The following is a 57,288-nucleotide window of genomic DNA, read 5'->3' as shown; positions in this document are numbered from 1 at the left end:
TGTGCGATCGGATTGTCGCCCAGAAATGCCGAGAACAGGCTACTGACCGGCGGGAGCGAAGCGAGCCGATCGGCGGTCGCGGTGGGTACGCCGTGCGATTGCAGTCCGCCCGACAGCGCATGCGGCAGGCCGGAGGCGAGCCCGCTGATCATCAGGGAGAAGAACACCCCGATCGACAGCGCGGTACCCGAATTCTGCAGGGTGGCGCGCATTCCCGAGGCCACACCGCGTCGTCCGGCGGGCACGCTGCTCATGATCGAAGAGGTGTTCGGCGCGGAGAACATGCCCTGACCGAATCCGCTGGCCAAGATCAGCAGTGCGAACAACGGATACGGGAACACCACCGGCAGCGCCATCAACCCGAGGAACGAGGCGACCACGATGAGCAGTCCGACGGTGGCGAACAGCCGTGCTCCGTATCGATCGGACAGATAGCCGCACAGCGGTCCCGCGATCAGGAACCCCGCGGTCAGCGGCAGCATGTAGATTCCGGCCCACAGCGGGGTGGATTCGTAGGAGTAACCGTGCAGCGGCAGCCAGATTCCCTGCAGCCAGATGATCAGCATGAATTGCAGGCCGCCGCGGGCGATCGAAACCAGCAGGGCGGCAAGGTTTCCCGCGGCGAAGGCGCGAATGCGGAACAATCCCAGCTGGAACATGGGTTGCCGGACCCTGGTCTCGATCACGCAGAACGCGACGAGTAGCAACACCCCGCCCGCCAGCGCCCCGGTCACCCAGGGGTTGCCCCAGCCGGTGGCGTGCCGCCCGTACGGCTGGATGCCGTAGGTGATGGCGGCGAGGATGACGCTGGTGCCGATGGTGAACGTCGCGGTACCGGCCCAGTCCACCCGGGCGGGCTGGCGTGCGCCGATCTCGCGCAGGCTGCGGTAGGACCACACCGTGCCGACGATGCCGACCGGGACGCTGACCCAGAACACCGCGTGCCAGTCGATCGCGGCCAGCGCGCCACCGGCCAGCAGACCCAGGAACTGACCGGCCAGCGCCGTGATCTGGTTGACGCCCAACGCCATTCCGCGTTGCCGGGCCGGAAAGGCGTCGGTCAGGATGGCCGCGGAGTTTCCGGTCAGCATCGCGCCGCCGAAGGCCTGCACCATGCGCCAGCCGATCAGCCACATCGCGCCGCCGGACCCGTGCATCGGGTCCATCGACAGTGCCAGCGACGCGGCGGAGAAGACCACGAAACCCGCGTTGTAGATGCGCACGCGGCCGAACATGTCGCCGAACCGGCCGAGCGTGACCACCATGACGGCCGAGACCAGCAGGTAGCCCAGGATCATCCAGAGCAGATAGCCGATATTGCCCGCGGCCAGTGGATCCAGGCCGATGCCGCGGAAGATCGCGGGCAGCGAGATGATCACGATGGAGGCGTCCAGCGAGGCGATCAGCACGCCGAGGGTGGTGTTCGACAACGCGACCCATTTGTACCGGTCGCCGACGGCAGGTCGCTGTAATTCGGTGGTACTCATAGACGTTCGGCAAGCCTCTCCAGCAGCGGGACCGCATCGAGCAGCCGGCGGCGTTCGGCCGCGGTGAACTCCGCGGTGAGCACCTGGCTGATGCGCTGGGTGGATTCGGAGCGACGGTCGTCCAGGATGCCGCGACCGGCGGTGGTCACCGACATCACCACCCGGCGGCCGTCCTCGGCGTCGGGGCGGCGGGTGACCAGCCCGCGCTCCTCGAGGGCGGCCAGGGTCGTGCCCATGGCCTGCGGCCGCACCCGTTCCAGTTCGGCCAGCGCACCCGGCGTCGCGGGTCCCTGCCCATCCAGCCGGGCCAGTACCGACGCCTCCGAGAGCGTCAGCTCACCCGAAGCATGCCCCTGCCGCAGCCGCCGGGTGATCCGCCCGACCGCGATCCGCAGCCGGGCCGCGCCGCCGCACAGCTCCGAGCCGTCCCCGGGTTCGTCATCCATAATAGTAACAATAGACTTATCAATCTGAAGTGACGAAATTCTCCAACGAAATCCCTGCTCGCGGGCGTTCGGCTACCGGTGTGCCCGTCTGCGCGCGACATCGGTTACGGCCATGACGTCTTCCGCGCGGCGTGGAGTGTCGTGCGCGCTGCCGTCCAGGAAAAGAGTGACGAGATTTTCCGGCCGAGGTCCTGCTGACGTCTGCTCGGTCGGTGGTGTGTATCGGTCTGCGCGACATTGAGTGCGGCTGTCGCGAATTCGCGCGGTCTGGGATGCTGTGGGCGCGGCCGTCGAGGGGGAGAAGGACGAGATCTCCCGACCGAGGCCCTGCGGACGGCCGTTCGGTCAGCGGTGTGCGCGCATCTTGGCGACATCGGTTACGGCCGCGGCGAATTCGTGCGGGGCCTCCTGCGGGACGTTGTGGCCGATACCGTCCAGGACGCGGTGGTCGTACGGTCCGGTGAACAGGGTGCGGTATCCGGCTCCGGTCTTCGCGGGGCCGTCGAAATCGCTGCTGATCGTGATGGTGGGCACCGTGATGGCGGGTTTGGCGGCCAGGCGGCGCTCATCGTCGTCGTACTGCGGCTCCCCGGGAGCCAGGCCCAGCCGCCAGCGGTAGTTGTGCACCACGATGTCGACGTGGTCCGGATTGTCGAAGGCGGCGGCGGTCAGATCGTAGGTCGATTCGTCGAAATGCCATCCGGGCGAGGCGATCTGCCAGATCTGCCGGTTGAAATCCTTGGTGTACCGGCGGTATCCGAGTTCGCCGCGCTCGGTGCTGAAGTAATACTGGTACCACCAGCCGTATTCGGCCTTCGGCGGCAGCGGCTGGGCATTGGCCGCGACATCGGTGATGAGGTAGCCGCTCACCGCCACCAGGGCCGAGCAGCGCTGAGGCCGGAGTGCGGCCACGACATCGGCGGTCCGCGCGCCCCAGTCGTAGCCGCCGAGAATCGCGGACGGGATTTTCAGTGCGTCCATCAGCGCGATGACGTCCCGGGCGACCGCGGCCTGCTGGCCGTTGCGGACGATGTCCTTCGACCGGAAGCGGGTGGAGCCGAAGCCGCGCAGATACGGGACGATCACCCGCATACCCTGTGCGGCCAGGATCGCCGAGACGTCGGCGTAAGCGTGGATATCGTAGGGCCAGCCGTGCAGCAGGATCACCGGCGTCCCGTCGGCCGGGCCCGCCTCGGCGTAACCGATGTCCAGAACCCCGGCGTTCACCTGCTTCACCGGGCCGAGTGTGTGCTCCGGTGCGGCCGGGGGCGTGCCGGTGTGCTGCCGGGCGGGGGACCCGCAGGCGGCCAGGGCGGCCGTGCCTGCCGCGGCGGTGGTGAAACGGGCGAAATCCCTTCGGCTGAAACCGGTCACGGTCGATATTCCTTCCGGATCGTGCGTGCGTCGTGGTGGGCGCTGCTGGTATCCATCAGAACCCGTACAGGGTCATCGAGTCCAACGATTACCTTTGATCCGAGTCATCACTGAAATTGATAAGATCCAGGTGTGGAGTTACGGCAGATCGAGCACTTTCTCGCGGTCGCGGAGGAGATGAGTTTTTCGCGCGCCACCGAGCGTGCGCATGTGGTCCAGTCGGCGCTGTCGTCCTCGATCGCGAAACTCGAACGCGAACTGGGTGCGCGATTGTTCGACCGGACGCGTCAGCAGATCCGGCTCACCGCGGCGGGGGAGCGGTTCCGGGTGCATGCCTACGAGATCGTGCGGGCGACTCGCGCGGCGGCCGAATCGGTCGTCGAGTTCCATGGAACATTATCCGGCACGGTAGATTTCGGATCGCTGATCTCATACGGCCCGCTGGATGTCGCCGGTGCGCTCGGCGAATTCCATCGCGCGCACCCGTTCGTGCGGCTACGGCTGCGGCTGAGCCAGGCGGGCGCTTCGGCCTACCTGTCCGCCCTGGTCGAGGGTTCGCTGGATCTGGCCCTGGTCTCGATGCCCAATCGCTTTCCGCCGCAACTGGATCTGCGCTTGCTGTTCGAGGAGCCGATGGTCTTCGTCTGCCGCGCCGACCACCCCCTCGCCGACCGCGCCCGCGTCGACGTGGCCGGACTCGCCGAAGAAGAACTCGTCGGCTTTCCCCCCGAATTCGGCCTGCGCCGACTGATGGACGAGGCCTTCCACGCGGCCGGAGCCCGCTCGCAGACCCGGTACGAGGTCCCCGCTGGATACGCCGCCATCGCCGAACTGGTCGCCAACGGCCTCGGCACCGCCTTCATGCCCCCGTCCGAGGCCCGCCGCTTCCCGGCCTTACGTCAGATCGACCTCGCCGACCCCGTCCTGTGGCGGGTCTATCTCGCCTCACCTCCGGCCGGCCAGATGACCCCTGCCACATCTCGTTTGGCGGACACTCTGCTCGGCGCTGCTGTTCGCGCCCGCACGAGCGGTTGATCCCGCTCCGTATCCGCATCATGCGCGGCGCGGAAAATCATCAGAGATGTCGGTAGCGGGCAGCCGCTGTTCGTGCGGCAGCGGACTCGGCGATTCCGTTCGCCGAGACCTCTGTGCCGCAGGGCGATCCGTCACTCGCCGCACGACGGGTGCTGCCACAACACACCACCCGGTCTCTCTTCGGAGCCGGCGTCGCCATTCGCCGGCACCATCACATCCTTGGATCGCTCGCCTCTCGCACCCGATACCCTCGAACCCGTGATCATCTGGCTGAACGGAACCTTCGGAGCCGGGAAAACCACCACCGCGGCAGAATTGGCAGCACTGCTGCCCGGGTCGCGGATCTTCGACACCGAGGAAGTCGGCGTCATGCTCCGCCACGTCCTGGCCTCCGAGCCCGTTCGAGACTTCCAGGACTGGCAGCCCTGGCGCGGGCTGGTCGTGTCCGCCGCGAAACAGATCCTCGACTACGTCGGCGGTACCCTCATCGTCCCCCAATCCGTCCTGGTCCACCGATACTGGCAGGAGATCCGCACCGGGCTCACCAACGCCGGGATCCCGATCTGCCACGTCGTCCTCCACGCCGAGCGCGACGAACTCATCCGGCGCATCGACACCGACCCGACAATGCCGCACTCGCAATGGCGGTTCGACCACCTGGATGATTACGACGCCGCCCGCACCTGGCACAGCCAGGAAGCACATGTCATCGACACCACCAGCCTGAAACCACATCAAGTCGCGAAACTCATTGCTGCACAGGCAGGTCGAACCCGCTTCGCAACCACCGACCGAAATCCTGCCTCATGATCAACGAGATCCACCGCGCCGCGGCGTCTCATGAGGGTCGAGGCATTGCGGAAGCGGGGAGGGGCGTCGGACATGCCGGAGGTGCTGCGAGCTGATCAGGTGTCCACACTGCCTTCGGCTGGGTACAATCGCGACATGATTGTCATTGGGGGGCATCGGTATTGGCGGATATCCCGGTACCGGATCACATCACTACCCGGCCGAGAAGGTTCGGGATTCGTATGAGCGACGTTTCGGTTACATCCGCCGCCCTGAGCGGCTTCGCCAAAGACCTGAACGACGCCGGCGGAACTCTGCTGTCGAACCTGTCCAAGATATCGTCCGGCATATCGCTCCCGGACGGCACTACCGGCGCGCTGGCCACATTGACATCCCCGCTCCAGAATTTCCGGGATCGGATATTGACGCTCGGTCAGCAGAATCACGACAAGATCTCGGGTTTCGGCACCGACCTCGACACCACGGTCAAGGGATTCCAGCAGCAGGACACTTCGTGGGCCAGAGCCATTGCCTCGGCGGGGTCGTCGCTGTCGCTGCCATCGCTGCCCTCCGGCCCAACCGACATCCTGCGATTCAGCGGGATGCAGTCGGTCGATCTTCCTCATATCCAGACCGAAAGCCTCACTCTCAAAGCGGCTGTCACCGCTGCTCACGAGATCGTCTCCATATTCGACGAGCGGCTGAACCAGTCGATCGGGATCAAACCGGCCGATCTGTACCTCACGCCTCTGATCGGTGATTGGGAGAGTGTGCAGACCATCGGCAAGCGGATCCGGCAACTCGGCATCAACGATTCCGTGACTGCGGGCAACCTCAGCAGCGGTTCGCGGTGGCTGACCTCGCAATGGACGGGCGCGGCGGCCAGTTCGTATGCGACCGCGATGAACACGCTCCACACCACGATCTCCAACCGCGGCGCCGATATGGACACCATCGCGAAAACTCTGGAAAAGGGCGGCGAATGTCTGGAGCGGTTGGTCTACAACCAGGCTGCTGGAGTCGCGTCGGGACTGGCAGAGCCATTGAACATGCTGGGCTTCTCACTTCCGGTAGGCGCCTGGGCGCAGGTCGTGGATCGTCCGATGAGCAGTGCGGTCAAAGACCAGATCACCGCCAAGGTGAACACCATTCGCACGGCCGCGGACTCCCGGAACAACACGATCGATGAACTGATGGGCCGGATCCGCAAAGCCCTCGCATACGAACCGGGAACTCCGGTCGCGGAGCCGACGGGCGAGCTTTTCGATCCACCCAGCAAGGTCGTTGTCGACCTGGGAACACTTCGCTACGGCTACAAGAACAATGTCTGGTGGGAGAACAGCCTTGCATCCGCCCTCTGATCCGCCGTTGCCCGACGACCGCGCCGCGTACGGATCCAAGACAGGAATAATCGAAACCGGAGTCAACAACGACATGAGGCAACTCGAGGAAGCAGGTTGGGCTCGCAGTTTCAAGGCTCGCGGTGATATATCCAAATTCTGGAGTGCCGCACTGTGAAAGGAAATATGCAGATCCGTAGGTTCGGCGCGGTTGGGGTGTGTCTTCTCTTCGTGTCGGCTAGCGCCTGCGAGGCCGCACCGTCGACGATTCTGAAGAGTGTGTCGAACTGTGGTCGCCTCTCCATTCCCGCAGATGCGAAGCTGATCTCCCATCTCGATGACAGCCACTTTCGCGCCCAAACCTGGGAGGCGGTGGTCGACATGTCAGCGGCAGAGGTGTCGGATTTCGAATCCCGTTCCGGGCTCGGAGTTTTCGAACCCGGGGTACCGCCGGACTGGCGACAGAAGTACTGGAAGGACGTCGGTAATTCCTCGGTGCTCCAACAGGACACCGGCAATGAGCACTCGCCGCAGCCCGGGTATCCATCACGGTGGGTAGTGGTCCACAACAGCGGCGGGGACACTCGGCGCGTCTTCATCCGCACCGAATGTTGAACCGACCGCAGGATGGCGATTCCGATGATTGCGGGAATCCTCAGCGGCTCGCTCGCAGTATGCGGACCGGGCGCAGTGCTTGGGGTGGTTCGCCCTCGAATTCCGTGGATCCATCGAGGTATCCAGCGATGAGGTCCGTGGCGGAGTGGTCTTCGACGTCGGTGAAGCCGAGCGTGTGCAACTGTGCGGCGATGTGGTCGGGAGTGAAGTAGCTGAACCAGGGTTCGCCGACAGTTTCTGCTCGCTGTGCACGCGCCTGCAGCTGCGTACGATCCTCGTCGGTGTCTGCCGACTGCAGGTAGTCGAAGATCACCTCGACCGGCTCCGATTGGCCGGCAATGTATTCGAGGGTGGTTCGGGCGGCGTCGGGAGTCAGATAGAAGATGACACCGAGCCACACGAATACGGCCGGATCGGTCCGGGTGAATCCGGCGGCCTCCAATCGTGTTGCCAGTGCGTCGGTTTCGAAGTCGACCGGCACGAAAGTCAACCGCTCGGGCTGATCGATACCGGATGCGGCGAGGCGTTGGTGTTTCCATGCTTGGGTAGCGGGATGGTCGACCTCGAATACACGCAGACCGGGATGCGGGTTGCGGTAGGCGAAGGTATCCAGGCCCGCGCCGAGGATCACGACCTGTCGCACGCCGGCCGCGACGGCCTCGGCCACACGATCCTCGGCGAAACGGGCACGCGCAGCGAAGAACAGGCGGCGCGGCCGATCACTGACACCCAGCCGCAGGATCTCCGGGACGACACCGCTACCGGGACGATCCGCTGCGGGCCGGCCCAATTCGGTCAGCTCATCCACAGTGACACCCAGCAGACGTGCCACCAGCGGATCGGTGAGAATCCTCGGCTGGTCGGCAATTTGATGAAATGCACGGGCGTAGGCAGTCACGAGCGCCGTCCGGCTGGGTCCCTCATTTTCCATACTCGAGACGCTACTCATCCATCATCGTTCTGCCACTCCGTCGCCCACTGCGTCAGCGGTGCGAGCCGCTCGACGAGTGTGTGTCCGGCGCGGGTCAGCCGGTACCCCTGCTCGTGTTCGACGAGGCGCGCCTCGGTGAGCTCGGACAGTCGACGGGTCAGCACGCTCGAGGAGAGGTCGCCGCATGCGGTGCGCAGTTCGCGGAAGGTGAGCGGGCCCGGGGCCCGCTCGAGCTCCCAGATCACCCGCAGCACCCAGCGCCGCCCGAGCAGATCGAACAGGGCCATGATCGGGCGCCCGGTGGTCGATCCGCGGACCGGGCGTCCCGGGCGTGGTGTTTCGGCCGCCACGATCACGCCGCTTGCGGCGGGGGTGAATCCTCCAGTCGTCGTGCCATTTCCGCGATGGCCGCGCGCAGTGCCCGATACGGTCGCAGGAACAGGGTCACCTGGGTCAGGCTGCCGGTCTCGGAGAGCTCCTCCCGCAGTACGCCCTGGAGTTCCTGGTCGGCGAATCGTGCGGTGAAGGCGAACATCCCCTGCTGTCCGTCGGTCCAGCGCCGGGTCTGGTGCACCGAGTCGAGCACTGTCGCGATCGTGGCCAGCAGGTGTGCCGCGCGGGCCCGGCCGTGGTAATCGGCGACCGGGCTCGAGAAGGTCGCCTCCTCGGCGAGCAAGGCCGGCAGTTGTGTGAAGTCTTTGGACTGCCACACCTGCAATATCAGACTTTCGGTCATGCCTCTATTTTAGAGGCATGCCGAGGTCCGTGCCAGTTCCCGCGCCGGGGATGAGGCCCATTACGCGGCCTTCGGCATTACCGAGGCCTCTCATCGGGCAGCACCCCGACGGCCTCTCGAAGGCGAACTTGCGGGTTCCGCAGCGGACGTTCTATCGTGACCGCAACCCGATAGGTGCTCTCCAGGAAACACAGTCGCAGAGTGGGAGTCCCGCCTCATCCGAGTAGGCGTGGGTGGGCGACGCGATTACGCACGCCCATCTCCTACGGAGGATTTCATGCATATCGGTCTCGGCCTCCCCATCGCTGTTCCCATCACGCTGCCCGAATGGGCTCGCCGCGCAGAAGCCGTCGACTTCTCGACACTCGGCCTGCTCGACCGCCTCGTCTACGACAACCCGGAACCGCTGATCACCCTGGCGATGCTCGCCGGTGCCACCAGCCGCATCCGCCTGCAGACCGAGGTGCTGATCGCACCGCTGCGCGATCCCGCATTGCTCGCCAAGCAAGTCGCCACGCTGGACCTGATGTCCGGCGGCCGGTTCGTGCTCGGTCTCGGTGTCGGCGGTCGCGACGACGACCACGAGGCCAGCGGTACCGATGTACGCGCCCGCGGCCGTCGCCTGGATCAACAGCTCGGCGTCATGCGACGCTTGTGGTCCGGTGACCGGTTCAGCGACAGCTGTGGTCCCATCGGTCCCGCACCCGTCACGCCCGCTGGTCCGGCACTGCTGTTCGGCGGCTTCGCGCCCGCCGCCATCGACCGCGTGGGCCGCTGGGGTGGCGGGTTGCTCGCCGCCGCCGCGCCCTCCTGGGCCGGCAACCTCTTCGATCTGGCCCGCAAGTCCTGGAGCGACCACGGCCGCTCCGGCTCGCCGCGCATCGTTGCCCAGCTGAACGCGGTCCTCGGTCCACAGCCGTTGATCGACCAGGCCCGGGGAGCCATTCTCGACTACTACGAGTTCAGCGGCCGCGCCGACTACATGGCCGACGGCATGCTCACCACCCCGGAGCAGATCCGTTCCGCTATCCGGCAATTCGAAGATCTCGGCGCCGATGAGGTGATGCTCTACTGCTACGGCACCGATCCCGATCAGGTCGACCGTCTGGCCGATGCCGTGCTTTGAAGCCTCGAAGCCGGGCCTGTGCGGACGACGGCATTTCCGGCATCCGGATGGGTCGCTGATACTCGAATCGCTCGATAATCGGCATGTGCGTGCGCTCGCCGCGATCGAAAGCGTTGCCGGGCAGAAGGATCGCGAGCCGTTGGGACCGGCGTCGAGAACCTGGGCGGCTGCGTCGAATGCGGCAAGAGCATGTACCCGTACCCGGGATGGTCTCGGCACGTTGATTTGTCTCGAAGGTGGCGTCGGAAAACGGCAGGGACCGCATATCCGCCGCGGTTGTCCGCAAGGGCACACCGCGGGACTGCGCTTCGGTGCGGGCGCGTTGCCCGGCCACCGGACCACAGGAGCTGATCCAGCGACCGGCTCTGTGAATCGTGCCCCGTCCTGCCCACGAGAACGGGGCCGGCTGCGTGCCGGATGCCGCCGGACCATCGTCTCGGGTCGGTCCCGATCTCCCGCCGAATCTCGGTGCCGGATCGCTGATCAGTCTCGGAATCGTTCTCGCAGCGGGCGATCGGTGGGGGTGCTGGGATAGATGCCGCGGTCGACGAGGCGGGGCACGACCTCGTCGATGAACTCCCGGATGGCTGTCGAGCCCGCTGCGAACATGAGGTTGAAACCGCCGACGTTGCCGTCGTCGTGCCAGGCCGCGAAGTCGTCGGCGAGTTCGTCGTAGCTGCCTACGAATTTGCGGTGCGTCGCCCCGCCGCGGCCGACCGCCTGTGCGACGACCTCGCGTACGGTCACATCGGGGTGCTGTTGAATCCAGTTGTAGAGCCCGACGTAGTTGCCGAAGGTGCTCTTGATCGTCTCCTCGACGTCTTCCGGGCGCGGTAGCAGATGGGTGGGGAACGGTTCGGTGATGTCGCCGAGCGGGATGTCGATACCGAACTGTCCCAGTGCGAATGGTGCGAGGGGTTCCCAATCGACGTGACTGTCCAGTTCCCGCAGTTTCTCCTCGGCCTCCTTCGCGGTCCGGCCGAGGTAGGGGATGAGACCGGGGATGGCCGGGACCGAACCCGGAGTCCGGCCCTGTTCGATGAGCGCCTTGTCCAGTGCCTCGCGGTAGACCGCGGCGCCGGCGCGAGTGGAGGAGTTGGTGAAGACCATCTCGGCATGTCTGGCGGCGACCTTGATGCCCGGTCCCGACCCGCCGGCCTGCGCGATGAGCGGCCGATGCTGTCGGCTGGGCGCGATGTTGAGTGGTCCGGAGACGTGAAACAGGTTGCCCTGGTGGTCGATCGGCTCGGCGTAGAACCGGGTGAGGCCGTCGGGATCACGACGCAATGCTCGGTTGTCCCACAATGCTCGCAGGACCTGGAGGAACTCGTCGGCGCGTTGATAGCGCGCCGCGCGATCCGGATGCTGTCGCAGGCCGTAGTTCTGTGCGAACCGATCGACCACCGAGGTGACGGCGTTGTATCCGGCGCGGCCGTCGGAGATCTGGTCGAGCGAGGCCAGCAGCCGGGCCAGGTTGTACGGGTCGTAGAAGGTCGTCGACGCCGTCGCGATCAGGCCGACGTGCTGGGTGTGCTGGGAGATCGCGGTCAGTGCGGTGATGGGCTCGGCCGGCCCGCCGTCGAATGCCGGAGACCCCTGCATGCCCGGGATGTCGCCGACGAACAAGGCGGTGAACAGGCCCTCGTCGCCGAACGCGCCGTACTCGAGCAGGCGCTCGAAGGTGCTGCGTTCGGGAACGCCTTGCGCCCGTTCGTATTTGTAGGCTCCCTGGTGCAAGTTGAGATCGTTCGCTACCAGGTTCAGATGTAGGTGGCGTTGCTCTGCCATGGCGGCTCCTGTCGTGACATACCCAGGGTAGGGGCGTGTTTCGGTCTTCTGGAACCAGTCGACAGCGGCAGGTGCCCACGGCGGCACTTGTAGGATCCTCTTGTGTTGGAACGATTCCGAGTACAGCGGGCTGTGGCCGCGCCCGCAGCCCAGATCTTCGCCATTCTCAGTGATCCGCAGGGGCATGTCGCCATCGACAGTTCGGGCATGCTGATGGCAGCCAGCGGAGAAGTGGTCACCGGAACCGGTGACACCTTCGTCGTGCACATGGACCGCGAAGCTCTCAACGATCGCCCGCTGGGGCTGTACGACGTCACTGTCGAGATCGTCACGTTCGAACCCGATCGGGAGATCGCGTGGACCATTCACGGTGGGCGAAAGTGGGAACACGTCTACGGCTACCAGCTGGAACCGATCGAGGCAGGCACACTTGTGACGTCCTACTACGACTGGTCGGCGGTCCCTCGGGAAATCAAGGACCGAGTCGGCTTCCCGGTCATCCCGGAAAGCGCACTTCGCGCGACACTCGGCATCCTGGCTCGCACGGCCGCTCCCGGTGAGCCGCGGCCGGAACTGCCTCCGCGATAACGCGAATCGTGGTGGCTCGACTATAAGCGACCGCCCGATCCCCGAAGCACTCGCCGAGAGTGCCGCCACCGAAACGACTATCCACAGATGGGAGCCGCTCGGGCGGCGCCGGGTAGTGCTGACGGGTATCCGCCACGGCGAGTGGTGGTCTGGAGGACTGTCAGATGCGGGCCGGTGCGCCGCGTCGCCGGGGCCGCATCTGATACAGGCGATACCAGGCCAGCGCCAGGAAGACCGCGGCCAGAGCGGCGACCAATCCCATGTCGAGCAGCCAGGTGCCGACGGTGTGCCGCCAGAGCGGGTCGGGGCCGCCCTTGTGCGGTGTCAGGGTGTCGAGGTCGATGCTGGCGGCTCCCGCACCGAAGCCCCAGCGGGACGGCGCCAGGTAGGACAGCTGCGCCAGGACCGGAGTGCCGGGTAGCCGGACCATTCCGCCCGTGAGCACCAGTTGCGCCATCGAGATCACGATCAGCAGCGGCAGCGTCTTCTCCGAGGTGCTCACCGACACCGACACCAGCAGTCCCAATGCCAGTGACGCGATGCCCAGCAGCGCCATCGCCATGATCAGTTCCAGATCGATCGACGTGAATATCCCCGAGGCGGGCATCTTCTGACCGATCGTGCCGATCAGGTACATCACCACCGTCTGCAGGACGGTGATCAGGCCCAGGACCAGTAGTTTCGACATCAGATAGACCCCGGCCGACAGTCCGGCCGCGCGTTCTCTGCGATAGATGGTCTGCTCTTTCACGATCTCGCGGATCGAGTTGCCGGTGCCGATGAAGCATGCGCCGAAGGCCAGGATCATGAGCTTGGTCGGGGCATCGGCATTGCTGCCGGGCTCCCCGACGAAGCCCGCCCCCGACGGCACCGCCGCGATCAGGCCGCCGAGGATCAATGGCATCACAGCGAGCAGCACCAGATAGCTTCGATCCGAGGCGATGACCGCGAGGTAACGTCGGCACAGCGTGCTGAGCTGGCTCAACTTGGACTGTGAGGGCGGTGGCGGCGCGGGCGGCGACTGCACTTCGACGGAGCGGTCGTCGTCGGTCAGTCCGACCGCCACATAGTGCCCGAAGCGCGGCGACGCCCGGAATTCACCGGCCCAGTCGCGCTCGTCCTCCTGGTCGAACGCCTGGAACACCTCGGCCCAGGACGGTTGCCCGAACTGCTGCAAGCCCTCGTCGGGCGGTCCGTAGTAGGCGAGTTTGCCGCCGGGCACCAGAACCAGCAGACGGTCGCACGCATCGAGGTTCGCGACGCTGTGCGTGACGACGATGACCGTCCGCCCGTCGTGCGCCAGTCCCGACAGCATCTCCATGACCGTCTTGTCCAGGCCCGGGTCGAGGCCGGAGGTCGGTTCGTCGAGGAACAGCAGCGACGGTTTGGTCAGCAACTCCAGCGCGACGCTCACGCGCTTGCGCTGGCCGCCGGAAAGCTTCTCGATTCGAGTGTCGGCGTGCCGGGTCAGACCGAGTTCTTCGAGGACCTCGTCGACCCGCTGCTCACGCTCCTGCTTGCGCGTGTCACCCGGGAATCGCAGTTCCGCCGCGTAGAGCAGGGCGCGTCGCGTCGGAAGCTGGTTGTGCAGGATGTCCTCCTGGGGCACCAGCCCGATCCGATGCCTCAGCTCGTCGTAATCGGCGTAGAGGTCGCGGCCGTCGTAACGGACCGTCCCCTCGGTCGCGGGACGCAAACCGGTGACCGCGCCGAGCAATGTCGACTTGCCCGCGCCACTGGGGCCGATGACTCCGACGAGCGAGCGCTGCGGGATGGGGAAGCTCACCTCGTCGAGCAGTACCTTTCCTTCCGGGGTACGCACGATGAGGTTCTGCACCGAAACCGAGACGTCGCCGGTATCGACCGATTCGCGCAGTTCGTCGCCGACGAGCCGGTAGGTGGTGTGCCCCATGCCGATCGAGTCGGCTTCGGACAGATCCGCGACGTCGACGCGCGAGCCGTTGACGTAGGTGCCGTTGTGGCTGCCGAGGTCGGCGACCCGGTATTTGCCTGTGCCGATCACGCGCAGTTCGGCATGGTGGCGAGAGACCATGAGGTCGGGCACGACGATGTCGTTGTCGGCGGCGCGGCCGATCCGGAGCGTGCCGCTGATCCGGACGGCCGCGCCGGGGTGCGCGACCGGAGCCGACACTCGCGAGACACGGCGGTCCGAGGGCAACAGCGTGAAGGTTGCTTCGTCGTCGAGGTCGTAGCCGGGATTCGGCACGATCATCGTGTCTTCCCCGATGTCGCCACCGGGATCGTGGGCGGGTCGCGTCTGCGGCATCTCCACCGAACAGGTCAGCTTCTCGCCGTCCACGGCGTGACCGAGCTGGAACGTCTCGTCATGGTCGATCACCATCCGCTCGACGCGGTGACCGTCGAAAAAGGTGCCGTTGAGACTGCTCGCGTCCTCGATTTCCCAGCCGTCCGATCCTCGTTCCAGGATGGCGTGCAGAGAAGACACCCGCGGATCGCTGAGCACGATATCGGCGGACGGACCGCGGCCGACGTTATATGCGCCTCCGGCTCGGAGTCGATAGACGCGTTCTCTCGTCTGCACCACGAGTACCGGTGACTCGGCGAATTCGGTGGAAGACTGATTATCCGCCATAGCTGGAGTATACGACCGTGCGGCTGTACCGGAGCGGCAAATCTCGCGCTCGGACGAACAACTCGGCTGGTCCAGAGGTTGCCGTTTGGGCCGTCGGACGTGCTGTTTCGCGTGCTACCGCCGAAACGGAGACTGCGGCCGATATAATTGGGTGACGATTCGAGGACTTTCACACCTTGCGATCCGTTGCCCTTTATGTTCGCGTCGACTGTTCGGCTCGCGCGATGGTGTCACGAGCTTCGGCACAATATATTTGTAGGTAACCGAATCGGTTCGCGAACACAGAAATTCCCGCCCAGAAAATCGGCATTACCGCTGCCTCGGACACCCTGGCAAGCCGCCGCCCGGCCACCACAGGAACTGTCCGGACGCGGCGTCGGCGAAGCGCATGCAGACTATCGTCGACATCTTCGGGACGAAACGCGCCGGTGAGGAGATGGCGATGCGGTACGAGGAATACCGGGCTCACGATGCGGTCGGGCTGGCCGAGTTGGTCGCTCGGGGCGAGGTGCGTGCGGCCGAACTGCTGGAGCTGGCATTGGATCGCTGCGCGCAGGTCGATCCGGCGATCAACGCGGTGAGTTTGCTGATGGCGGAGAACGGTCGGCGGCTGGCCGGGCGCGAGGAACTTTCGGGGCCGTTCGCCGGGGTGCCGTTCCTCATCAAGGATCTGGCGCAGGACTATGCCGGATATCCGACCTCCGCGGGCACCGGGCCGCTGCGGTCGGTGCCGGCGCGCGAGCACAGCCTCGTAGTGCGGCGCTGGCTGGACGCGGGACTGGTGATCTTCGGTAAGACCACCACCCCGGAATTCGGCAGTAAGGGCATCACCGAGACCAGGACCTTCGGCGCGACCCGCAATCCGTGGAATACCGAACGCTCGCCGGGCGGATCCTCGGGCGGGTCGGCCGCGGCGGTCGCCGCCGGCATCGTGCCGGTGGCGGGCGCCAGCGATGGCGGCGGTTCGATTCGCATTCCTGCGGCCTGTACCGGACTGTTCGGGCTGAAACCCGGGCGCGGGCTGATTCCCGGCGGTCCGGTGTCCGGCGATCCGCTGTTCGGGGCGGTCAGCGAGGGCGTGCTGTCTCGCAGCGTTCGGGATACCGCCGCCATGTTCGACATACTCACCCCGCCCGACCCCGGTGCCCCCTACCTGGTTCCGCTATCCGAACGCCCGTATCTCGATGCGGTGAAAGATCCCGTGCGCCGCCTGCGGATCGGATTCACCCACGCGTCCCCACAGGGCACACCGGTCGATCCCGAGGCGGTCCGCGCGGTCGAGGAGGCCGCGGCGCTGCTGGAATCGCTGGGGCACACCGTGGAACCGGCCGCACCGGATATCGACGGACAACGTCTGGGTATGGACTTCATGACCGTCTGGACCGGCTGGTGCGCCGCGGAACTCGCCGAGGCCTGTCGCGAAACGGGCGCTTCCGCAACAGATTTCGATATCGATACGCAGGTACTCGCGGCGGCGGGCCGTGCGGTACCCTCTCCGGAACTGCTGCTCGCGCATGTCCGCTGGACCGAATACACCCGCGCCCTGGGCATTTTCCACGAGACCTACGACCTGTTGCTCACTCCTGCCGTGGCCGGACCGCCGCTACGCATCGGCCAGAACCGCACTCCCGCGATCGCCGATACCGTACTGCCGCCACTGCTTCGTCTGGGAGTAGGAAAGATATTGTCCCGCACCGGATTCTATCGCGATACGGTCACCGCCAACCTGTCGGCCGTCCCGTTCACCCAGCTGGCGAACGTCACCGGCCGCCCCGCCATGAGCGTGCCGACCCACTGGACCGCGGACGGCCTGCCGCTGGGCACCCAGTTCGTGGGCCGCCCCGGCAGTGAGTACCTGCTCCTGCAGCTCGCCGCCGAGATCGAAACGGCTCAGCCCTGGTTCGACCGTGTCCCGCCCGAATCCGGCCTCGTCGCGTCCTCGACCGGGGCGGACCGGACACAGCGGTGAGGTTCGCCCGGACTACTCGCGCCAGCCGCGGAGTTCGACGCCCTTGGCGGTGTCGACCCGGAAACCCAGTGAAATCTCCGCTGTCGCTTCGGGTTCCAGCGGTAGCCGCCAGGTCAGCTCGCCCAGATCGGTGCGGTGGTCCGGGTCGGGGCGGCAGCTGAGGTCCCGGACCACGATGCCCTCGTCGCGTGAGACGGGAATCCGGTCCAGGACGGTGACGGTGGTGGCGCGGCGGCCGTAGTTGCCCACGGTTATGCGGTAGCGGACCTCGCGCCGGGTCGCGCTGCCGATCACCACCTTTCCGGCGGTGCGGCGCACCAGCTCACGTTCGGCCCGGATTCGTTCGTCCACACCGAGATTCAACTCGATCTCCTCGCCGGGGGCCCAGATATCCAGGGTTGTGGTGCCGACGAACTCCGCGTCGTGGAATACCGAGGCCCGGCCCGGCCGCAGTGTGTGCTCGGAGCCGTTGACCGCGGTGGCCCGCAGATACACCTCCTGACTCTGCGCCGGTGCGGTGATGTGATCGAGAGTGGCATCCAGATCCAGAGTGGCCACTGTGGTGCGATGCGCGGTCGCATCGCTCGGGATGGTGATTCGTTGGTGCGGGCGGTAAGTGGTCGCTGCCGCCCCGTGTTCGACTGCGGGCGAAGCCGAGTCGACCACGCCTGCGGGTAGTGCCCTGGCGCGCGGCATCATTCCGGGTTCGGGCGGACCACCAGCCGGAGCGCCGTAAGCCGCCACCGGCTCGGGCGGCCGCAGCCGGTCGAGGAACCACGGCTCCGGTTCGGGCAGCCGAGCCGAGACCGCCGGGCGGGCGGTGGACAGGGCCAGTTCGCACGGGGGCCAGTCCTCGCCGGTGTTCTGGGTGATCTCCGCGTACCAGCCGAGCGTGAGTCGTTCCCCGCGCAACCGGATATCGTAGGTCGAGATCCAGCGGGCGTCGTCGACCACGTAGGACAGTTCGAGTTCGAGCTCCCCGGCCGCCTGCACGTCGAGCGTGACCGCGACCTGCCGGCGATCCGGAGTGCGCTGCCGGTGATGTTCGGCGAGGTCACGCTCCACGGCACGCAACTCCTCCTCCAAGCGCTCGTGCTGCCGGTGCAGTTCACGCCGCCGTCCGAGGGTCGCGCCGAGCTGCTGTGCGAGCGAATCGCTCAGTCCCGCGACCCGGTCCGGCTCCATCTCGCCCGCGGCGAGCGCCCTGGCGAATGCGCTGCCGGACCGGCGGCCGAGGCTGGTGAGCAATTCGGTCCGGCTGTCCTCGACGGTGCGGGCGTCGGCCGACTCCGCGAGCCCGGACCGGATCTGCTCGGCGCGCTGTTCGAGCTCCCGCACAACGGCATCGGGCGAGCGTGGATTGCGCTGCATCGCCACATCGACGCCGAGGACCGATGCCGCACCTCGCCCGCTCACCCGCACCGAATCCGGCACCAGTTCCAGCGGCAGTCCACCGACTTCCACCAGCTGCTCGCCGGTCTCCACGATGACGGTCGTGCGCCGGGTGATCCGCGCCTGTCCGGGATAGACGGTCACCGCCACGATCGGGGCGTCCACCATGCTCATGCCGCGAGGCTACCGTGATCGGCGGTCGGCCGAGGCGATGCCGGGCAAGAGGTCGGCGATCAACGCGTCGGCGAAATCAGTGGTCAGGGGTTCGGGGGGAAGTAGCAGGCGGTGGTGGCACGCGCCCCTGAGGGTCCGGCGGCCCGATTCGGCTGTGCTACTGCGGCCCGGCCGATCGTCTCGATGTCATGCGGGCAACCTCGGCCGCCGGACCCGGTGCGAAGATGACGTTCGTGACCGCAGCCGACGACGATCGTGACGTGGCCGCCCCGCCCTCGACGCTGTATCTGGTCAAACAGCTGGAACTGGCGGTACGGGCGGTGATGGACGACGCGCTGCGCCCGCTGGGGCTGACGACGCTCCAGTACACGGCGTTGACGGTGCTCGAGCGGCGCGGCGGGCTGTCCTCGGCGCAGCTGGCGCGCAGGGCGTTCCTGCGGCCGCAGACGATGCACGTGATGGTCCGGACGCTGGAGGGGCGCGGGCTGATCAGCCGGGACCGTGACCCGGCCAATCGCCGGGTGCTGGTCGCGTCGCTGACCGACCGGGGCCGCGAGCTGCTCGACCGGGCCGCACCTCGCATCGAGCAGATCGAGTCCGGCCTGCTCGCTCAGATGAGTCCGCGGCGCGGCGCGGAGTTCCGGGCCGCGTTGCGGCAGGGCGTCGCCGCGTTGACCGCCGAGGCCGCCGCGCGCGGTGTCCCGGCGGCCACTTCTGCCGACGAGTAGTCCGGAGCTGTTGACGGCGAACGCGTCCGGCGGCACCATAGGAGTCGAATCATCAGTAATGCTGATAATGGAGCGCCGATGACGACAGCGACCGAGCCCTGGGGCGAGACCGTGCACGTGGAGTTCGGGAAGGGGATCGCCTGGGTCACGTTGAACCGCCCGGACAAGCGCAACGCGATGAATCCGGCTCTGAACACCGAGATGTGCCGGGTGCTCGATCATCTGGAGGCCGACCCGCGCTGCCGGGTGCTGGTGCTCACCGGTGCGGGCGAATCCTTCTCCGCTGGAATGGATTTGAAGGAATACTTTCGCGACGTCGAGGCGACCGGAGATCTCGCGCTGCAGTATCGGGTGCGCCGGGAGAGCAACGAATGGCAGTGGAAACGGCTGGCCTACTTCCCCAAGCCGACCATCGCGATGGTGAACGGCTGGTGCTTCGGCGGGGCCTTCACCCCGCTGGTGGCCTGTGATCTGGCGATCGCCGACGAGGCCGCGAAATTCGGTCTGTCCGAGGTGAACTGGGGCATTCCGCCGGGCAGTGTGGTCACCAAGGCGCTGGCCGCGACGGTGCCGCAGCGCGACGCGCTCTACTACATCATGACCGGCGAGGTCTTCGACGGTGCGCGGGCCGCGCAGATGCGATTGGTCAACGAGGCGGTTCCGGCCGGACGGCTGCGCGAGCGGACCGGAGAACTGGCCGCGCGCCTGGCCGGGCTCAATCCCGTTGTGCTGCACGCGGCCAAGGTGGGCTACCGGTTCGCCGCGGAGATGAGCTGGTCGCAGGCCGAGGATTATCTGTACGCCAAGCTCGATCAGACCCGGGCTCTCGATGTCGAGCACGGCCGGGAGAAGGGCCTGTCCCAGTTCCTCGACGACAAGAGCTACCGCCCCGGACTCGGCGCATTCGACCCTGCGAAATAAGCAGGGGCGCAACCGAAACGGCATCGGACGAGGGAGGACTGATCGTGCGGAATCGGGGACTGGGCTCGTGGCCCGCCCGGCGGTCCCGGATGACGCCGGATGCGGTGGCGGTGATCGGCGCGGGCAGGTCGATCACCTTCGCGCAGTTGTACCGCCGGGTGGCCCGCGTCTGTGCGGAACTGCGGGCCGCGGGCGTGCGCGCCGGTGATCGGATCGCCTATCTGGGCCCGAATCATCCGGCCTATCTGGAACTGCTGTTCGCGGCCGGAGCGGTGGGCGCGATCTTCGTCCCGGTGAATTTCCGCGGTGCCGCGGCCGAAATCGACTATGTCCTGGGCGATTGCGGTGCACGCGTGCTGTTCCACACCGAGGAGTATCGAGATGTCCTGGAGGACTTGACTTTCGATATTCGCACGATCGAGGTGGCCGCCGACGGAGTGCTCGAGGATAGCGATGGCGGCGATGCGGTCGTTCCCGACGAGCCGGTGGGCCTCGAGGATCCCTGCGTAATCATGTACACCTCGGGAACCACCGGGAGACCCAAGGGCGCGGTGCTCACGCACGGCAACCTGACCTGGAACTGCTTCAATGTCCTGGTCGAATCGGATATCGCCGCGGACGAGGTGGCGTTGGTGTCCGCGCCGCTGTTCCACGCCGCGGCGCTGGGCATGCTGTGCCTACCCGTGCTGCTTCGGGGCGGCTGCGTGATCCTGCTCGAGAAGTTCGATCCCGCAGTGGTTTTCGATGCGATCGAACGTCACCGGGTGACGCGGATGTTCGGCGTGCCCACCATGTACGACGCGCTGGCCGCGCTCGACCGCTGGGACACCGCGGATCTGTCCAGTATCCGGGTCCTGCTGTGCGGCGGAGCGCCGGTGCCGCACAACACCATTCGGCGCTATCTGGCGCGTGGGCTGAGCTTCGTGCAGGGATACGGGATGACCGAGGCGTCACCGGGTGCGCTGCTGCTGGACCCCGGCCACGCGCGGACGAAGGCCGGATCCGCCGGGGTCCCGTCGTTTTTCAGTGATGTGCGGGTGGTCGACGACGATGGTGTGCCGGTCGCGATCGGCGAACGCGGCGAGGTGATCGTCAGCGGGCCGAATGTGATGTCCGGCTATTGGAACCGCCCGGCCGACACCGCGGAAGTGTTGCGGGAGGGCTGGTTCCACTCCGGCGACGTCGCCACCGTGGATTCGGACGGATACGTCTACATCGTGGACCGGATGAAGGACGTCATCATCTCCGGCGGGGAGAACGTCTATCCCGCCGAGGTGGAGAACGTGCTGACCGCGCATCCGGCCGTGGCGGCGTGCGCGGTGATCGGCGTTCCGGACGAGCGCTGGGGCGAGGTCGGCCGGGCCGTCGTCGTGCTCGCGGACGGACAGGCCGCCGAGCCGCGGACGCTGCTCGCCTTCGCCCGCGAGCGGCTCGCCGGGTACAAGGTGCCCCGCTCGGTCCGCTTCGCGGATGAACTACCGAAGGGCGGTTCCGGGAAGGTGCTGAAGTCCGCGGTGCGCGACCTCTATGCCTGAGACCTCTGTGCATGAGATCCCTATGCATGAGACCTCTGTGCATGATCTCGCGAGGGGATCGTCGGAACTGCCTGGGCCGCCCAGGAATCGGCGTGCAATGGCTGATCGGGTCATTGCCGGGAGAATTCAGGTGAAGCGCTCGCCCCGCGGCCGCCGCTCGACCTCGATGAGTTGCGGCCGCTACGACCATCAGCTCTGCGGGACAAGTGTTTCCGAACGCTGAACGGTCCCGGTGATCCCGGCGGCATCCTGCCCCGCGAGCAGAACCGCCGCCCGTGCGATCGTCTCCGGAGGTTCGATCATCTCCTCGGGGATCTCCCGGCCACCGCCCGCGGCCTGCCACCCCTCGGTCAGCACGACCCGGGACGGGCTCAGGCAGTTCACGGCGATGTTGTCGCCCCGAAGATCCGATGCCAGGCCCAGGTAGAGGCGTTCGGCCGCGGCCTTGGACACCCAGTAGGCGTTCGCGCCGCGATCGGTCATGTCCACACCGGTGGTGGTGATCGCCACCAGTGATCCGCCTCCGCGTGCCCGCAGATGCGGGATGACGGCCTTGGTCACCAGGAACACCCCGGTCAGGTTGACCTCCAGACAGCGCTGCCAGCGCTGTAACGGCGTCGTCTCGATCGGTCCCATCCACAGCACACCGGCGTTGGCGATCAGGACGTCTATTCCGCCGAACGCGGAAACCGTTGCACTGACGGCATTTTCGACAGACTCCTCGCTGGATACGTCGCACGGGACCGGCAGTGCCCGCCCGCCCGCGGCCTCGATCCGTTCCGCGACCGCGCCGATCGTGCCGGGCAGCCGCCCCTCGGTCTCCGAGCGCGCAGCGACGGCCACGGACGCTCCGGCCGCCGCGAGGCCCTCGGCGATGGCCGCGCCGATCCCCCTGCTCGCGCCCGCGACGAAGGCCACCTTGCCCGCGAGCGACCCGCCCGGGCCCCGGCCTCCGCCGGGGCCTCGGGTGCCGGATCGGACGACGCTCACTTCGGCGGGAAGCGCAGTGCGCCGTCGAGCCGGATGGTCTCCCCGTTGAGGTAGTCGTTCTCGATGATCGACTGCGCGAGCTGGGCGTATTCGGTGGAACGGCCCATGCGCTTGGGGAAGGGCACCTGCGGGCCCCAGTACTGCTCGAGCTTGTCGGCGGACTTGCCGTAGGCGGGCGTGTTGACCGTGCCCGGTGCGATGGTCACCACCCGGATGCCCAGCGGTGACAGATCGCGCGCGGCGACCAGCGTCATGCCCAGTACGCCGCCCTTGGCCGCGGAGTATGGCAACTGCCCGATCTGACCCTCGTAACCGGCGATCGAGGCGGTGTTCACGATCACGCCGCGCCCGCCCTCCTCGAGCGGTTCGGTCCGGGCGATCGCCGCCGCGGACAGCCGCAGCACGTTGAACACCGCGGTCAGATAGAACTCGATGGTGGTGCGGAATCCGTCCAGCGCCAGCGGCGAGCCGTCCTTGCCGACCAGCCGTCCGCCGCTGGCCGGGCCGCCATGGGTGTCGACCGAAATCCGAAGCGGTCCCAGCGATTCCGCTTCCGCGATGGCCGCCAGCACCGAATCCTCGTCGGTGGCGTCGGTGTGCACGTAACGGATGCCGAGCTCGGTGGCCAGCTCCTTGCCCTTGTCGTCGGCGACGTCGGCGACAACGACTTTTGCTCCGGCCGCGTGTAACCGCCGCACCGTCGCCTCGCCCAGGCCACCGGTGCCGCCGACCACGATCGCCGAGCTTCCACTGATCTGCATGTCGTTACCCTCTCTTGTAATCACTACTCTCTGACTGCGAGAATAATGTTCTCATGAACATCAGCATGATCCTAGACATGGCCGTCTCCGCGGAGACGGAAGCAACGGAACCGGGGCCCCGGCCGGTGATCACGGTCGGGGACCGGTCCATGAGCGCGCAAGAACTGCGCGCCTACGCCCGGCGGCTCGCCGACCGGGTCCGGGACCGCCCCGCGGTGCTCTACCTGGGCTCGAGTCATCTGGCCTATCCGGTCGCGCTGTTCGGCGCGGCCCTGGCCGGGGTGCCGTTCGTCCCGCTCAACTACCGCCTCGGCGAACAACAGCTCTCGGCATTGCTGGATAAACATCCGGGTGCGCTGATCCTGCGCCAGGAGGATCTGGACGCACTGGTCGAGGGCGAACTCCCGGTACAGGAGTCCGAGGTCGACCCGCCCTGGGACGAGAACGCCGTGGCCGCCATCATCTACACCAGCGGCACCACCTCCGAACCCAAGGCCGCGCTGCTGCGGCATCGGCACCTGATGGCATATCTGTTCAACACCATGGAATTCGGCGGTTCCGAACCCGGGCACGCCTCGCTGGTGTCGGTGCCGCCCTATCACATCGCGGGGCTGACGAACCTGCTGTCGAATCTGTACTCCGGCCGCCGGGTGGTCTACTTGCCAGCCTTCGACGCCGAGCGCTGGCTGGCCACGGTGCGCGAGGAGAAGATCACCCACGCGATGCTCGTGCCCACCATGCTCGCCCGCATCGTCGCGGCGGTCGACGGAGACGATGCGGCCACGCCCGGACTTGCCAGCCTGGCCTACGGCGGTTCGCGTACACCGCGCCCCGTGCTCGAACGTGCCCTGAGGGTGTTTCCCGACACCGGATTCGTCAATGCCTACGGGCTCACCGAAACCGCTTCCTCGGTGGCGGTTCTCGGTCCGGAGGATCACCGCGAGGCATTCGCCTCGCAGGATCCGGTCGTGCGGGACCGGCTCGGCTCGGTCGGGCGCGCGCTTCCCGGTATCGAGGTCGAGATCCGCAGCGAGACAGGAGATTCCGTGCCGGCGGGCGAATCGGGCCTGGTCTTCGTGCGGGGTGAGCAGATCTCCGGGGAGTACGGCGGACGCAGCGCGCTCGATGCCGAGGGCTGGTTCCCGACCCGCGATCTGGGCCGCCTGGACGCCGACGGTTACCTGTTCATCGAGGGCCGCGCGGATGACACCATCATCCGCGGTGGGGAGAACATCGCGCCCGCCGAGATCGAGGACGTCCTGCTGGATCATCCGGGCATCCGCGAGGCCGCGGTGATCGGCGTGCCCGATCCGGAATGGGGGCAGCGCCTGGTGGCCGTGCTGGTCGGCGAGGGCGACCCCGAGGAGATCAAGGGATGGGTGCGCTCGCGGCTGCGCTCGTCCAAAACCCCGGACACCATCGTGTTCCGGGCCGAACTGCCCAAGACAGAAACCGGAAAACTGGTGCGCCGCACCCTGGTCGCCGAATTGGAGAACACTCATGCCTGAAGCCGTCATCGTGTCCGCGCTGCGCGCCCCGATCGGGACTGCCCGCAAAGGCACCCTGCGCGACACCAATGCGTTCGACCTCGCCAATCATGTGGTGTCCGCCGTCGCCGGGGAGGTCGAGGCGGGCCGCGTCGAGGACGTGATCCTCGGCGAGGGCCGCTACGGCGGCGGCGTCGTCGCCCGGCACGCGGCGATCACCGCCGGGCTGACCCCGGCCTCGGGTATGGCGCTGAATCGGCACTGCGCGGCCGGGATGTCCGCGGTGCAGACCGCCGCGGCGGGCATCCGGGCCGGGATGAACGACCTGGTCATCGCCGGTGGGGTGAACTCCGAGTCGACCGCGCCGCGGGCCCGGTGGAAGGTCGGCGAGGACGAGTGGATCGATCCGTGGGTCTCGCCCTCGCATCCCGAACGCCCCGACGCGCCGACGCTGGACATGTCGATCACGGTCGGCTGGAACACCGCGGTCAAGGCGGGGCTGACCCGTGCGGATATGGACGAATGGGCGTTGCGGTCGCATCGCAATGCGATCGGAGCGATCGATCAGGGACGGTTCAAGGAGGAGATCGTTCCCATCCAGACCCCGCACGGTCTGTTCGAGGTGGACGAGCATCCGCGCCGGGAGACCAGCCTGGAGAAGCTCGCCGGTCTGAAGGTGCTGCACCCGGAGATCGAGGGATTCAGCATCACCGCGGGCAACGCCTCGGGCTCCAACGACGGCGCCGCGGCCCTGGCGGTGGCCAGTGACAGCCTCGGGCTGCCCGCGCTGGGGATCATCCGGTCCTGGGCATCGGTCGGTGTGGATCCGGCCGTCACGGGTCTGGCTCCGATCGAGGCGATCACCAAAGCCGTTGCCAAGGCTCGTATCTCGCTGTCGGAGGTGAAGTTGTTCGAGATCAACGAGGCGTTCGCGTCGGTGCCGGTCGCGGCGATCCGGGCGCTGGATCTGGACCCGGACGCGGTGAACTTCAGTGGCAGCGGCTGCTCGCTCGGGCATCCGGTGGCCGCCTCCGGTGCGCGGATGATCGTCACCCTGGTACACGAATTGCGCCGTCGCGGTGGCGGGTTCGGCATCGCCGCGATGTGCGCCGGCGGTGGCATGGGCTCGGCCACGGTGATCGAGGTGCCCGCGCCGTGAGGCGGTGTCGGTAGTACATGCAGACGGTTGCCGAATTGATCGAAGCGGCCCGCACGGGATCGGTGCGGGCCGCGGGGCGGTTGTTGAGTCTGGTCGAAAGCGACCGGCGGGCAGAGGTTCTCGCGCACCTGGGGGAGCGCGCTCCGGTGCGGGTGGTCGGGGTGACCGGGCCGCCCGGCGCGGGTAAGTCGACCACGATCGCCGCGCTGGTCGCGGCCTATCGCGAACGTGGGCTGCGGGTGGCGGTGCTGGCGGTGGATCCCTCCTCGCCGTACAGCGGCGGCGCGCTGCTGGGGGACCGGATCCGGATGGCGCAACACATCGACGATCCGGGCGTACTGATCCGCTCGGTGGCCACCCGCGGTCATCTGGGCGGGCTGGCCGCGGCGGTGCCCGCGGCCGTCGCCTTGCTCGGCGCGCTGGGATACGGGCTGATCCTGCTGGAGACGGTCGGAGTCGGGCAGTCCGAGATCGAGATCGCCGCGGTCGCCGACCCGACCCTGGTGATCTTGAATCCCGGTGCGGGAGACGCGGTTCAGGCGGCCAAGGCGGGTCTGCTGGAGGTCGCGGACATCCTCGTGGTGAACAAGGCCGATCGGGACGGCGCGACGCAGACCGTGCGCGATCTGCGCCAAGAGGTCTCGGTGCCGATTCTCACCGCGGTCGCGGCGCGGAACACCGGAATCGCGGAATTGGCCGCGGCGATCGACGCACATCATCGCGCGGATACCGGCGAACGTCGCAGTGCTCGGGCGCGGGCGCAGATCCTGTCGCTGGCGCAGAGCCGGTTGCGCGGGGACGCCGCGCTGGACCGCCTCGCGGCCGAGGTCGCCGCCGGCACGTGCGATGTGTACGCCGCGGCGGACCGCCTCCTTTCTCCCCGTGACCGCCCGGATGTTCACACGAACGGAAATGACGTATACATTAAATGAGAATTAGATTTCCATCCGCGAGGCTGGGCGGCTGATCCCAGAGGCCGCCACGGCAACGTGGCTGAACGACAGACGGAGGACGGCACATGGCCAAGGCGCTCGCGCCCGAAGCATCCACATGGCCCGCGGACAATCCACAGCTCGTCGGCACCCGGTGCGGTTCGTGCAGTGCGGTGACGTGGCCGCGGCAGTCCCGCTGCCCGCGCTGCAGCGGCCCGGACATGTCCGAAGTGCTGCTGCCCACCCGCGGCACGCTGATCGCTTGGACGACACAGGGTTTCGTTCCGAAACTGCCCTATGCGGGCAAGGAGACCGCCGACACCTTCGAGCCGTTCGGCGTCGGCCTGGTCCAGTTGGGTGATCAGGTGCGCGTGGAAACCCGGCTGACCACGGCCGACCCGGACGCATTGAAACCCGGGATGCAGCTCGAGCTGACCTTCGTCCCGCTCTACGTCGACGACAGCGGCGAAGAGGTCGTGACCATCGCATTCCAGCCGGCCTGAAGGAGCCTGACATGAACGACGTTGCCATCATCGGCGTCGGCCTGCACCCGTTCGGCCGATTCAGCAAGACGGCCATCGAAATGGGCGCGGACGCAATCCAACTCGCTCTCACCGACGCGGGCGCGGAATGGAAGGACATCCAGTTCGGCTTCGGCGGAAGCTACGAGGTGAGCAATCCGGACGCGGTCACCCGGTTGGTCGGGCTGACCGGTATTCCGTTCACCAATGTGTTCAATGCCTGTGCCACAGCGGCCAGTTCGATCGAGCAAACCGCCGAGGCGATCCGCTCGGGACGCTACGACATCGGCATCGCGGTCGGCATGGACAAACATCCGCGCGGTGCGTTCACCGACGATCCGGCCAAGCTCGGGCTGCCGGGCTGGTACGCGGAGAACGGGCAGTTCGTCACCACGAAGTTCTTCGGTATCAAGGCCAATCGCTATCTCCAGGATCACGGCATCTCCCAGCGCACCCTGGCGAAGATCGCCGCGAAGAACTTCCGTAACGGCGCGTTGAATCCGAATGCCTTCCGGCGCAAGCCGATTCCGGAAGACGAGATTCTCAACTCGACAATGCTGAACTATCCGCTCACGCAGTACATGTTCTGCTCGCCCGACGAGGGCGCGGCGGCGGTGATCATGTGCCGGGGCGATCTCGCGCAGAAGTACACCTCGAACCCGATCTACCTGCGCTCCACCGCGATTCGCACGCGACGCTACGGCGCGTACGAGGTGCACAGCACCTGGGCGGCCATCGACGAGGACGTCTCGCCCACGGTGTACGCCTCGCGGGCGGCCTTCGAGGCCGCCGGAATCGGCCCCGAGGACGTCGACGTCATCCAATTGCAGGACACCGACGCCGGCGCGGAGCTGATTCATATGGCGGAGAACGGATTCTGCGCCGACGGCGAGCAGGAGAAGCTACTCGCCGAGGGGGCCACCGAGATCGGCGGCCGCCTCCCGGTGAACACCGACGGCGGCCTCATCGCCAACGGCGAGCCGATCGGCGCTTCGGGCATCCGGCAGGTCTACGAACTGGTTCAGCAGTTGCGCGGCACCGCGGGCGACCGCCAGGTTCCGGGCAACCCCCGAGTCGGCTATGCCCAGGTCTACGGCGCTCCCGGCACGGCCGCCGCGACGGTGCTGAGCCTGTAGTCTCTTTCGAATCGGCCGATCGGGCAGCGGCGATGTCGTTGCCCGATCGGCCGTTCTCGTGCGCTCTGGAATTCGTGCCACGATAACGCGATGCACCCTGCCGCGGATGCGATATGCAGGAGGATCCGGCAGATATCGGCTAGGTCTTCCGCAGGCGCGCCGCCAGCCCCTGGAGAATTATCGCTGTGCCGCCGTCGAATTCGTCGGCGGGGGACATGGTGCGGGCGTGGGCTGCGGTCTCGGTGAGCAGGGGGAATTCGTCGGCGGAGCCCGCGGCCAGGGTGTTGGTTCCGGGACCGCTGAGCGAGGCGTAGTGCGCGTTCTGGAGGTAGCCGAGCAGGAAGTCCACGACGGTGCGCTGGGCGATGACGCGGTCTGCGCCGGTGAATCCGGCGTCGGTCAGCACCCGCAGCATGGCCTCGATCCAGCGCATGGTCGCGGTCGAGGACTGCCGGTGTCGCAAGGTGAGCGGGATGGCAGCGGGATGCGCCGAGACTGCGATGCGGATCCGGTCGAGCAGGAGGGTGGCACGATCGCGCCAGTCGGTGTCCGCAGGCAGCGATACGTCGATCGGCTCCAGGATGCGGTTCGCGACCAGGATTTCGAGCTGGTCGCGGTCCGTGACGTAGCGATACAGGGCCATCGTCGCCATCCGCAACTCGTTGGCCACCGCTCGCATGGTCAGCGCCGACAGACCATCGCGATCGATCACCGCCAGCGCGGCGGTGGCGAGGTCATCGGTCGTCAGTGAGCGGGGACGGGGCACGGATTGACAGCGTACGCGATACGCGCATACTGGACGTAGGCGTATCCCGTACGCTTATGAAGGGAGTTTCCCCATGTCGCTGTCGTCATCGGTGCCCGCCCGCACGCTGACAACCATTGCCGGAGCCGAGGTCCGCGTCCCGGATCCGGATCGCCTGGTCCATCTCCAGTTCCGCAGGTTCGCCGGATGTCCGGTGTGCAGTCTGCATCTGCGCTCGATCGTGCTGCGCCGCGACGAGATCGCCGCCGCCGGAATTCACGAGGTGGTGGTATTTCATTCCAGCGCAGCGGAATTGCGCGCGCAAACCGCCGCGGTGCCGCTGGATCTGATCGCGGATCCCGCCCGTGCGCTGTACCGCGAGTTCGGCGTGGAGTCCGGTCCGCGGGCCCTGCTCGACCCGCGCGGCTGGCCCGCGATCGCGCGTGGTGTCGTTCGTGAGCTGCGAGCGATCCGCCGGCGCGAGAAGCCGCCGCCACCGTCGCGTCCCGAGGGCGGCCGCCTCGGTCTGCCCGCCGATTTCCTGATCGCACCCGACGGCATGGTGCTCGCGGCGAAGCGGGGCGTCCACGTCGACGACCAGTGGTCGGTGGACGAGCTGCTGGCCCATGCCGCTCGCACGGCAGGGGTGCCGCGATGACGCCTCCCGATGTCGCGGTCGGCATACACGATCAAGACGATCTGACCGATTTCCTGATCCGCTATCCCGAAGAAATGGCGTTCGGTGATCAGGACCCCGGCCGCATCCTGGATCGCTGGTTCGCTCCCGGATTCGTATTCCGTAACGACGGTATGGCGCTGGATCGGCAACGCCTGATCGATCACGCCCGCCCGGCACGTCGCAACGCTCGGGCGATTCACGTCGAGGTGCACTCGATGATGCTGTCGGGCAACGGAATCGCCGCCCATTACACCCTGACCGCGACGATGCGTACCGCACACGTCATCGCCACCGAGATCTACCTGGTCGGCAGGCTCGCGCAAGACGCGCGGATCACCGGTATCGACCAGTGCACCCGCATCCTGACCACGACGTGAGATGTGACGCCGATTTGTCCAGCGGCTCGGCCGGGCCGCCGGATTGTCCTCGGCGAGGGGGCATACGGGGTTGCAGGTCGCGGTCTCGAATGCCGGCGCGACGGGGGAGTCGTGGCCCTGGTCGGCCGTATGCGCCGGGCGCAGGACTGTTCGAGGTCCGGTGCGCTACTCGAGCAGGGCGTCGCGCAGACGCTCGAGCTCGGCGTGGCCGAAATCCAGTCCGTCGGTGAGGAATCGGTCGAAGGTGCCGTAGCTCGACTCGATGGCGGCGAAGGCCGAGCCGATATAGGACGGGTCCTGGTAGAGGAGTTCGCGCATGGCGGCGGGGTCCTCGACCGCTCCGGATTCAGCGGCGCGGGTGAGCCAGGCCTGGTAGCTGGGCCAGACGTAGTCGTTGGTGGCCAGATAATCGGCCAGGACCTCGTCGTGGGGGACGCCGAGGGCGGTCAGGACGATCGCGGCCATCCAGCCGGTGCGGTCTTTGCCCGCGGTGCAGTGGAACAGCAGTGGGTCGCGCTCGGGATCGGCGATCAGGCGCAGGGCGCGGGCGAAGATCGCCCGGTACTCCGGCTCGGTGACGAACTGCCGATTGATCGAGCGCATCACCTCGGCGGCCCGGCCGTTGCCGAGATCCGGCTTGCCACTGGAGAACTCGTCGACGACCGGGCTCAGGGTGGCGGTGATGTTCCCGCCGGCGATGGGCAGTTCGAAGCGTTCGACATCGGGCGGCAGGCGATCCGGCCCGTGGCTCGTGATCTCCCGCTGACTGCGGAAATCGATAACGGTGCGAAGGCCGAACCCGGCCAGGACGTCCACGTCGCCATCGGTGAGTTTGTGTAGCGCGTCGGCGCGGAACAGGCGTCCCGTGGCCAGCCTCCGGCCCTCGGCGGTGACGAATCCGCCGAGATCCCGGACGTTGACCGTACCCTGCAGTTCGATGAGGCTCATACCCTCACGCTAGCCGCGCCGCCGTCCCCGCGCCGATCGGCTTCCGCTGAGTGGCCGGTCCCGCGAAAACCGGGACTAATGGTCCGTCCCGGGACATGATCGAGGGCGAACCGTACCCCCGACCCGCAGGACGAGCCGATGACCGACACCGAGTCCGATAACGCCGAGGTCCGGCGGGCCCGAGCGCATGCGCTCGGCGACATTCCCCGGCGCACCGCACGCCGCGTCCCGGACAAACTCGCCCTCGTCGACGGCGAGGTGCGACTGACCTTCGCCGAGCTGGACGATCACATCGATCGCGCGGCAGCGGCCCTGGTCGCCGCGGGCCTCACCCGCGGTGAGCGGCTGGCGATCCTGTCGCACAACTGCTGGCAGTATCCGGTGCTGGTGTTCGCGGCCGCGCGGCTGGGCATCGTGGTGGTGCCGATCAACTTCATGCTGGGCGCGGGGGAGATCGCCTACATTCTCGAGCACAGCCGTGCCGCCGCACTCGTTGCCGAGGACGCTCTGGTCGCACCGGCCGAACAGGCTATCGGCGAGGCTCGGACCGCGGTCCGGGTCCGCGCGGTGATCGGCGCGCCGCACGAGGGTTGGACCGATATCGCCGAATGGACCGGCCACGAGCGCGCGGAGCTGCCGGATCTGGTGATCGAGGACGACGAGGTGCTGCGGCTGATGTACACCAGCGGCACCGAATCACGGCCCAAGGGCGCGATGCTGTCCAGCCGCAGCCTGATGTGGCAGTACGTGAGCATCCTCGCCGACGGCGGCATGGACGGCCACGACATCGAGCTGCACGCGCTGCCGCTGTACCACTGTGCGCAACTGGACTGCTTCTTGATCCCGGACATCTACCTGGGCTCGACCAGCATCATCGCCTCCCGGCCCGACCCGGACGAACTGCTGGCCACCATAGAGCGCGAGCGAGTCACGAAACTCTTCGCCCCGCCGACGGTCTGGATCGCGCTGCTGCGCTCACCCCGCTTCGACACCACCGATCTGAGCACCCTGCGCAAGGGGTACTACGGGGCGTCGGCCATGCCCCGGGAGGTACTGCTCGAGTTGCAGCAGCGCCTACCCGGCGTACGGCTGTGGAATTTCTACGGCCAGACGGAGATGGCGCCGATGGCCACCGTCCTGCAACCGGAAGATCAACTGACACACGCCGGTTCGGCCGGACGCGCCTCGCTCAACACCGAAACCGAAGTGGTCGACGATCAGGACCGCCCGGTGCCGGCGGGAACCATCGGCGAGATCGTGCACCGCAGCCCGCATGCCATGTCGGGATATCTGAACGATCCCGAACGCACCGCGGCGGCGTTCTCGGGTGGCTGGTTTCACTCCGGTGACCTCGGCTATCTGGACGAGGACGGCTATCTGTACGTGGTCGACCGCAAGAAGGACATGATCAAGACCGGGGGCGAGAATGTCGCCAGCCGCGAGGTCGAGGAGGCGCTCTACACCCACGCCGATATCGCCGAGGTCGCGGTGTTCGGCGTCCCGCATCCCAAGTGGATCGAGGCCGTCGTCGCCGCGGTCGTCCCGCGCGTGAACGCCACCCTGGACGCCGGGGCCGTGATCGCGCACTGCCGGAGACAACTGGCGGGTTACAAGGCACCGAAATATGTGGTGATCGTCGAGGAACTGCCCAAGAACCCGAGCGGGAAACTCCTCAAACGCCAACTACGCGAACAGTTTTCGGAGATCGCCGCAGCGGACGTCGGTGTTTGAGGGTGCGCTGACCGGCCGAGGCCGGGTGCGGTGTCGCGGCGATCTCATGGCGACCCATCTGCGGAAGCTGCCCACAGGTGAAGGTGAGACGCCGAGGTGATCCGGGCGGCGCTCGCGGGCGTGGGCCGCCGGTCGCGTACGCGCGGGATCCCAGCGGTGCGAGCGCTTTCGGGCGATCGGTCGATTCAAGATGCCCGGCGGGGTCCGGTCGCGGCGACCAGAGCGTCCACGGCATCGGCGGCCGGGGTGGGGCCGTCGGTGAGTTCGACGATGACGCGGTTCAGATCGGGGCGGTGCAGGGCCGCATCGATGAACGCGGCCACGCCGTCGCGGTGGACGTCGCCGTATTCGATCGCGAGACCCGCTGTGACACAACCATTTCCGGGTTCGTCACGCAGCGTGCCCGGACGTACGATGAGCCAATCCAGATCGGTGTGGGTCAGGTACACGTCGGCGGTCTTCTTCACCCGCATGTAGTGCTCGAAGCCCTCGCTGATCTGCCTGCCGCGCCCGGCGTCGGGGAAGACCGAGACCAGGACGAATCGCGACACCCCGGCGAGGCGGGCGGCCTGCGCCGCCTTCTCCAGTCCGGCGCCGTCGATCGCGCTGGTCTGGTCCTGCCCGGTGCCGTGCGCGCCCGCCGAGAACACCACCGCATCGTGCCCGCGGAACTTCTCGGCGAGTTCGTCGACGCTGTCGGCGATCAGATCACCGGCGAGCGGGGTCGCACCGGTTCCGGCGATCACGGCGGCCTGTTCGGGGCGGCGGTGCATACCGGTCACCTCGTCGCCGCGCGCGTGCAACAGCGCGGCCAGCGGTCGCCCGACGCCCCCTGCCGCGCCGATCTGGAACACCTTCATCGATGTGCCCTCCTTTGTCCGGATGATGTGCGAGAACCGACGATCCGAACATCAGGCTAGTGGTTGCGGGTGCACGTCCGTCCCACCCGGCTCGTCGACGATTCCGGCGCAACGCGGGGAGTCGATGTGATTGGTTCCGTATCATTGATACATGGTGGGAGAACTCGATGCAGTCGGCGAGCGGATACTGGACGCGGCACTGGACCGGATGTTGTGCTCCGGCATCGGGGAAGCCGGCATCGAGGAGGTCGCGCGCTGTGCCGGACTCCCCGAACCGGATGTGCTCGCCCGCTTCCCCACCTCGGAGGATCTGGTGGACGCGGTCCTGGTTCGCGAGGTGTTGCGCATGCTGGCCGAGCTCACCGCGGTGAGTGTGACCACGGACGGGATCGACGCCCAAATCGAATCGGTCTCGCTGTACATTCTCGCGCGCATCCGCGCGCATCCGCTGGTGACCCGATTGCTGGAGGTGACACCGGGCGAGAGTCTGGGTTTCTACACCGTGCGCGGCGGCAAACTCGTCTCCCTGGGCAGCCACTACATCGTGACCATCCTCGAATACGCGCAGGGCGCCGGGCTGATCGATCGATACGATCCGCAACCGGCCGCGGAAATGCTTGCCCGCCTGGCGCATTCGCTGCTGCTGGTCCCGGAGGGCGGGACCGACTTCCGCGACGCCGAGCGTGTGCACGCCTTCGTACTGGATACCATCGTGCCGCTGATCAAACACGGTCTGCCGACGCCGGCGATGGATCGCGCGGTCGATCGTGTGGAATAGCCGGCGACCGGATTCGAGCACCGGACACTCAGCGGCTGCGGGCGGCGGGTTTGGTGCGCGATTTGGTCCGACCATCGGTCGTGGCGCGGGTGGGTAGCCCGTGTTTGACCAATGGCACGATGCTGGTGGCCACGAATGCCCGCACCTGCTCCTCGTCCCGGAAATCGATCTCGCCCACCGGGGTCAGCAGCACCGAATGTGCCAGGCGGGCAAGTAGTTCCGCGACCGGACGAGGGTCGTAATCGTCGATCGCGCCGCTCTTCTGAGTGGCCTCCAGGACATGCACGATGTAGCGGATGCCGATCTTGACCGACTCCTGGCCCCGCACGGTGTAGAAGTCGAGGATTTCCTCGGGCGCCACATCCAGCAGCTGGGTGACCAGGGGATGGGCGTGGGTCTGGGTCAGCACGTAGACGATGGTCTCCTCGATCTGGTTGTCCACGCCCTTGGTGGCGGTGGCGATCGTGGTGACCTCGGCCAGCGTGCGCTGGATCTCGCGGGAGAGCATGGCGTCGATCAGGTTCTCCTTGGTGGTGAACCGCCGGTAGATCGTCACCCGGTTGACCCCCGCGCGTCGCGCGATGTCGTCGAGGCTCGCGCGTCGGATGCCGACCTGCAGCACCCGGGTCAATGCCGCGTCGAGAATTCGTTCGTCCATATCGTCCCGTGCTGCTGCCATGCATCAAAGGTACATAATTGGTTTCTTCGCTGCGTAACGGTGATGTCACGACTGAGCGGCCCTGTGGCCTGCCATATCGCGGTGTCCGATGGGGATGTACACGTCCTTGCGTCGACCGAGTGGCCCGGAGAATGCAGTCCGGGCCGCTCGGTCAGGTTGCGTGCTCGGGACTAGGAGTCCCAGATCTGCTTCTTCCCCTGCCGGTAGAGGCCCGCGTCCTGCTGCCGGATGCCGTCGAACTCCTTGATGGTCTTGTGCGGCCAGATCATGGCCTTCTTCGAGGTCGACCCGGAAGCGGCGAGGATGGCGTTGGCTGCCATCCGGCCGCCCTCGTTGGCGCCCTCCATGGTGGCGAGGTCGATCTGAGTCTGGTTGTAGTCGCCCGCCAGGAACATGTTGGGGATCTTGGTCGGCCCGGTAGGACGAATTTCCCAGGACCCGGCGGTATTGATCAGCAGCGGGTCCTCGTTCGTGTATTTCGAACCGTCCCACTTCATTCCGGGATCCAGGTTCCAGCCCACCAGATTGTTGGAGTGGATCTTGTCGGCCACCGAGGTGATCTGGTACCAGGCCTCCTTGGCGACCTCCTGCGAGCTGCACTGGTCCGCCCGCTTCTTGTTCTGGACGCCCGGTGTGCGCCAGTCGGAGATATCGACCGACAGAATGCTTTTGACGGTTCCGTCGCCGTAGTCCTTGGAGAAGTCCGGGTGCAGCTTCTTCCAATGGTAGGTCTGCTGGATGCCCGACATCCGCCACGGCGACTCGATGAAGAGCATATGCCCCGGCGACTCGATGGTGTCCGTGTCGAGGTAGAACTGGATGCCGGTCATCCAGTCGCAGAACAGCTCCTTGATCCGGCCGAGCGAAGGATCGATGGCGAGGATGTCCGGGCTGAACAGCGTGCTGACCTTGTCGGGTGGCAACGCGACGACGAACCAGTCCGCCTCCACGTTCTTGGTCGCTCCCGAGGCGTCCTTGATGACGGCCGAGGTGATCTTCCCGTTCTGCACGTTGAGTGATTGGCAACCGGAGCCCAGTTGCATATCGACATTGAGCTTCTTCAGCAGATCGACCCACGGATCGATCCACACCTCGTTGGTCGGACCGCACAGGCAGTTGTCGAAAGTCTTGCCCTTGACGTGTTCGTCGCGGCCCAGGAAGGACATCAGGATGCACTCGATCTCGCCGCAGATCGTCTTCGCGCTCGCGAGGTTCTCCTTCGCCGCGACAAAGTCTCGGCAGATACTCGAGACAATGAGTTTCGCGGTCGGATTGGAGCCCGGGCCGATGCCACAGAATTTATCGAACGGCACCTTCTCCCACTCCCCGATACGGCGTTCGTCGGAACTGCCGAGATACACCACCCACTTCCGCACGATGTTGTACATCTCGCCGTAGGGGATTCTGGGAATCCAGGTCATCCCGCCCAGCAGCGTATCGAGAATCCAGTTGATATTCGCTGCCTCCAGCACGTCGCCGGTCCAGAATCCGCCGGGGATGGTGAGGTTGCCTCCCCTCTCCTCGATACCTACGCTCGGGACGGTGACGAGATTGTCCATGACACCGTTCTTGTTGCCCGGGAACGGAATTCGGGCCATGGTGTCCCAGGTGACTTGGTAATAACCGGGGAAGAAGCGGTACCCGTGCTCACCGGGCACGGGCTTGCGGCCACCGGAAACCGGCATCGCACTGTCCATACTCCGTGCCTTACCACCCCAGGCTCGCGGCTCGTAGATGGTGACGTGGAATCCACGCTCGGCCAGTTCGTGGGCAGCGGTCATACCGGCCACCCCGCCGCCCAGAACGACGACCCGGTTGCTGCCGGGCGCTGCCGCGGTGGTGTTCATCGCCGCTGACGGCGCGGAGGTCGGCGTCCGCGACGGCGTAGTGGTTCCGGACGCAGTCGTGGTGGGCGTCGGGGTACCTGACGGGGTCGTCGTGGTCGTGGGCTGCGCTTGCGCAATTCCCGCCGTCGCGGCGGCAGCCACGGCCAGCGAGCCGGCAGCTGCGCCCTTCAATACCTTTCGGCGGTTTACTTCGGAGTCGGCCATTGAATTCCGTCCTCATCGACAGCAGGCCAGCGGTCGAGTCCTGCCAACTATATGCACGAGTAATCCGGAAGGTCAACAATGTGTCTCAATTTGGTTCATTGTTACAACTGATGTGGTGGTCGGGTTCGGCCTTTTGTACCCGGAAACAGCTGTGGTGCCCATCCTCTTATCGAGCGAGGATGGGCACCACATTTCAGGCATACAACCGCGGCCGCCGGACCGCGGCAGCTCGAATTATCCCGGGACGCAGAGCGGAATGCTGGAAAGCGTAGTCAAACCACACGATCCGGCATTGAGGGCGAAACCGCCCAAGGCCGGGAGCGAGCCGACCGACCCGGCGCTCGAGCCCAGATCCGGGAGGCCGGAACTGAGGAAATTGGGCACGCCCGCGGTGGAGTTGTACAGTTCGCTGCCGTCGTCCACGAACGACGGGCCCGAGGGGGCCGGCACCGCGGCACTCGCGGCGCCCGCACCCATGGACAGGCCGCCTGCGACGACCGCTGCTACGCAAAGCTTTTCAATGACACGCATGATGAACTTCAACCTTCTGCGCGGCTGAATTGATGAGAATGAACGCCGGGCCGCTCGAGGCCCTCGGTGATCCGGCGCTCGCGTTCGATCCGACTAGCTGCAGCCGGGGATGGCCGGAACCGAGGACCCGATCACCGAGGCCCCCGACCCGGTGATACCGGTTACGAGGGCGCAAACCAACTGCACCCCATTGTCGACCACGGCCGAGCCGGTGGACGGCAACGACGAACCGCCGAGAGGGGCGGCGCTCGCGGGTCCGGCGGCCAGTACCAACCCGCCGGCGATGGCGACCACGGCACATGTCTTCTTCATTGCACTCATAACCTGACATCTCTCTGCGCGGCGGACTTGAATGGTCGAGAGAAAGACTATCCAAGTTCCGCTGCATCGCAATATTATCGTGACGATGCACAAAAGCCGACGCGCTCGCACCCGCATCGTTCCAGCTGACCGGTTACCAATAGAAAAATACGGTTGACCACGTATACAACAGATTCGAGAAAAACCCTGTGCATCCGCACAGTCTCCCCGACCGCGACTCAGGATTCTGCGGTGGACCGTTATCCTCGAGTCATGTTCGGTGGCATCGGCTGGCCTGAATTCATGATTCTACTCGTCGCGGCGCTGGTTATTCTTGGTCCGGAGCGGCTTCCGGGCGCCATCCAGTGGACCATGAACGCCTTCCGGCAGGCTCGCGATTACGTGGGGGACACCGCGGAACAGCTGCGCTCGGAAATCGGTTCCGAGGTGGATCAGTATCGCGACCCCCTGGCGCAGCTGCGGGAACTACGCGGAATGTCCCCGCGCGATATCGCCGTCAAATACCTGTTGGACGGCGATGATTCGATTCTGACCGGCGAATTCGAGCAGGCAACCGAAGAGCAGGCCGGACAGATCGCTGCCGAACCGCCGGGTGAGACCATCGAGTTCAAGGAGCGGATCGATCCCGCCAACGGCGGTGTCGTCGACGCCGCCGACTGGGCCTATCCGGTCGCGCCCGCCCCCGGCGCGGACGAGCAACCCCGATTCGACGTGGAAGCCACATAACCGCCGCGTCCCGTTGTCATCTATCCTGTGCGAATCCGCATCATTTCGTCGCTTCTCGCGCCCGGCCTGGTCGCCTGGCTGTAGATGCGCACCCTGTACCACCGCCGAACCCGCCGCTTCACTCGGCTTTACCAGGCCGCAGTCGGCGGAGTCCACTTTTTCGCGGATCGGGATGACGCCGTAGCGGGGCGAGAATCACCGGCGCCGACGACTGTAATGATGAATTCAGGACATGCGGTAGATGTTGTGACCATGCACTGTGAATATTCGAGATTCTTCGGAATTGCCCGGCTCGGAAATGTATCGGATAACCGATATTCTTGTGCATTGTCACGAGCGGTATTGCCCCGGACGAAATCCCGGATAATGTGTTCGGTGCAATGTAAATCAGCCGCGCAGAGGGTTGAATGAGCTATGAATAAATTCGGAAAGTTGATGGCTGCGGCAGCGTTCGCCGGCGGGGTGGCGCTGTCGGCCGGGCCCGCCGCCGCCGCGCTGACCGTGACCCCCGTGGACGACAGCTCCGGATCGTCGTCCATGATTCCCGGACTCGGCGGTGGATCCTCGTCCATGCTTCCGGGGCTGGGCGGGACGACGACCCCTTCGCCGTCCACGACGACCCCGTCGCCGTCCACGACTGCGCCCGCGACTCCCGCAACGTCGGCGAATCCCGTAGCTTTCAGCACCGGCTCGGCGTTGATCGACTCCGGAATCGGTATGTTGTGCTCCCTCACCGGCTCCGCGGCCGGTTCCGCCGGTTCCTCGGGTACCACCCTTCCGGGCTGCTAGCAGCCTCGTTCCAACAATTTCGACAACTGAGGAACCGAGCGGCCCGGTGTGGTGCACCGGGCCGCTCGAACTTCGGTGGAGGAGGTTGATCATGGGTGCACTGAGTCCCACACATTTATTGATCATCGTGGGCGCACTCGTCGTTCTGTTCGGGGCGAAGCGGTTGCCCGAGGCGGCCCGCGGTGCGGGACGTTCGCTGCGCATCTTCAAAAGCGAGGTGCGCGAGATGCAGTCGGACAGCGGCGAATCGGCGCAACCGGTACCGCATCCGGTGGCGCAGGAGTCAGGAAAAATTCTGTCCGAGAAGTGATCTCTCGATCCGTCGGCCGAGAGAACGACTTCCGGCCGGGGCGTTCGTGCCCGCCGTCGCGGCACCGCGCGGCCGACGCCAACGCCCCGGCTATTCGAATTTCAAGGGATGCAATGGTTTTCGACCTGTTCAAGGCTGCCCCCCGGCGGGCCGTCGCGATAGCGCTGTTCGTGATGTTCTGCATGGTGCCGACCCCCGGCGCCGCCTCACCGCCGAAACCGCCGGCGGTCACCTCGATCACCGAGAACGGGCGTACCTGGCATCTGAAGGTGTACTCGGCGGCGATGGGCAAACAGATCGCTGTCGACGTGCTACGTCCGGCCGACACCTCGCGGCCCGCGCCGAATCTCTACATGCTCAACGGCCTGGACGCCGGTGAGGGTCCGATGAATTGGCAGAAGCAGACCGCGGCAATACAGTGGCTCGGCGACAAGCCGGTCAACGTCATCCAGCCGATCGGTGGCCGCGGCAGTTACTACACCGACTGGGAGAAGCCGGATCCCCGTCTGGGAGTGAACAAATGGAAGACATTCCTCACCGAGGAACTGCCGCCGCTCCTGGACGGGACACTGCATTCCACGGGGTTGAACGCCCTGACCGGCCTGTCGATGTCAGGGACGTCGGTACTGCAGCTGGCCGAGGCCGAGCCCGGTTTGTGGAAATCCGTTGCCGCCTATAGCGGATGCGCGCAGATCTCCGATCCGATGGGGCGGTTGTTCGTCAACCTGGTCATCGGCCTGTGGGCGGGCGGCAACACGCTGAACATGTACGGCCCAGCCGACAGTCCGCTGTGGGCGCAGAACGACCCGCTCATCAACGCGGAGAAGCTGCGCGGCACTCTGCTCTACATCTCCAGCGGGAACGGGCTTCCCACGCCCCGCGACGTTCAGAACTATCAGAACCAGGCTCGTGGCGGACCTGCCGGCGACGTCAACCTCGGTCTCGGTATGCTCATCGAGGCAGCGGCCGATCAGTGCACACACAATCTGCAGACCCGGCTCGACGCGCTGCATATCCCGGCAACCTTCCAATTCACCCCGACCGGCACCCACTACTGGCCGTATTGGGAAGAGGCCCTGCACAATTCATGGCCGCTGCTCGCCCGGGGGATGGGGCTGAAAGGCTATTGAGCGTCGTGCGTCACCCGCGCGGTCATGCCGTGGGCGGCGGAGGCTGTGATCGCCGGATCCGCTGACGTCGTGGCCCGGCAGTAGGCGCGAACGATCAGCGCCGCCTGTAGATTCCACAGACCAGGCTGGGTGAGCGGATCGTATCCGGTGAATTCCTCGATGCGGCGCAGCCGGTAATCGATCGTATTGCGGTGCAGATTCATCAATCGGGCGGTATCGCGCCGGTTGAGATTGGTCTGCAGATGGGTGAGCAGAGTCTGCAACAGCTGCGGGTGGTCGTCCAGCGGGTCCAGGATGGTGGCGAGCCGGTCGCGTGCCGGGCCGGGCCGGGTGATCTGGTACTCCAGCGCCACATCGGCGAAGCGGTAGAGGCCGGCCGGATAGCCGAGGCGTTCAACGAGATCCAGCAGATCGTGTGAGTGGTCGGCGAAGTCTGCCAGGGCGGTGCGCGGCGCGAAGGACACCGTCGCGGTCACCGGCGTGCGTGCCGCGACCGACAGTTGCGCGATCAGCTCCTCCAGGGCGGCGTCGTCCGCCTCGCGGGACGGTACGAGGATGGTCCCGCCGCAATCCCCGAGAGTCGAGAGCACCGGCAGTTCGCACCGGTTGGCCAGGGCCGTTCGGATGCCCCACATGGCGCGCTGACGCATGTGCGACCGATTGCCGGGGAGTTCGGAATTGTACTGGGAGACAATGGTTATCGCGAGGACCGCGTAGATCTCCTCGGCATGCTGCACCGATTCGGCCGGCAGATCCCCCAGGGTGGCCGCGATGACTTGGAAAGGGACGGCCGGTGTCAGCGCGGCCGGGCGCAGCTCGGTGACACTGGTCTCGGCGATCGTCGCGGTGACCATTTCGCGAATCTCGATGAACCGCTTGGTCGTCGCGACGAGCTGGTCGTCGTCTGCCGCGGTGGTCCGGGAGATCTGCTCGAAGCTCTCGCGAGCCGCCCGTTGCATGGCCGCCGTACAGTGCTCGGTGGAAAGCCCTTGTGACGCAGCCGCTTCGACTGCATCACGCAGCCGATCGAGAATGTCCGCGACCCGCTCGGGCTCGTCCGGCGCACGGAGCAGATCGGTCAGCGCCGTCCGGCAGATCCGGAGGATCTCCGCCTGTTCGGCGGGAACGAGGTGATCACGGCGCGGCTGGCGCTGATCACCGATGGATGGGAGCGGATAGCGGACGTCAGCTGTGACGAACATGTGTACTCCATTCGATGCTCGGTTCGGCCGCGAGGGCCGGGGCCGGTCGGTAGTCCCGGTTGCTTTCTCGGAGTGAAGGACAGAATAGCCCCGAATGAAACAATGCATCAATACCTGATGCATCGATCTTCGAATGACGAGAGATTCGAATGATTCGCCTCGAGTGCGGCGCCGAACAGTTGGATGCGGTCACAGTTCCCGTTGTCACGATGAACCAATCGCGGCCGTTTCGTTGACCTGTGATATCGGCTGTGTGTACCATGCGGCGCATTTCGCCGGCGGTCCGGCGTCGCCGAGCCGGTTCGAATGTCGTTGTGCACGTGGGAATATCGATTATGCCGAGACGATCCCGGAAATTGTCGTAACAAGTCCAGTGTTCCGGCGACGGTGTTGGGCCGCAGGACTCGCCCGACGTAGCTTATGGGTGTGGCACCGCACTGCGCGGCCGGTGCCACACCCTCGCCCGGCGGTACCCCACCAATTCAGCAGCAGGCCCACGGTCGGGGCCGCCGGGCGAGTTCGACCGGGGGTGCGCCGACCGCGGACGTTGGCACCCCACGGGAGACCGGCTCGCGCACTGCCCACCGCGAACGGCGGATCATCGGAAAGCGGCTGTTACGTCGATTGTCCCGCCCGCATCGGTTACCGATGCGGGCGGTTCGCGATGTCCGGACCCTGCCGGGTCGTCCCAGGGACGACCCGGCAGGCGCGATATCGCCGAACGACCGGTCAGCCGAACAGGAAAGCGCTGCCGGTATTCGCGCTGCCGGTGACAGCCGCGCTGCCGGTCCCCAATATCACGTGCACGATGTCCAGGAGCACACTGATCATCTGGATATCCTTTCCGAATCCACTTCGAATGCCGGAATCTCCGGCATGAACTCCATCGGACGACATTTCCCGTCGTTATCCGATTCGATGACATTCGTGCCGATGCCGAGGTGATCGCCGGATTTGCATGGACATTTCCACAATGGTGACGTCATTTCGATCTCCGGCCGTTATCGTCGGGAATGTGCTCGACCACCCGGATACGCGACACCGGCGAGTTGCCCACCATTCCCGAAACTCGAACGGCGTCGCGCAATGCCACCTATCCGGCGTTAGCGGCGCTCACCGATGTCGGGTCGGCGATGGGCGCGCGCTGATAGGTGGCGCCCGGCCCACCGGACGGACCAACTCCGTCCGGTGGGCACGGCCGAGCGTTACGACCGTTCGCGACCTTCCGCGCGGTCGATGCATCGCACACAGCGGTGAGTCCCCCGGCCCGCTGCGGTTCGCCGATATCGCCCGAGCGGACCGGCGGACGAACCGGCACCGCCGCGCACCGAGGAGATGCCATGCAGTCTGGCACGACGAATCCTGTTGTCCAGCTTGATCTTCCCGAGGGCCATCGGTGGCCGTTGGGGGAGCACTGCCTGGTGCGGCCCGAGCACATCCGCCGCTTCGCGCAGTTGATCGGCGACGACCATCCAGCGCATACCGATCCGGCCGCGGCCGCGGCACTGGGATTCGCGGAACTGGCCGCACCGCCCACCTTCGCTTCGATGTTGATGCTGCGGGCCGAGCGCCGGATCCTGCCGACGATTCTGGACGATGTGGGATCGGTGCGGCTACTGCACACCGAGCAGACCTTGCGGATCGGCCGGTTGCTGGTCGCCGGGGACGTGATCGCCACGGACGTGTACATCGAATCGGCGGACCAGTTCAGTGATTACGAGAAGTTCTGTGTCACAACTGTTCTCACCGACAACTCGGGAGTCGTGGTGCAAATCGGCACCAGCACCCTGCTGTCCTGCAAGACTCGCCTGCGGCACCGGATCGCCACCGCCCCGGCGCTGGAGACCGCGCGGGCTCGGCTGCATCGGGCGGCACACACACCGCACGACCGACGCGGACGCCTCGACCTCGATCGGCTCGCGCCCGGAGACGAGTTGCCCCGCAGCATCATTCGGCCACGGAACAGCGATGTCGCCGGATTTCGCTGACTCGTGCAGGACGGGCTGCCATACCGGATTTCCAGCGCCGGAGCGGCCCCGGGTCTGCTCAGATTCGGCTGGATGGCGCGATACCTCGGCTCGCGGTTCGGACATCCCGCGGCGGTCACATTCTATCGAGCGGAATTCAGTCATTATCGTGTGCGCGGCCCGGCGAAAGTCGCCGATATCGAATTCCGCGGGCGAATCACCGAGATCGATGTTTCGGCCAGAATGGCGGAGGTCGCGGTGGATGCCGTATCCGCCGGTCGCAGACTGTTCGTGTGCGCCAGTGCTTCGGTGCCGGTGACGGTGATGCCGTCGGCCCGATCGGATCGCCCCGTCAGATAATCTGTGAAGCTCCGGAATTCGGCATGACCAGCAGGCGCTTGAGTATCTTTCCGGTCTCACCGCGCGGCAATGCCGGAATGAACGACACGTCGCGCGGCACCGCGAAACGGCCCAGCCGGTTGCGGATGTAATCGCGCACCATCTGCGCATCCAATCCGCTCCCCTCGGTCTTGACCACGAATGCCGCCATCCGCTGACCGAAATCGGCGTCCGGCACGCCGACCACCGCCGCCTCACGCACCTGCGGCAGATACTCCAGCGCCTCCTCGACCGGGCGCGGGAAGAATTTCTCCCCACCCGAGATGACCATCTCATCGCCCCGCCCGGCCACGAACAACCGGTGCGAGACGTCCAGATAGCCCAGATCGCCGGTGTCCAGGAGACCGCCGACCTCGTCCGGCGGCGCGGCGTTGACGTATCCGTCGAACAGCATCGGATTGCCCACGAAGATCCGGCCGACCACCCCGACCGGCACCGGCAACATGTTCGGCCCCAGCACGGCCACGGTCGTCCCGGCCGGCGGGCGGCCGACGGTCTCGGGCGATTCGCGCAGATCCCGCGGGGTGGCGATGGTCGCCCAGGAGACCTCGGTGGATCCGTAGACGTTGTAGAGGACCTCGCCGAACACATCCATGAAATGCAGTGCCATCCCACCGGGCAGCGGCGCGCCGCCGCAGGCGACGATCTCCAGCGCGGAGGTGTCGTACCGGGCCCGCACATGCGGTGGAAGTTCCAGAATCCGTTGCAGCAGAGTCGGAACCAGGACGAGCGTGCGCACCCGATGCTCGGCCACCGCGCGCAGGCATGCCTCGGCGTCGAAACGCCGCTGCAGCACGACCGTGGCCCGCAACGCCGTACTCAGTTGCAGGATGCCCAGCCCCCAGGTGTGGAACAGCGGCGAGGCGATCAGCATCGTCTCCTGCATCCGCAGCGGAATCCGGGACAGCACGGCCGCCACGGGATCCAGCCCGGCCGGGTGCGGCCGGCGGGCGCCCTTCGGCGTCCCGCTCGTCCCGGAGGTCAGCACAATGAGCCGGCCCGGGCGGGCGGGACGCCGGCAGCCGCCGGGCGAGTGTGCCGCCAGTTCCTCGAGTGTGGTGCGTTCCGGGGTGGGCGGATCGCCGTCGATGGTGAACCGCTGGATTCCCGGATGCAGATATCGCACAAGGTGTTCGAGCTCGGCGTCCAGCAGCAGCACCGAGATCCGATCGCGCTGGGCGATCTCCTCGACCTGGCGTCCGGACAGACCGGCATTCAGCAGGATCAGATCCACGCCCGCCTTACCCGCCGCGACCATGGCCTCCACGGTCGCGATGTGGTTGCGGCTCAGCAGTCCTACGGTGTGGTGGTGATCGACGCCCAGCGCGAGCAGTGCGCGAGCCTGCGCACTGGTGCGCCGATGCACCTCGGCGAAGGTGCGATGGGTGCGATCGTCGATCAGGCAGTCCTGCCCCGGGGTGCAGCCCGCCGCCGTGGCATAGCCCCCGGCCAGGCTCAGCCCCCATTTGGCCAGACCGGCCAGCTGCCGCAGGCCGTGATCGAGCCGATGAGCGCGCACCACGCCCGAGGCCAGCATCTGCCGGGCCACGACCACCTGCCGACGCACCGGAGCGCCGGTTCCGTCCTTCACCACGGCGGTCCGCGCGCCCGCGCAGCACTCGGCTACCCGGCGCAGTCCCGCCAGAATCCATTCCGACACAGCCGAATTCGGCAGATCCGGCACCGCGGGATGCACGCGCCCCGGAGCGAAGACGGTCACCATCACATGGGTGTGGTCCGGCCGCGCACCCAGGCGCACAGAAGCCAGACTGCCCAGTGCGGGACAGTACAGCTCGAAATCCCAGTAGGGCCGGCCGAGGATCAACCGCACGTCCAGCCGGCGCACGCCGGTGTCCAGCGTGCCGACGCGGAATTCCAGCTCCCGCCACTCATTCGCGCTGACGACCGGTCGGCAGTACCCGATCCCCCGGAACATCCGCGCATAGGTGGCCGGATCGGTGAGCGCCGCCCAGACGCGATCGAGCGGCACCGGCATATCCATGGTCGTTTCGACGATTTCGGTAACCATCCGCGCGCACTCCCATCGGCCCGGCGCCACTGCCCGGCGATGACCCGAACATAACGCCGTCACCTGCGAATCTCCGCTGCTCACAGGCTAACTGGAGAGCTCACCAGTGCCGCGTGGCACAGTGTCGTGCACCGTCACTACATCGATCGGATCGCCCGTTTGCACACACACCCTCGCCCATTCGATCCATGGCAGTCCTTACCGCCACGGGGAATCGGGGCTGACCGGGCGTCGGTCGAATCCGCGCGCCTGATCACCGCCACGCTGGTCGCGCGGTCTCCGATTCAGCTCGGTCGCTGCACCTCACCGGAGAGACCTTGCCCATACATCGACGTAGCCAACAACTTTCGGTGAGAACGCCGATATTGCCGCGCGGTGCGGCGGTGTCACCACATCACCCGCTTCGAAACGGTCCTCAGGCGGTGCGACCGATATGGTGCGCCGAATCGCCGATGATCGCGGAGTCCGCGCCGATGAGGGTGCGCAGGAATCTCTCCTGACTCCGCCGCCCGCGAATCGCCGCGCGCTCCACGCCGCCCGGCACGATGCGCGCGGTGACCGAGCGGATCAGATTGATCGGTATCCGCAGCAGCGGATACCACGGCAGAACATATCCGGGCAGGCCCAGCTTGCGCATGGCCGAAGGGCCCAGGAACAGGCTCGACACCGACAGGTGCTGTAGCCGGGCGATGCGCCCGCGCAGGCCCGGCAAATTGGGATAGTGCCAGCTCAGCGGGTCGTCGGCCATCGGAACCGCCAACTGCGGCGAGGTCTCGTCCGGATTGGTGATGGCGGTGAGGCAGTGGTAGAGAACCCGGACCGAATCGCGAAAACTGTTGGGCAGCAGATGATCATCCACGCCGATCAACCAGCCGACGTATCGGGTCAGATGCGCGGCCGCCTCGAGATCGCGCGGCGGGGCCAGTAACCCCATGGCCATGGCGCCGACGAACGGCGCGATCAGCGCGCCGACGAGCGTTGCGGCCATATCGGTCTGATTGATCGGCAGTCCCCACTCCTGGTCGCGCCAGTCCGGCATGGCCGCGACGTGCCGCCGCACCAGTGCGTGGATGAACCGCACGTGGACCGTGGAGCGATACCCGGGGCCCAGCGGTCCCATCCCGCCCTCGCGGGTCACATCCAGTGCCCACTGCAGGGTTTCGGCGAATCGCTTGGCGGGGCCCTTCTCCAGCGCGCCGGTGCGCAGCAGCGTCTTGTTGAATCCCGAGGCCAGATATCCGCCGAGGAACGATACGTCCCGGGCGATGTACAGCCCGTCGGCGCCGCCGAGGCGGAAGACCAGCTCGCCGCGGGCCACCTTCTCCCGATCCAGCCACGGCGGCGGCGTCTCGATATGAACGAAGAACGCGCGCAACGGTTCCGGCGCATTCGGTATCGCGTCGACACCCTCGCGCAGCGCGCGCTCGAACAGCGGCCGGGTGCGGTCCATCCCCTCCTGGTACATCCAGTCGACGAGTTCGTCCATCCGCTGATCGCCGACGGTCAGACCCTCGCCGAGTTCGTTCCAGCGTGCGGGCGAGGGCTTGGTCAGGCCCAACATCACGGCGAAGGGCCGGAGGCCCGGGACGGGGCGAGGGCCGACCGGGTGTCGGAGTGGAACGGTCAGGTTCATCTGGTGCTCTCCTTCGAGCTCGTGGCTATCTCGCAGCCAGGCGAGCAGACATTTCCGCGATCGAGTCGGTGTCGTATCGGGCGGCGCGGCCGGCCCGCTGGGCACGCTGGAGGAGCGTATGAACCAACGATACTAATACTGTTGCATTGTGTCAAAAGTATTTAGACGTTGAATCAACTATTGATGCTTTGTTGCATCGGCGTTAATCTGTTCCGCATCCGACACAGGGCCAACCAGAGGACGGGGGCCGTCAGTGCTACGCAACACATCCCATGCCGAAGCCGTCGGAGAGGTGCGCGGTGGGCGAACTACGTGTGGCAGAGGCTATCTCGGGACAATTCGGATCAAGACGGTGTTCCGCAATCCATGGTCGCGGTGCTGACCCACCTGCAACGGCTGCGTGCCGCGGCCGGTGACCGGGTCGGAGCCGTGGCGACGATGAGCGCGGCGTTGATGAGCGGGGAGAGCGTCGGTGCGGTCGCCCGCGCCGCCGGGATTCCCGTCGCCGAGGCCTACACCGTGATCGCCCTGGGCTTCGCCGGTGAATCGCTGCGCCGAATCCCGGCGCCGTCCGATCCGGATGTCGGCGCGGCGCGGTTGGCGCGTATCCAGGAGGCGGTGTACTCGGTCTGCGGTGAGCAGGCGCTACCGCTGTTGGGCGTGCACGGCGGCACAGTGCTGGTGCCGGTGGGCGACCACGGCGATCTGCCGTCCGAGCTGGCGCCGCACCTGTCGCACGCCGCCCACGTTCCGGTCGTCGCGGTCGCGGTGCCATCGGAGGCGCCGGGAATTCCGCGGGCGACCGTCGTCGCGCACGAACTGCTGGAGATCATCCACCGGCTGCACTATCCGCCGCGATTGTATGGGTTCCGCGAGTTGTCGCTGGAGTATCAGCTCACCCGGCCGGGGCCCGCGACGGAATATCTGCGGACCGTGATCGAGCGGGTCGCGGCGCATCCGGATCTGCTCGAGACGCTGCGCTTGCACATCGACAACGGGTTCCAGCGCCAGACCACCGCACGGCTGCTGAAGATCCATTGCAACACAGTCGATTACCGGTTACGCCGGATCCGGGAGTTGACCGGTCTGGATCCGAACTGGCCCAGCGGGCTGTGGTACCTGCAGTCCGCGCTCATCGTCCACGCCTACCACTGCGCGGACCTGCCGTCGCAACCCCGCGCACGCACAGCCAACCAGGAGCGAATGTGAGGACAACCGGCAGGCCCCGGCCATCGATCGCCATCGTGGGCAGCGGTTTCAGCGGCCTCGGCCTCGCGATCCGGCTCGAGCGCGCGGGCTGTACCGATTTCACCATCTACGAGAAGGCCGGCGGGGTGGGCGGGGTCTGGCGTGACAACAGCTATCCGGGCGCGGCTTGCGATGCGCCTTCACATCTGTATTCCTATTCGTTCCAGCCGAATCCGGCCTGGTCGCGCCGTTTCGCCGAACAACCCGAGATCCTGGAGTATCTGGAGAACTGCGCCGAGGACAACGCGCTGCTGCCGCACATCCGCTTCCGCACCGAGATCGTCGCGGCCCGCTTCGATCCGGACGCGGTGCACTGGGTACTCACCGCCGCGGACGGCGAAGAGATCATCGCGGATCTGCTCGTCGCGGCCTGTGGGGCAGTTGAGCCGGCCGTCCTATCCGGTCATCGCCGGGCTGGACGAGTTCACCGGACGGGTATTCCATTCGGCGCGTTGGGATCACGACCATGACCTCGCCGGACGCGACGTCGCGGTGGTCGGAAACGGCGCCAGCGCACTGCAGTTCGTACCGCACATCGCAGAGCAAGCGCGGACGGTGACGATCTTCCAGCGTCAGCCGTACTGGATCAGTCCCAAGCCGGATCGGAAGTATCCGCCGTTTCGGAAACTGCTCAATCGGTGGTTTCCATTGCTACAGAGGGCATCCCGGCTCGGCATATTCCTCTGGTTCGAGGCGGTCCTGAATCCGATGCTGATCTCCCCGCGCGGGCGGCGCGTCCTGTCCGCGCCGATCCGGGCCTGGTGCCGCTGGAATCTGCGCCGGGTGTCCGATCCGGCGCTGCGGACCGCGCTGACGCCCGGCTACGAAGTCGGCTGCAACCGCATCCTGACCTCCAACGATTACTACGACACGCTCAATCGGCCGAACACCCACGTCGTCACCAGTCCCATCGACCACATCGGCCCGCGGGCGGTGGTCGACGCCGACGGGTGGGAGCATCACGCCGACACCATCATTCTCGCAACAGGTTTCCGCTCCCACGATTTCGTCGCGCCGATGCGGATCACGGGGCTGCACGGCCGGGATCTGGACGCTGTGTGGCAGCAGCGGCCACGGGCGTTCCTGGGGCTGTCCGTGCCCGGATTCCCGAACTTCTTCCTGATGTACGGTCCCAATACCAACGTGGGTTCGGGTTCGATCGTGCACATGCTGGAGAGTCAGATGAACCACATCGTGCATGCGGCGGAACACCTTTCGCGCATCCGGTATCTCGAGGTACGTGCGGAATCGCTGGACCGTTTCGACGAGCGGGCGCAGGAGCGTCTGGCTACCACGGTGTGGAATACCGGCGGCTGCCACAGCTGGTACGTGGCCGATACCGCGACCGGTCCGGTCAATACCAACAACTGGCCCGGATCGATGCGCGGTTACCGGCAGCGGACCAGGCGACTGGATCCGAACGACTACCGCACGACGCCGGCCGCCGTCACCGAACCGGCCGAATGACCGTGTACGGCGGGCGATGAGGCCGGTAGGCTCGGGGCGTGTCCGGCTCGAGAGGAATAGACATGAATACTCGCACCGTCGCACGGCAGTGCAGTCTCTGTGAGGCGCACTGCGGGATTCTGGTCACCGTGGAGGGGGATCGCGTCGCCCGGATCGAGGGCAATCCGGACGACGTGCTCTCCCGCGGTTACATCTGTCCCAAAGCCACCGCCATGGGCGGGCTGCACCATGATCCGGACCGCCTGCGCACGCCGGTGCGGCGGGTCGGCGATCGGTTCGAGCCGATCGGCTGGGACGAGGCATTCGCGGAGATCGGCCGGCGGCTGCGCTCGATCCGCCGCGAGCACGGCGCGAGCGCGATCGGAATGTATCTGGGAAACCCTGCGGCACACAGCACTTCGGGGCTGTACGGGATTCTGCTTCGAGTCGCGCTGATGACGCGGAACTTCTATTCCGCGTCGTCGATCGATCAGTTCCCGCAGGAGTTCGCGGCCTGGCAGATGTTCGGCTCCAATGTGCTCATGCCGGTCGCCGATATCGACCGCACCGACCGGCTGGTCATCCTGGGCGCGAATCCGGCGGTGTCCAACGGATCGGTCACCACCATGCCCAACGCCCGCCAGCGCATCAAGGATGTGCGGCAGCGGGGCGGCAAGGTCGTGGTGATCGATCCGCGGCGCACCGAGACCGCGCGTCTGGCCGATGAGCACGTGGCGGTGGTTCCGGGCGGCGATGTGTACCTGCTGCTGGCGATGTTGCACGTGCTGATCGAGGAGAATCTGTGCGACACCGGCGCGGTGCGCGCTCGGTGTACCGGCTGGGACGAGCTGAGTGCCCTTGCGGCACAGTGTGATCCGGAATCGGCAGCGCCGCGTGCGGGCGTCGACGCGGACACCATTCGTCGCTTGGCCCGCGAGCACGCCGCCGCGCCGTCGGCGCTGATCTACGCGCGAATCGGGGTGTGCCAGCAGGTCACCGGCACGCTCACGCACTGGCTGGTGAACACCATCAACGCGGTGACCGGGAATCTGGACCGCCCCGGCGGGCAGATGTTCGCGACCCCGCCTGCCGATGCGGCGCCGTATGCGAAATACCTGCGGGTGAAACACGGTGCGTGGACCGATCGTTCGGGCCGGTACAAGTCGTTCCGCACGGAACTGCCGGTGGCGGCGCTGGCCGAGGAGATCCTCACCGAGGGCGATGGGCAGATCCGGGCGATGATCACCTACGCCGGGAACCCGGTGCTGTCCACACCGCAGCGCGGAATGCTCGGCGCGGCACTGGATTCGCTGGATTTCTATGTGGCCGTGGATATGTACGTCACCGAGACCACCAGGCACGCGGACATCATCCTGCCGCCGGTCTCACCGCTCGAGCGCGCGGATGTGAACCTGCTGTTCCCGGTGTTCAGCGTGCGCAACAACCTGCGCTACGACGCCGCTGTGTTCGAACCCCCGGCCGAGGGGCTGGAGGACTGGCAGATCATGGCGCGGATGATCACCGAGGTGCTGCCGCTGCCCGCGCGCCGGTTCACCGCGCCCGCCCTGGACCGAATATTCGCCCGGCTCGATCCGATTCGCTTGGCCGGGGCCGCGATCGCCGCGGGCCCGTACGGCGTGCTGCGGCGGGGGCGCAAGGGGCTCACCGTCGCCAAGTTGCGCGCCATGCCCGGCGGTGCGGATCTCGGGCCGCTGCGTCCGCGTCTGGCGTCCATCATCGCCACGCGGGACCGGCGAGTGCATCTCGCGCCGCCGGATTTCCTGGCCGCGACGCGTGCCCTGCTCGAACGTGATCGCGAGGCCGGAGCGGACGGCTATGATCTGCGCCTGATCGGCCGACGTCACCTGCGCAGCAACAACTCCTGGCTGCACAACGTCCCGGCGATGGTGAAGGGCCGCGACCGCTGCACCGCGCTGATGCATCCCACGGACGCGGTCGAACGGGGGCTGACCGACGGCGAACAGGTGTCCGTCACCTCGCGGACGGGCTCGATCGTGGTGACACTCGAGGTCAGCGATGAGATCCGCCGGGGGACCGTTGCCATTCCGCACGGTTGGGGTCACCGCGAACCCGGCGTAGGTTGGCAGTTGGCGGCCTCGCTACCCGGCGCGAATGTGAATCTGCTGCACGATCCGGCGCTGGTCGATCCGATCTCCGGCACCGCGGCGGTGAACAACACCTGGGTCAGCATCGCGAGCGCGCCCGCGCAGGAGGACGCGCGCAGCGCGGGTGCGGAGATGCCGACGCCGATCGCCTGAACGCCGGGCCTATTTCAGCAGCGCGGCAACAGCTTTCGCCGCGCTCTGGGCCGCGCTCTCCATCGTCGCGGACCAGTCGGTGCGGGTCCAGTCTCCGGCGATCATCAGGTTCGGGACCGACGTGCGCTGGTCGGGGCGCAGTCCGTCGGTCCCGACGGTCTGGGAGAAGGTCGCCCTCGGCATCTTGACCACTTGCGCATGCACTACGCGCGCCGTGGCGGCGGCCGGATAGTGTTTGCGAAGCAGTGCCATCTGCTCGGTGATGATCTCCTCGTTGCTCTTGTGGATCTGCTCGTAGGCCGCGCTGGTGGTCAGGCAGTACAGCCAGGTGTCCTCGGGTACGCGTCGATGCATTCGCTGCCGGTCGAAGACCTCGTCGATGACGCCCGTCCCGCCGATGATCGCCTCCATCGCGGCCTCGGTACCCAGCGGCCGGTCCAGATAGAGGTTGGTGCTGACGATCGGCGTATAACCCAATTTGTCTGCCGCGGCGTACAACTCGTCACTTTCGGGCAGCGGGTCGAGCAGGCCGCGGATGCGCGAGTTGGGCACCGCGACGACGACGCCGTCGGCCGGAACCACGGTGCCGCCCGCCAGTCGCACACCGGTCGCCTTGCCGTTCTCGATGACGACCCGGTCGACCACCGCCCGGTACCGGACCTCGACCCCGTACCGCTCGAACACCCGCAGGGCCCCGGTGATGAACAGTGTGTCCAGATCGACCACCGGATAGCCGATCCCCACCGCGCGACGCTGCCGAATCCCTTGGCGGATACCGGTCGCCAGCACATCGGCGAACACCTTCGCCGATTCGCGGTCCACCCGCTCGGCCGCGATCCCGAGGGCGAGCCAATCCCACAGTGCCTCCCGGGCCTTGGCCGGCATGCCGATTCGCTCGAACCATCGGGCGGTGGTGATGTCGGCCAGGTCCGCGGGCTGGAACAGGGCTTGGCGGCCCAGCCGCAGGGTCGCCCGCAAGGCGCGCAGGCGCTCGAGCGGGCTCGCATCGGGGTGTGCGCCCAGCAGCGTGGGCAGCGCGCGAATTCCCTTGGTATGCATGAGAACCGATCGGCCACCCGGCCAGCGCAGCGCGCCGGTGTGCGGGAACTCCACCAGTTCGTCGGTGCCCACGCTGCGCAGATAGCGGAACAGGTGCTCGTATCCGGAGGCGATGACGTGCTGGCCGTTGTCGGGCAGATCGCCGACCTCCGGAACCTGCAACGCCTGGGTGCGCCCGCCCAGCCGGGCGCGCCGCTCGAGCAACGTGACCCGATGTCCGGCCTCGGCGAGCCACACCGCGGAGGCCAGCCCGGCCAGCCCGCCACCGACGACGACGTATCGGTGGGTGTTGTCCATCTGCGACCTCCAGGTGCGAAAGACGTGAACGGCCAGACGATCACCGCGACGCCTGCTCCGCTTACGAGTCGAAGATAGGGTCGACTTCTCATTGCTGCAAGAGCGTATGTCGGGGATGACCGATCGCGGCGGCGGGAATGGTGATGCCGCACAGATCGCGTGGCGGAACTGCCGCGCGGACTCGTCACGTCCGAGGACACGCTGATGGCGGGAATCGCGATCACGGCCGGTAGCCTGGGCGACCATGGCACGGGATGAACGTGGTGTGACCGCACAGAGTGAGGACTTCGCCGCCTGGTACAACGAGGTGGTCTTCAAGGCAGGTCTCGTGGATCGAGGCCCGGCCAAGGGCACCATGATCATCCGACCGTATGGGTACCGGCTGTGGGAGCAACTACAGGGCGAGCTGGACCGGCGGATCAAGGACACCGGTCACGAGAATGCCTATTTCCCCCTGCTGATTCCGCAGAGTTACCTCAGTCGCGAGGCCGAACACGTCGAGGGGTTCTCCCCGGAGTTGGCGATCGTCACGCACGCCGGCGGTAAGGAACTCGAGGAACCGCTGGTGGTGCGGCCGACCTCGGAGACGATCATCGGCGAGATGATGGCCAAGTGGATCAGCTCGCACCGGGATCTGCCGCTGTTGCTGAATCAGTGGTCGAATGTGGTCCGCTGGGAGATGCGGCCGCGAATGTTCTTGCGTACCACCGAATTCCTGTGGCAGGAGGGCCACACCGCACATCTGGATCGCGCCGACGCGCTGCGCGAGACCATGCTCGCGCTGGACATCTACCACGAGGTCGCCCGCGATCTGGCCGCGATGCCGGTGGTGCCGGGGGAGAAGACGCCGGGGGAGCGATTCGCCGGCGCGGTCGCGACCTACACGATCGAGGGGATGATGCGCGACGGCCGCGCCCTGCAGGCGGGGACCTCGCACTACATGGGCACGAACTTCGCCACGGCCTTCGGGATCCGCTACACCGGCGAGCAGGGGCGGGAAGAGTTCTGCCACACCACATCCTGGGGGATGAGCACCCGGATGGTCGGTGGCATCGTGATGACCCACGGTGACGACAAGGGGCTGGTGTTCCCGCCCCGTCTCGCGCCGTACCAGGTGGTGATCGTGCCGATCGTTCGGGGCGAGGACACCGAGGTGGGCGAGGCGGCGGAACGACTGGCGGGTGCGTTGCGCGAGGCGGGTGTGCGCGTCCACGTCGACGCTCGCCCGCAGCTGACCCCGGGGTTCAAGTACAACGAGTGGGAGATGCGCGGTGTGCCGATCCGCCTCGAGCTCGGCCCGCGCGATCTGGCGAACGGCACCGCGATGATGGTGAAACGCCTGGGCGGAGAAGGCAAACAGGCGGTCCCGCTGGAGTCCCTGCCGCGGGAGTTGCCCGCGATCCTGGCGGAATTCCAGTCCTATCTGCTGGCCCGCGCCACCGCATTCCGCGACGAAAATACCCGCCTCGTCGACACCTGGGCGGATTTCGTCGACGCGGTGTCGACCGGCTGGGCCGTCGCGCTGCATTGCGGCAGCCGTGAATGCGAGGAGCGGATCAAATCCGTCACCGCCGCCACCCCGCGCTGCATCCCCGTCGACGGCGAACCCGCCACCGGGAACTGTGTTCGGTGCGACGCGCCATCGGCATACGGGAAACGGGTCATCTTCGGCCGGGCTTATTGACCGGTGCCCGGCTCCGCGTGCCGGGGCCGGGCACGCGGAGCCGGTCTTCGCGGTCCGCACCGCGAAGACCGGCTCGCGGCCGCGTGGGATCGATTGTGACCGGGACGCACTGGGCGGTGCTCCCGCGGTCTTGTTCGATTCAGCCTGCGCGGCAGCGGCGTTCATTGATCGCCGGGTACTTCCACGCCGATCGCGGCGGCCGCGGAAGCCGCGATGAGATCGCGCAGCCAGCGGTGGGCCGGGTCGGTGTCGACCCGTGCGTGCCAGGACATCACGGCGCGGATCGGCGGCAGCGGGAAGGGAAGCGGGTGGACCGTCAGGCCCGCAGGCACGGCGCGGCGGGCGAACGAGGCGGGAGCGACCGTGGCGAGACCGCCGGAGGCGACCGCGCGTAGCGCGACATCGATCGTCGGCACCGAAAGTACTACGCGCCTGGACAATCGATGGGTTTCGAGGATGTCGTCGATCGGGTCGCGCAATCGTCCGCGCCGGGACACCACGACATGGTCGATCGCCGCGAATTCCGCGAGGGTTGCGGGTGTGCCGGGGCCGGTGCGGACCAGGGCGAGGCGGTCGGTCGCGACGACCCGGGCGCGCAGATCGGGCTCGTCGGGTTCGTCGGCGGTGAGGCGTACGTCGATTCGCCCCGCCCGCAACTCATCCGAGTTGGCGCCGGATTCACCGAGGATCCGCAGCCGGACGCCGGGCGCGTCGCGGCGGATACGGTCGAGCAGGTCCGCGACCATCGCATTGGCCAGGACGTCGTTGCACTGGACGGTGAAGCTGCGCTGCACGGTCGCGGGATCGAAATCCGTT

Annotated in this window: 52 protein-coding genes (2 of these 52 only partly in view); 29 read left to right on the top strand and 23 right to left on the bottom strand. The window is 66.7% G+C overall.

All coding sequences use genetic code 11. The features are described 5' to 3' along the window. The 3 genes from NV1_RS13665 to NV1_RS13655 form a co-directional block, all read right to left on the bottom strand. Nucleotides 1-1,487, bottom strand: the 5' portion of a protein-coding gene (locus NV1_RS13665) for an MFS transporter (protein WP_067890398.1). It extends 208 nt beyond the left edge of the window; only the first 1,487 of its 1,695 coding nucleotides appear in the window; the start codon lies at nt 1,485-1,487; the stop codon falls past the left edge of the window. Then, nucleotides 1,484-1,933 (bottom strand): MarR family winged helix-turn-helix transcriptional regulator, encoded by a 450-nt coding sequence (locus tag NV1_RS13660; RefSeq protein WP_067890395.1) that lies wholly within the window; start codon nt 1,931-1,933, stop codon nt 1,484-1,486. The genes NV1_RS13665 and NV1_RS13660 overlap by 4 nt, the downstream gene beginning before the upstream one ends. A 345-nt stretch (nt 1,934-2,278) precedes the next feature. After that, a complete protein-coding gene (locus NV1_RS13655; protein ID WP_067890394.1) occupies nt 2,279-3,307 on the bottom strand; it encodes an alpha/beta fold hydrolase in 1,029 nt (342 codons plus the stop codon). Nucleotides 3,308-3,439: 132 nt separating this feature from the next. Between NV1_RS13655 and NV1_RS13650 the strand changes: the two genes are divergently transcribed. The 4 genes from NV1_RS13650 (at nt 3,440) to NV1_RS13635 (ending at nt 7,086) form a co-directional block, all read left to right on the top strand. Continuing rightward, nucleotides 3,440-4,342: a LysR substrate-binding domain-containing protein gene (locus NV1_RS13650; RefSeq protein WP_067890393.1), complete on the top strand. Its 903-nt coding sequence runs from the start codon at nt 3,440-3,442 to the stop codon at nt 4,340-4,342. A 258-nt stretch (nt 4,343-4,600) separates the two neighbouring features. Next, nucleotides 4,601-5,152, top strand: a complete 552-nt coding sequence (locus NV1_RS13645; protein ID WP_067890627.1) for a nucleoside/nucleotide kinase family protein — start codon at nt 4,601-4,603, stop codon at nt 5,150-5,152. Nucleotides 5,153-5,373: 221 nt separating this feature from the next. After that, a complete protein-coding gene (locus tag NV1_RS13640; RefSeq protein WP_067890391.1) occupies nt 5,374-6,492 on the top strand; it encodes a hypothetical protein in 1,119 nt (372 codons plus the stop codon). Nucleotides 6,493-6,750: 258 nt separating this feature from the next. Continuing rightward, nucleotides 6,751-7,086: a hypothetical protein gene (locus NV1_RS13635; protein WP_157116883.1), complete on the top strand. Its 336-nt coding sequence runs from the start codon at nt 6,751-6,753 to the stop codon at nt 7,084-7,086. 40 nt (nt 7,087-7,126) lie between these two features. Here the strand turns inward: NV1_RS13635 and NV1_RS13630 are convergent, their stop codons facing one another. The 3 genes from NV1_RS13630 to NV1_RS13620 form a co-directional block, all read right to left on the bottom strand. Beyond that, entirely contained in the window at nt 7,127-8,017 is an 891-nt protein-coding gene (locus tag NV1_RS13630; RefSeq protein WP_067890387.1) for a class I SAM-dependent methyltransferase, read from the bottom strand. Between the two features lie 14 nt (nt 8,018-8,031). Further along, entirely contained in the window at nt 8,032-8,304 is a 273-nt protein-coding gene (locus NV1_RS13625; RefSeq protein WP_174557437.1) for a winged helix-turn-helix transcriptional regulator, read from the bottom strand. A 65-nt stretch (nt 8,305-8,369) separates the two neighbouring features. Further along, nucleotides 8,370-8,753 (bottom strand): nuclear transport factor 2 family protein, encoded by a 384-nt coding sequence (locus tag NV1_RS13620; RefSeq protein ID WP_067890384.1) that lies wholly within the window; start codon nt 8,751-8,753, stop codon nt 8,370-8,372. 277 nt (nt 8,754-9,030) lie between these two features. Between NV1_RS13620 and NV1_RS13615 the strand changes: the two genes are divergently transcribed. Next, nucleotides 9,031-9,879, top strand: coding sequence for an LLM class flavin-dependent oxidoreductase (locus NV1_RS13615; protein WP_067890381.1), 849 nt, complete (start codon nt 9,031-9,033; stop codon nt 9,877-9,879). 483 nt (nt 9,880-10,362) lie between these two features. Here NV1_RS13615 and NV1_RS13610 read toward each other — a convergent pair whose 3' ends face one another. After that, complete coding sequence (locus NV1_RS13610) at nt 10,363-11,667, bottom strand: NtaA/DmoA family FMN-dependent monooxygenase (protein ID WP_067890378.1); 1,305 nt, start codon at nt 11,665-11,667, stop codon at nt 10,363-10,365. A 102-nt stretch (nt 11,668-11,769) separates the two neighbouring features. Between NV1_RS13610 and NV1_RS13605 the strand changes: the two genes are divergently transcribed. Further along, on the top strand, nt 11,770-12,255 hold the full coding sequence (locus NV1_RS13605; RefSeq protein ID WP_067890375.1) for an SRPBCC family protein: 486 nt from the start codon (nt 11,770-11,772) through the stop codon (nt 12,253-12,255). A 160-nt stretch (nt 12,256-12,415) separates the two neighbouring features. Here NV1_RS13605 and NV1_RS13600 read toward each other — a convergent pair whose 3' ends face one another. Beyond that, the gene (locus NV1_RS13600) at nt 12,416-14,869 is read right to left on the bottom strand and encodes an FHA domain-containing protein (protein ID WP_067890371.1); all 2,454 of its coding nucleotides are present in this window, start codon (nt 14,867-14,869) and stop codon (nt 12,416-12,418) included. 442 nt (nt 14,870-15,311) lie between these two features. Between NV1_RS13600 and NV1_RS13595 the strand changes: the two genes are divergently transcribed. After that, nucleotides 15,312-16,838 carry an amidase gene (locus tag NV1_RS13595; RefSeq protein WP_067890621.1) on the top strand — a complete coding sequence of 509 codons (1,527 nt, stop codon included), beginning with the start codon at nt 15,312-15,314 and terminating at the stop codon, nt 16,836-16,838. 12 nt (nt 16,839-16,850) lie between these two features. Here NV1_RS13595 and NV1_RS13590 read toward each other — a convergent pair whose 3' ends face one another. Continuing rightward, nucleotides 16,851-18,404, bottom strand: a complete 1,554-nt coding sequence (locus NV1_RS13590; RefSeq protein WP_067890368.1) for a DUF4139 domain-containing protein — start codon at nt 18,402-18,404, stop codon at nt 16,851-16,853. 188 nt (nt 18,405-18,592) lie between these two features. Here NV1_RS13590 and NV1_RS13585 point away from each other — a divergent pair, with 188 nt between their 5' ends. From NV1_RS13585 to NV1_RS13575, 3 genes are all read left to right on the top strand, one after another. Continuing rightward, a complete protein-coding gene (locus tag NV1_RS13585) occupies nt 18,593-19,132 on the top strand; it encodes a MarR family winged helix-turn-helix transcriptional regulator (protein WP_245713703.1) in 540 nt (179 codons plus the stop codon). Nucleotides 19,133-19,210: 78 nt separating this feature from the next. Continuing rightward, complete coding sequence (locus NV1_RS13580; protein WP_067890363.1) at nt 19,211-20,053, top strand: p-hydroxycinnamoyl CoA hydratase/lyase; 843 nt, start codon at nt 19,211-19,213, stop codon at nt 20,051-20,053. A 44-nt stretch (nt 20,054-20,097) separates the two neighbouring features. After that, nucleotides 20,098-21,588 (top strand): acyl-CoA synthetase, encoded by a 1,491-nt coding sequence (locus NV1_RS13575; protein WP_067890360.1) that lies wholly within the window; start codon nt 20,098-20,100, stop codon nt 21,586-21,588. Nucleotides 21,589-21,777: 189 nt separating this feature from the next. Here the strand turns inward: NV1_RS13575 and NV1_RS13570 are convergent, their stop codons facing one another. Both NV1_RS13570 and NV1_RS13565 read right to left on the bottom strand, forming a co-directional pair. Continuing rightward, nucleotides 21,778-22,578, bottom strand: coding sequence for an SDR family NAD(P)-dependent oxidoreductase (locus tag NV1_RS13570; protein WP_067890357.1), 801 nt, complete (start codon nt 22,576-22,578; stop codon nt 21,778-21,780). Then, complete coding sequence (locus NV1_RS13565) at nt 22,575-23,339, bottom strand: SDR family NAD(P)-dependent oxidoreductase (RefSeq protein WP_067890354.1); 765 nt, start codon at nt 23,337-23,339, stop codon at nt 22,575-22,577. The genes NV1_RS13570 and NV1_RS13565 overlap by 4 nt, the downstream gene beginning before the upstream one ends. Nucleotides 23,340-23,392: 53 nt before the next feature. On the opposite strand from NV1_RS13565, the gene NV1_RS13560 reads away from it, so the two are divergent. The 5 genes from NV1_RS13560 (at nt 23,393) to NV1_RS13540 (ending at nt 28,574) form a co-directional block, all read left to right on the top strand. Beyond that, on the top strand, nt 23,393-24,847 hold the full coding sequence (locus NV1_RS13560) for a class I adenylate-forming enzyme family protein (RefSeq protein ID WP_067890351.1): 1,455 nt from the start codon (nt 23,393-23,395) through the stop codon (nt 24,845-24,847). After that, nucleotides 24,840-25,985: a thiolase family protein gene (locus NV1_RS13555; protein ID WP_067890348.1), complete on the top strand. Its 1,146-nt coding sequence runs from the start codon at nt 24,840-24,842 to the stop codon at nt 25,983-25,985. The genes NV1_RS13560 and NV1_RS13555 overlap by 8 nt, the downstream gene beginning before the upstream one ends. A gap of 17 nt (nt 25,986-26,002) precedes the next feature. Continuing rightward, entirely contained in the window at nt 26,003-26,917 is a 915-nt protein-coding gene (meaB, locus tag NV1_RS13550; RefSeq protein WP_067890340.1) for a methylmalonyl Co-A mutase-associated GTPase MeaB, read from the top strand. Nucleotides 26,918-27,003: 86 nt separating this feature from the next. Further along, nucleotides 27,004-27,420 (top strand): Zn-ribbon domain-containing OB-fold protein, encoded by a 417-nt coding sequence (locus NV1_RS13545; protein WP_067890337.1) that lies wholly within the window; start codon nt 27,004-27,006, stop codon nt 27,418-27,420. Between the two features lie 11 nt (nt 27,421-27,431). Next, nucleotides 27,432-28,574, top strand: a complete 1,143-nt coding sequence (locus NV1_RS13540) for a thiolase family protein (RefSeq protein WP_067890335.1) — start codon at nt 27,432-27,434, stop codon at nt 28,572-28,574. A gap of 139 nt (nt 28,575-28,713) precedes the next feature. On the opposite strand, the gene NV1_RS13535 is transcribed toward NV1_RS13540, so the two are convergent. Further along, a complete protein-coding gene (locus tag NV1_RS13535) occupies nt 28,714-29,340 on the bottom strand; it encodes a TetR/AcrR family transcriptional regulator (protein WP_067890332.1) in 627 nt (208 codons plus the stop codon). Between the two features lie 73 nt (nt 29,341-29,413). Here NV1_RS13535 and NV1_RS13530 point away from each other — a divergent pair, with 73 nt between their 5' ends. Both NV1_RS13530 and NV1_RS13525 read left to right on the top strand, forming a co-directional pair. Next, nucleotides 29,414-29,977, top strand: a complete 564-nt coding sequence (locus tag NV1_RS13530; RefSeq protein WP_067890329.1) for a peroxiredoxin-like family protein — start codon at nt 29,414-29,416, stop codon at nt 29,975-29,977. After that, nucleotides 29,974-30,375, top strand: coding sequence for a nuclear transport factor 2 family protein (locus NV1_RS13525; protein ID WP_067890326.1), 402 nt, complete (start codon nt 29,974-29,976; stop codon nt 30,373-30,375). Before NV1_RS13530 ends, NV1_RS13525 begins: the two co-directional genes overlap by 4 nt. A gap of 165 nt (nt 30,376-30,540) precedes the next feature. Here the strand turns inward: NV1_RS13525 and NV1_RS13520 are convergent, their stop codons facing one another. Next, nucleotides 30,541-31,323, bottom strand: coding sequence for a tyrosine-protein phosphatase (locus NV1_RS13520; RefSeq protein ID WP_067890324.1), 783 nt, complete (start codon nt 31,321-31,323; stop codon nt 30,541-30,543). A 138-nt stretch (nt 31,324-31,461) separates the two neighbouring features. Here NV1_RS13520 and NV1_RS13515 point away from each other — a divergent pair, with 138 nt between their 5' ends. Further along, a complete protein-coding gene (locus NV1_RS13515) occupies nt 31,462-33,054 on the top strand; it encodes a fatty acyl-CoA synthetase (protein WP_067890321.1) in 1,593 nt (530 codons plus the stop codon). Nucleotides 33,055-33,239: 185 nt separating this feature from the next. Here NV1_RS13515 and NV1_RS13510 read toward each other — a convergent pair whose 3' ends face one another. Then, a complete protein-coding gene (locus NV1_RS13510; protein ID WP_067890318.1) occupies nt 33,240-33,914 on the bottom strand; it encodes an SDR family oxidoreductase in 675 nt (224 codons plus the stop codon). A 151-nt stretch (nt 33,915-34,065) separates the two neighbouring features. Between NV1_RS13510 and NV1_RS13505 the strand changes: the two genes are divergently transcribed. After that, nucleotides 34,066-34,692, top strand: a complete 627-nt coding sequence (locus tag NV1_RS13505; RefSeq protein WP_067890315.1) for a TetR/AcrR family transcriptional regulator — start codon at nt 34,066-34,068, stop codon at nt 34,690-34,692. Nucleotides 34,693-34,720: 28 nt separating this feature from the next. Here the strand turns inward: NV1_RS13505 and NV1_RS13500 are convergent, their stop codons facing one another. The 4 genes from NV1_RS13500 to NV1_RS43455 all read right to left on the bottom strand — a co-directional run bounded on the left by NV1_RS13500 (nt 34,721) and on the right by NV1_RS43455 (nt 38,274). Continuing rightward, complete coding sequence (locus NV1_RS13500; RefSeq protein ID WP_067890312.1) at nt 34,721-35,371, bottom strand: TetR/AcrR family transcriptional regulator; 651 nt, start codon at nt 35,369-35,371, stop codon at nt 34,721-34,723. A 170-nt stretch (nt 35,372-35,541) separates the two neighbouring features. Further along, on the bottom strand, nt 35,542-37,422 hold the full coding sequence (locus NV1_RS13495) for a hydroxysqualene dehydroxylase (RefSeq protein ID WP_084525343.1): 1,881 nt from the start codon (nt 37,420-37,422) through the stop codon (nt 35,542-35,544). Nucleotides 37,423-37,656: 234 nt separating this feature from the next. After that, nucleotides 37,657-37,953 carry a hypothetical protein gene (locus NV1_RS13490; RefSeq protein ID WP_157116881.1) on the bottom strand — a complete coding sequence of 99 codons (297 nt, stop codon included), beginning with the start codon at nt 37,951-37,953 and terminating at the stop codon, nt 37,657-37,659. A 93-nt stretch (nt 37,954-38,046) separates the two neighbouring features. After that, nucleotides 38,047-38,274 carry a hypothetical protein gene (locus NV1_RS43455; protein ID WP_157116879.1) on the bottom strand — a complete coding sequence of 76 codons (228 nt, stop codon included), beginning with the start codon at nt 38,272-38,274 and terminating at the stop codon, nt 38,047-38,049. A gap of 252 nt (nt 38,275-38,526) precedes the next feature. On the opposite strand from NV1_RS43455, the gene tatB reads away from it, so the two are divergent. From tatB to NV1_RS13465, 4 genes are all read left to right on the top strand, one after another. Then, nucleotides 38,527-39,000: a Sec-independent protein translocase protein TatB gene (tatB, locus tag NV1_RS13480; RefSeq protein WP_067890301.1), complete on the top strand. Its 474-nt coding sequence runs from the start codon at nt 38,527-38,529 to the stop codon at nt 38,998-39,000. A gap of 414 nt (nt 39,001-39,414) precedes the next feature. Continuing rightward, the gene (locus tag NV1_RS13475) at nt 39,415-39,789 is read left to right on the top strand and encodes a hypothetical protein (RefSeq protein WP_157116877.1); all 375 of its coding nucleotides are present in this window, start codon (nt 39,415-39,417) and stop codon (nt 39,787-39,789) included. Between the two features lie 91 nt (nt 39,790-39,880). Continuing rightward, nucleotides 39,881-40,099, top strand: coding sequence for a Sec-independent protein translocase subunit TatA (gene tatA / locus NV1_RS13470; protein WP_067890296.1), 219 nt, complete (start codon nt 39,881-39,883; stop codon nt 40,097-40,099). Between the two features lie 113 nt (nt 40,100-40,212). After that, nucleotides 40,213-41,229 (top strand): alpha/beta hydrolase, encoded by a 1,017-nt coding sequence (locus tag NV1_RS13465; RefSeq protein WP_245713702.1) that lies wholly within the window; start codon nt 40,213-40,215, stop codon nt 41,227-41,229. Here the strand turns inward: NV1_RS13465 and NV1_RS13460 are convergent. Beyond that, nucleotides 41,223-42,431 carry a helix-turn-helix domain-containing protein gene (locus tag NV1_RS13460; protein WP_067890293.1) on the bottom strand — a complete coding sequence of 403 codons (1,209 nt, stop codon included), beginning with the start codon at nt 42,429-42,431 and terminating at the stop codon, nt 41,223-41,225. The two genes, NV1_RS13465 and NV1_RS13460, sit on opposite strands and share 7 nt — an antisense overlap. A 1,340-nt stretch (nt 42,432-43,771) precedes the next feature. Between NV1_RS13460 and NV1_RS13445 the strand changes: the two genes are divergently transcribed. After that, entirely contained in the window at nt 43,772-44,419 is a 648-nt protein-coding gene (locus NV1_RS13445; protein ID WP_157116875.1) for an FAS1-like dehydratase domain-containing protein, read from the top strand. 331 nt (nt 44,420-44,750) lie between these two features. On the opposite strand, the gene NV1_RS13435 is transcribed toward NV1_RS13445, so the two are convergent. Then, entirely contained in the window at nt 44,751-46,826 is a 2,076-nt protein-coding gene (locus tag NV1_RS13435; protein WP_067890279.1) for an AMP-binding protein, read from the bottom strand. A gap of 415 nt (nt 46,827-47,241) precedes the next feature. Next, nucleotides 47,242-48,459 carry an oxygenase MpaB family protein gene (locus NV1_RS13430; RefSeq protein ID WP_067890277.1) on the bottom strand — a complete coding sequence of 406 codons (1,218 nt, stop codon included), beginning with the start codon at nt 48,457-48,459 and terminating at the stop codon, nt 47,242-47,244. Nucleotides 48,460-48,825: 366 nt separating this feature from the next. On the opposite strand from NV1_RS13430, the gene NV1_RS13425 reads away from it, so the two are divergent. The 4 genes from NV1_RS13425 to NV1_RS13415 all read left to right on the top strand — a co-directional run bounded on the left by NV1_RS13425 (nt 48,826) and on the right by NV1_RS13415 (nt 53,432). Beyond that, nucleotides 48,826-49,668 (top strand): PucR family transcriptional regulator, encoded by an 843-nt coding sequence (locus NV1_RS13425; protein ID WP_067890274.1) that lies wholly within the window; start codon nt 48,826-48,828, stop codon nt 49,666-49,668. After that, on the top strand, nt 49,665-50,177 hold the full coding sequence (locus NV1_RS46345) for a flavin-containing monooxygenase (protein ID WP_281181824.1): 513 nt from the start codon (nt 49,665-49,667) through the stop codon (nt 50,175-50,177). Before NV1_RS13425 ends, NV1_RS46345 begins: the two co-directional genes overlap by 4 nt. After that, nucleotides 50,089-51,174, top strand: coding sequence for a flavin-containing monooxygenase (locus NV1_RS13420; RefSeq protein ID WP_281181823.1), 1,086 nt, complete (start codon nt 50,089-50,091; stop codon nt 51,172-51,174). The genes NV1_RS46345 and NV1_RS13420 overlap by 89 nt, the downstream gene beginning before the upstream one ends. 62 nt (nt 51,175-51,236) lie before the next feature. After that, nucleotides 51,237-53,432 (top strand): molybdopterin oxidoreductase family protein, encoded by a 2,196-nt coding sequence (locus NV1_RS13415; protein ID WP_067890271.1) that lies wholly within the window; start codon nt 51,237-51,239, stop codon nt 53,430-53,432. Between the two features lie 9 nt (nt 53,433-53,441). Here the strand turns inward: NV1_RS13415 and hpnE are convergent, their stop codons facing one another. Beyond that, nucleotides 53,442-54,788 (bottom strand): hydroxysqualene dehydroxylase HpnE, encoded by a 1,347-nt coding sequence (gene hpnE, locus NV1_RS13410; RefSeq protein WP_067890269.1) that lies wholly within the window; start codon nt 54,786-54,788, stop codon nt 53,442-53,444. 244 nt (nt 54,789-55,032) lie between these two features. Between hpnE and proS the strand changes: the two genes are divergently transcribed. Continuing rightward, nucleotides 55,033-56,472, top strand: coding sequence for a proline--tRNA ligase (proS, locus tag NV1_RS13405; protein ID WP_067890265.1), 1,440 nt, complete (start codon nt 55,033-55,035; stop codon nt 56,470-56,472). A 161-nt stretch (nt 56,473-56,633) separates the two neighbouring features. Here the strand turns inward: proS and NV1_RS13400 are convergent, their stop codons facing one another. After that, nucleotides 56,634-57,288 carry the 3' portion of a LysR family transcriptional regulator gene (locus tag NV1_RS13400; protein WP_245713701.1) on the bottom strand. The gene runs 260 nt beyond the window's last position, so the window shows 655 of its 915 coding nt (coding positions 261-915); the start codon falls outside the window, past its right edge; its stop codon occupies nt 56,634-56,636.

It is taken from the genome of Nocardia vaccinii NBRC 15922, assembly GCF_001613305.1.
Lineage (GTDB): Bacteria > Actinomycetota > Actinomycetes > Mycobacteriales > Mycobacteriaceae > Nocardia > Nocardia vaccinii.
Note: the sequence above shows the minus strand (reverse complement) of the source record. Positions and strands in the feature narration are given on the sequence as shown.

Coding starts and splice junctions, on each gene's coding strand:
- NV1_RS13565 (WP_067890354.1), bottom strand. CDS start 23,339: ATGCAGATCAGTGGAAGCTCGGCGATCGTGGTCGGCGGCACCGGTGGC.
- NV1_RS13515 (WP_067890321.1), top strand. CDS start 31,462: ATGACCGACACCGAGTCCGATAACGCCGAGGTCCGGCGGGCCCGAGCG.
- NV1_RS13425 (WP_067890274.1), top strand. CDS start 48,826: ATGGTCGCGGTGCTGACCCACCTGCAACGGCTGCGTGCCGCGGCCGGT.
- proS (WP_067890265.1), top strand. CDS start 55,033: ATGGCACGGGATGAACGTGGTGTGACCGCACAGAGTGAGGACTTCGCC.
- NV1_RS13520 (WP_067890324.1), bottom strand. CDS start 31,323: ATGAGCCTCATCGAACTGCAGGGTACGGTCAACGTCCGGGATCTCGGC.
- NV1_RS13475 (WP_157116877.1), top strand. CDS start 39,415: ATGAATAAATTCGGAAAGTTGATGGCTGCGGCAGCGTTCGCCGGCGGG.
- NV1_RS13590 (WP_067890368.1), bottom strand. CDS start 18,404: ATGAGCATGGTGGACGCCCCGATCGTGGCGGTGACCGTCTATCCCGGA.
- NV1_RS13600 (WP_067890371.1), bottom strand. CDS start 14,869: ATGGCGGATAATCAGTCTTCCACCGAATTCGCCGAGTCACCGGTACTC.
- NV1_RS13610 (WP_067890378.1), bottom strand. CDS start 11,667: ATGGCAGAGCAACGCCACCTACATCTGAACCTGGTAGCGAACGATCTC.
- NV1_RS13495 (WP_084525343.1), bottom strand. CDS start 37,422: ATGGCCGACTCCGAAGTAAACCGCCGAAAGGTATTGAAGGGCGCAGCT.
- meaB (WP_067890340.1), top strand. CDS start 26,003: ATGCAGACGGTTGCCGAATTGATCGAAGCGGCCCGCACGGGATCGGTG.
- NV1_RS13465 (WP_245713702.1), top strand. CDS start 40,213: ATGGTTTTCGACCTGTTCAAGGCTGCCCCCCGGCGGGCCGTCGCGATA.
- NV1_RS13555 (WP_067890348.1), top strand. CDS start 24,840: ATGCCTGAAGCCGTCATCGTGTCCGCGCTGCGCGCCCCGATCGGGACT.
- tatB (WP_067890301.1), top strand. CDS start 38,527: ATGTTCGGTGGCATCGGCTGGCCTGAATTCATGATTCTACTCGTCGCG.
- NV1_RS13660 (WP_067890395.1), bottom strand. CDS start 1,933: ATGGATGACGAACCCGGGGACGGCTCGGAGCTGTGCGGCGGCGCGGCC.
- NV1_RS13530 (WP_067890329.1), top strand. CDS start 29,414: ATGTCGCTGTCGTCATCGGTGCCCGCCCGCACGCTGACAACCATTGCC.
- NV1_RS43455 (WP_157116879.1), bottom strand. CDS start 38,274: ATGAGTGCAATGAAGAAGACATGTGCCGTGGTCGCCATCGCCGGCGGG.
- NV1_RS13460 (WP_067890293.1), bottom strand. CDS start 42,431: ATGTTCGTCACAGCTGACGTCCGCTATCCGCTCCCATCCATCGGTGAT.
- NV1_RS13435 (WP_067890279.1), bottom strand. CDS start 46,826: ATGGTTACCGAAATCGTCGAAACGACCATGGATATGCCGGTGCCGCTC.
- NV1_RS13620 (WP_067890384.1), bottom strand. CDS start 8,753: ATGACCGAAAGTCTGATATTGCAGGTGTGGCAGTCCAAAGACTTCACA.
- NV1_RS13445 (WP_157116875.1), top strand. CDS start 43,772: ATGCAGTCTGGCACGACGAATCCTGTTGTCCAGCTTGATCTTCCCGAG.
- NV1_RS13430 (WP_067890277.1), bottom strand. CDS start 48,459: ATGAACCTGACCGTTCCACTCCGACACCCGGTCGGCCCTCGCCCCGTC.
- NV1_RS13505 (WP_067890315.1), top strand. CDS start 34,066: ATGGTGGGAGAACTCGATGCAGTCGGCGAGCGGATACTGGACGCGGCA.
- NV1_RS13560 (WP_067890351.1), top strand. CDS start 23,393: ATGAACATCAGCATGATCCTAGACATGGCCGTCTCCGCGGAGACGGAA.
- NV1_RS13510 (WP_067890318.1), bottom strand. CDS start 33,914: ATGAAGGTGTTCCAGATCGGCGCGGCAGGGGGCGTCGGGCGACCGCTG.
- NV1_RS13500 (WP_067890312.1), bottom strand. CDS start 35,371: ATGGCAGCAGCACGGGACGATATGGACGAACGAATTCTCGACGCGGCA.
- NV1_RS13615 (WP_067890381.1), top strand. CDS start 9,031: ATGCATATCGGTCTCGGCCTCCCCATCGCTGTTCCCATCACGCTGCCC.
- NV1_RS13640 (WP_067890391.1), top strand. CDS start 5,374: ATGAGCGACGTTTCGGTTACATCCGCCGCCCTGAGCGGCTTCGCCAAA.
- NV1_RS13625 (WP_174557437.1), bottom strand. CDS start 8,304: ATGGCCCTGTTCGATCTGCTCGGGCGGCGCTGGGTGCTGCGGGTGATC.
- NV1_RS13580 (WP_067890363.1), top strand. CDS start 19,211: ATGACGACAGCGACCGAGCCCTGGGGCGAGACCGTGCACGTGGAGTTC.
- NV1_RS13585 (WP_245713703.1), top strand. CDS start 18,593: ATGCGGGCAACCTCGGCCGCCGGACCCGGTGCGAAGATGACGTTCGTG.
- tatA (WP_067890296.1), top strand. CDS start 39,881: ATGGGTGCACTGAGTCCCACACATTTATTGATCATCGTGGGCGCACTC.
- NV1_RS13545 (WP_067890337.1), top strand. CDS start 27,004: ATGGCCAAGGCGCTCGCGCCCGAAGCATCCACATGGCCCGCGGACAAT.
- hpnE (WP_067890269.1), bottom strand. CDS start 54,788: ATGGACAACACCCACCGATACGTCGTCGTCGGTGGCGGGCTGGCCGGG.
- NV1_RS13525 (WP_067890326.1), top strand. CDS start 29,974: ATGACGCCTCCCGATGTCGCGGTCGGCATACACGATCAAGACGATCTG.
- NV1_RS13490 (WP_157116881.1), bottom strand. CDS start 37,953: ATGCGTGTCATTGAAAAGCTTTGCGTAGCAGCGGTCGTCGCAGGCGGC.
- NV1_RS13630 (WP_067890387.1), bottom strand. CDS start 8,017: ATGGAAAATGAGGGACCCAGCCGGACGGCGCTCGTGACTGCCTACGCC.
- NV1_RS13415 (WP_067890271.1), top strand. CDS start 51,237: ATGAATACTCGCACCGTCGCACGGCAGTGCAGTCTCTGTGAGGCGCAC.
- NV1_RS13595 (WP_067890621.1), top strand. CDS start 15,312: ATGCGGTACGAGGAATACCGGGCTCACGATGCGGTCGGGCTGGCCGAG.
- NV1_RS13540 (WP_067890335.1), top strand. CDS start 27,432: ATGAACGACGTTGCCATCATCGGCGTCGGCCTGCACCCGTTCGGCCGA.